Consider the following 57534-nt stretch of genomic DNA (forward strand, 5'->3'; position numbering starts at 1 on the left):
TTCCTCAGGGGTGATCTTCGGACCAATCTTGATGCCGATTGGGTTTTCGATCATCGCAGCGAAGTTCACGTGGAAATCGTCGATGCCGCGGGTGCGCTCGCCGATCCACAGCTGGTGCGCGGACAGGTCGTAGAGCTTCGTCTCGCCATTCTCGTCCTCGGCGAGGCGCAGCATGGCGCGCTCGTAATCCACCAGAAGAGCCTCGTGGGAGGCGTAGATATCGGAGGTGCGCAGGCTCTCGTCATTGACGCCGCAGGCATCCATGAACGCGAGCGAGCGAGAAATCTCGCGCGACAATGCCTCGTAGCGCGCGCCTGCAGGCGAATTGGCGACGAACTCGCGGTTCCACTCGTTCAGGTTGTGCAGATCCGCCGTGCCCGACTGGGTCAGCGCGCGAACCAGGTTCATTGCCGCGCCGGAGTTCGCGTACGCGCGCACCATACGTGCAGGATCGTGGCGACGAGATTCCTCGTTTGGATCAACGCCGTTGACAATGTCGCCACGGTAGTTGGGCAGGCCATTGGCATCCAGATCAGACGAGCGTGGCTTCGCGTATTGGCCAGCGATACGCGCGAGCTTGACCACGGGCATCGAGGCGCCGTAGGTCAAGACGACAGACATCTGCAGCAGTGTCTTGATGTTGGCACGGATATGTGGCTCTGTGTTCGACTCGAAGGTCTCTGCACAATCGCCGCCCTGAACCAGGAAGGCCTTGCCGTTGGCGACATCCGCTAATTGTGCCTTGAGCTTGTGAATCTCAGGGGCCACCACGACAGGTGGAACCGACTCAAGGATCTTGCGGACGTTATCGGCTTGCGCCTGATCCCAGCTGGGCTGCTGATGCGCCGGGCGGGAAATTACGTCTTGGAACTTCTCGTTGAGGTCACCCGGCAAAGGAGGCAGGTCCGGGAGCATCGTTTCAGGGATATCAATTGTCCAACTCACATACATAGTTGTAGCACGTCAACTGGAGAATCCCTAGAGGAGGGAAGAAAGTGCCCACATAGTGAGAAAGGTACTAGCGGTGTGCGCGCCCTCGGCCGTCGATAGGCATGACCTTCATACACGCCTTGAACTTTTCGAGGTTGTGGCGGGCATCAACCAAGGCATCATGGTTGCCGTCGGGCGACTCGGGCAGGCTCGGTCGGCCCGCGATTTCCCAGTATTGCTTCAGCTCGTGGGTAAAGCGGGGAAGATTCTTTGGCATCGCAGCCATATCTCCCCACAGTTGCGCGAAAACGACATGGTCGTAGGCTCCCACCCATGCCCACAGCTCGGGGCGTGCCACGCGCTTCGTGATGAATGCATGAACTTCGTCGCGAATCGTGTCTTTCGACTTCCACACAGAATCCTGCGGATTAGGCAACTTCGCCAAGACGTTTTCGCGCACCCACGCGTTGGCCTTGGTGGAATCAAATTCTGTGGACACGGCGTAGTACTCGCTGCCGTCTTCTCCCACGATACCGATGGAAACGAGGTCGATTGTCGTCCCATTCTCGATGAACTCGGTGTCGTAAAAATACCTCACGTGGCTGACACGCTCATTTCCATTGCTCTTGAATCTTGTCCACGATGTGGCTAGTCACCATCTGATTCTAATGGTGCGCCTAGCGGGACTGCGCTGAGTCCTGCTTCGTCGCCTTCTTCTTGCCCACTGGCACAAAAAGAACCAGGATCAACGCCAACATCAGGATCGGCGACAGTGTGGTCACGTGGAAACTAAGGCCCGCGATGACGAGATAGCCGATGATGATGGCCACTGAGAGCGCCAATCGGGTTGCTAGTACTTTGTCCATCTATTGGCTACTTTCTTTTGCTCACGCCACTTGTAGAAACCCCCGCTGCGCCGACCGAACGGATTGCCTCCGCGTCGTGGGCCTTGTCATCAACCTTGTCGGAGACCTTCTTAGAGACCTTCTTAGTAACGCCAAGCTCCGGCAGCATTGGTGGGTAGAGACTCCAGCGTACTCCGGGGATTTTACCCAGCAGCCACATCCCCACTGCACCAATGCAGGCCGCAAGAAGTGCCAGCGCAATCCAGAGGTACTTGGACATCCATGGGTTGGCCTCATCGATGCCAATCGGAAGGTCGTAGGCTTCTCGCGGCATGGAAATCAGCAGGGTCATCCCGATCGGGTGGCCGAGGTAGATCGGCAGGGTGTTCTGCCCCAGCTTCTGAAGCGGACGAGCGATAAAGCGCACGTGCGACAGGGCGACCGCCAGCATGACACCGCTGGGCAGCATCAGCGTGTACTGCGCCAGATTGATCAACAGCTGAACCTCGGCGAGGCTAAACGGCGCCAAGCGTGGCACGGGGATTTCCAGTGGCGCACCGGAAGCCACAAAATTGTTCCACGACACCATCAACGCCACAGCGGTCAGGAAAGTGCCCAGTGCGATCAGGATGTTCTTTGGCTTCCCCGCCTCGTCCGCGAACCGCATGATGTAGCGTCGCAGGTACGCACCAGCGATAAAGATCGGCAGGTACATGATCGCCTTTGCGACGATGGGCACCTCGTGATGCAGTGGGATCGCGGCGATGGGGCTGAGCGCCACCGCGACAGTTCCCCACCACGGCAGCTTCTTGGTTGCCCAGAGGGCGACGTTGAATAAAATCAGGGCGTAGAGGAACCACGCCATATTTCTGCCCGTGGCAATGAGAGTGAAGTATTCCTCCCCCGTCATCGGCCCGGCCATGCCCGCCATTTGGAGCATCTGATTATTCAGCGATACCTCGATAGGCACCCCGATCAGGTAGGGCACGAGGAAAAACCACAGGCGACGACGGAACAACTCGGTGAACGAGAAGTTAAAAACCTTTGCGGAGAACAAGCCACTGACAAGGAAGAATAGTGGCATCCGCAAGGGGTCGAGGAAGGTGTTCGCCTGAGAAAGCAGCGTGTCGCGCGCTCCAGGGATCAACAGTGAGACGTGAAGAACGACAACGCCAATGATGGACAGGCCTTTTGCAACATCAGGCCAAATCAGGCGTTGTGCTGCCATACTTTCATCCACCTCAGATCAAGATATTCACATAATTGCAAGCTAATGGCTTGCAAACGATGTCTATCTTACCTGTTCAGGGACTCGAACCCAAACACTTTGAGGGGAAAGTGTCTCACACAACTCTCAAGCTAGGCTTTAAGGTCCGGCTCGGTACCCGCCGGATAGCCCTTGCCTGCTTCCAACGACTTCTTCACGTCTGAGGCGTACGCATCCACATAGGGATAACCGGTCAGCTCCGAAAGGGCGTGCATGACATAGTCCGTGAATGGACGCATGACCTCACGAGAGTCCGGGTCGTAGCCATTTTCTTTCGCCCACTCCCGAGGATGGATGGGCTTTCCAATCCGGACTTCAACCTTGACTGGGCGAATCAGGGTGGTGCCAATCGGGTTGGCCTTGCCCGTGTTTAGCATGCCGACGGGCACAACTGGAACGTCGCTCGCCATGGCCACACGCGCCATGCCGGTACGTCCCTTGTAGATCCGCTCATCCGGGGCGCGGGTTCCTTCGGGATAGATGCCAAACAGGCCGCCATCCTCGAAGACCTTGGTGGCGGCTTCTGTCAGTGCGTCACCCGCGCTTTCCGACTGACGATAGATCGGGATCTGTCCCGCCGAGGAGAAGAACCACTTCTGGAAAAGACCCTTCAGGCCGGGCTTGGTGAAATATTCGCTCTTCGCCGGGAATACAATCTGGCGAGGGCACACGAGTGGGAACGCGAAAGAGTCATAGACCGACTGGTGGTTCGAGGCCATGATGGCCGGGCCTTCCATGGGAACATTCTCTCCGCCGACGTATTTAGGGCGGCTCCACACACGCGCAATTGGGCCGAGGAGGACGTACTTATACAGCCAGTACCACTTATTATGCATCTGTTTCTCCTTGGTCGTTCCGCTGGCGAGTACGCTGCCGTGTATCTTCTCGGGCTAGATCAGCGACACCAATCATACCCGCCTCGGGGCCCAGTTCCGCGCGAATCACCCGCGGAAGCGGTCGGTATCCAGCTCCGACAATATTCTTGCCCATGACCTCAGAGGCCTGGTTGAGATAGAGATCGGAGTCCGCGCTTAGGCCACCTCCGACGACGATCAGCTCGGGGTCCAAGATGTCCGAGACCATGGCAAGGCCCTGACCGAGCCAGGTCGCGAATTCTTCAATCGTCGCAACGCCCAGTGCATCCCCTGCGCGCGCCGCGTTCATTACGTCATTGCCCGAAGCACGCTTTCCGACGACCCGGCGGTACAACTTTGTGTTTTCGAAACCACCCCGGGTGGCGATCTCCATCGCCGTATCGACGAGTGCCGTGCCGGAAGCGTAGCGCTCTAGGCAGCCTCGCTTGCCGCACGAACACGCACGCCCACCAGGGACGACGGTGATGTGGCCGAACTCGGGTGCGGTACCAAAGGAGCCCCGGAAGATTTCGCCGTCGATCATGAGCGTCGCGCCGATACCGGTGCCGAGAGCAAAAAACACCCAGGTATCTACGTCCTTGGCCACGCCGTGGCGGAACTCTCCCCACGCTGCGGCATTGGCGTCGTGTTCTAGGCGGACCGGCAGTCCCGTCGCCTCCTCGAGGATCGCGCGTACTGGAGCGTCGTCGCGCCACGGCAGATGCGGTGCGAAACGCACGATCTCACAGTCGCGGTCCAAAAATCCCGCTACAGCAACGCCAACGGCAGAGATGTCAAAGGAGGAGCGCAATTCGTCGATAAGCGAAACGATGGTGCGCACCATCTCTTCCGAGGTCTCCGGGGTGCGGTCCGACGCTCGTGCCAGGATTTCTCCGCGGTCGTTGACAACGCCGGCGCGTGTGTTCGTGCCGCCGATATCGAAGCCGACGGTGAGCGCACCGCCTGAAGATGAGGGGGTAGACATAGCGATTAAGCCTATACGTCGCCGGGCTCGACCGCTTCCGCAGCCTCACCTTCTAACACCCGGTTGAGCTTTTTGCCCAGATGATCCCAGGTCCACTGCTCGCAGACGTGGCGTCGGCCGGCGGCACCCATCGCTTCGCGACGAGGGGCGTCTCCCAGAAGCCCCAGCAAAGCTTCTTCTAACTCGCGTTGGTTATTTCCGTCCACGACGATGCCGGTCTCCGGGGTGACAGTTTCTGGAGATCCACCGGAGTTGCCCGCAACGACGGGCACTCCGCAGGCCTGCGCCTCGAGGTAGACGATGCCGAGGCCTTCGACATCGAGGCCTCCTCCCCTCGTCCTCGACGGCATCGATGCGATATCGGCTGCAGCGACAAGGTCGCGCAGATCGTCCCGTGGTACAGCACCCGTGAAAGTGATGTTGTGGGGAAGCTCCTTGGCCAACGCTTTCAGTGTCGCGTCGTAATAGCCCTTGCCCACGATGACCAATTGGGCATCCGGGAAATTCTTGGTCACCGCTGTCATCGCGCGAATGAGTTGGTCTTGGCCCTTGCGCGGAACCAGCCGGGAGGCACACACGATCAACGGGCGTTCCCCGATCCCAAACCTTTCGCGAGTCTGCGCTCGCTGCTGTGCGGTGGCGGGACGGAAATACTCCGTATCAACGCCAGATGGCAGCCGGACGTAGTCCGGCTGTGTACCCACCGCGTTGCGGAACCGATTGAGCGTGTACTCCGAAATGTAGGTGACAACATCCGAAGAGCGCCCAATCAATGAGAGGACTTGTCTGGCCCCGGGGATCATCGACCACCCGACTTCGTGCCCATGGGTCGTGGAGACAACGCGTGTGGCCCCTGCTGCGCGTGCGGCGGAGCCCATCACGGCCAGCGGGGCGGCTGCTCCGAACCAGACTGTATCAATGCCGCGCTCGCGGATAATTTTCTGTATGGCCCGGGCCGTCGCGGGAGTGGGAAGCATGACCTTGCGGGGCCAGCGGATGACCTCGTAGGGGAAGTTCACATCGAACTGCTGCGCTTCCGCGGCATCTTGAGTGGAGGCAAAAATGATAATCCGCTCAGGTGCGACGGTGGAGACGAAGTCTCTAAGATACGACTGAATCCCGCCAACCGTGGGCGGGAAATCATTCGTAACGAGCAGCGTGGCCATTTAGTAGCGGGATGCGCCCTGAATCGGCATGGAGTCGTATGGAACGACCTGTACCGGGATACCGTAGTCGGATGCATGGACAACCTGTCCGTTGCCGATGTACATGCCCACGTGGGTGACACCTGGGTAGTAGCCGATGATGTCACCTGGCTGCAGATCGGAAGTCGACACCGACTGTCCGCCGGCCAGCTGGGCCTGGGAAGTACGAGGAATGGACTTGCCCTGCTGCTGGTACGCCCAGTACATCAGGCCCGAGCAGTCGAAAGCATCGGGACCAGCTGCGCCCCAACCATAAGGTGAGCCGAGCTTGGAAAGTGCCGCGGAGACTGCGGACGATGCCGCTGCCGAAGCACCTGCTGGCGCATCAGTGGAAGACCCAGGCATCTCGATCGCCGGGTTAGGAACCTCGATAGGGTTGTCCTTTTCCTCCCAGGCGCGACGCTGCTCTTCGCTCAGCGAATCGATGCGCTGCTCCATGTCGGTCACCTGAGATTCCAGGGAGCTCCGCTCCTGGTCCAGCTTGGTGTACTTAGCATCAAGCTGGTTGCGGTAGAACTCGGCCTCGACAACGGCGATATTGGCCGCGTTGGCACGATCCGCTGCCGTGAGAGTGGCGTCCTGCAGCTCGCCGAGTGTGCGCTCGGTGTTGCGGGAAATAGCGCCGAGGTACGCAGCGCGGTCAATGACGGTTTGAGGGTTACCCGACTCCATCGTGGTCACCAGAGAGTCATTTTGAACATTGCGGTACTTCGAGGCTGCGATGCCATCGACGTCACCCTGGAAGCCGGTTTGGCTCTTGTTGGCATCCTGGACAGCTGCATTCGCTGCGGCAGCCTCGGAGCCGAGGGCGTCGAGCTTGCCCTGTGCCTGCTCGATTTCAATTTCGAGCTGCTTGACTGCCTCGTTCTTGGCGCCGGCCTGCTGCGAGATCGCTTCCATCTCTTGAATCAGATCATCGACCTCATCCGCCTGGGCGGGAACGACGATGGTGCCTGCAACAACTGCCGTCGCGACAGAAGAAGCAACAAGAGCGTAACGACGACTGGTTGCGCGGTGCTTTCCCACGGGTAAATCTCCTCATATAACACGCCCCTTAGCCGAGGATTTCAGTGATCCTGCCAGGCCGAAGAGGCGAAAGTCATGCTTTGACGGTAGCAACTTTAGCTGCTGCCAAGTCGTATAACAAGCGTAACTAAACCGTTATCTAATGAATGTCTGGTGTTGTTAATCACAAATGCCCCGGGCGCTCAATGCGGAGGCCCAGGGCATAACGTGCGATGAAATTAGAAGCGCACGATGGAGTGGATTGGCATGTAATCGATTGGGCGCTCTGCAACTGGGGAGCCCGAGTTCAGTGCGTCGATCATGGTGCCGTTGCCAGCGTAGATACCAACGTGGGAAGCGCCACCGTAGTAAACGATGATGTCGCCTGGCTGGATCTGGCTGCGGGGAATGGTCTGACCCGCAGATGCCTGTGCCTGGGAGGTACGTGGGATGGACTTGCCAGCCTGTGCGTAAACCCAAGAGGTAAAGCCGGAGCAGTCGAAGGAGTTAGGGCCCGCTGCACCATAGACGTATGGGGAGCCAATCTTGGAACGTGCAATGTTCACGATCTGCTGACCGGAGGACTGCTGTGCCACAGGTGCAGGTGCTGGAACGGATGCGCGTGCCGCTGGAGCGGTTGCAGCTGCCTCGTAGGTAGCAGGTGCCACCTGCGCTTCAACACCGTTGAGCCACTCGGTGAATCCTGGCACAGCAGCTGCGCCTGGAATCTGGCGAACCTGGGAGATAGCAGCCTGGACGTTGCTGTTGTCAGACTGGCCAGCCAGGGAAGGGATCCACTGCTCGATGCCTGGGATGTTAGCGATGCCCGCAATGTTCTCGATGCCAGGAACTTCCGAGCTCAAGTTGGTGCCAGGTACGGTGACCTGAGCAGCGTTTGCTGCAGTTGGTACCAAGAGGGTGGTGCTCAGTGCGACTGCAGATACTGCAGCGATGTTGCGTGCGGTCTTCTTATTCAGGCGACGGTGCTGTCCCACGAATGTTCTCCATATCTTCCTATAGCGCCTACCGAGTTAGCTGACGGGCTAGGTTTCGGAAATAACCTTCGACTACTCCATGGCAACGGATATCGGATCCGGCCACCCTCGTAGCGTCTTCGCCCCAGATAAACTCTGTGGTTCCCCGGTCTCCCCGCTCACATTGACATTGGCCAAGCGAATCGGATGAGTTCGGCAATATATGTTCAGTTGGTTCCGTGCGTACCGTTTGGCCGCAAGGTCTCAATTAGGTTACGAAAGCGCAACAAGGTTTGTCCAACGACGCGGCCGTTATCATCCCGTTATTTATATGAAACCATTCCGAGTTCATTTGGGACGCAATTTGCACTACCCTGGCAAAACTCCGAACATTGCCACCAAAACATTCCGCTAACCAGCAGGTTCCCTAACACCATTTTGTGCACCTAAATACCAAAACCGGACCCAAATCTGGCCACATAACCGCCCTGGCGACATAGTGTGATCTTAATCACTTACGACAAAAAGTTGTCACATCTACATCATTCATCACAAGTCATCGCGAACCGCTCGCTCTCCGTGACTGGTTGATAGGTAGGCATGAACGCAAAAACGCGCCTCACACTAAGTGCGAGGCGCGTTTTGTGAGCGCTATTTCTAACAGATCTTAGTCACGGCCGGACTCGATGTCGCGACGACGGTTTTCCTCGTCGAGAGCTGCGAGTGCACGCATTTCTTCGTGATGGTTCTCACGCTTGATCTGTGCGCGACGAGAAGTGATCTCAGGATCATCTGCGGAGAAGATACCGGATCCCTCATTGTCTGCGTAGCCGAGCTGGTTCATCTGCTTAGGAACGCGGCCACCGGTGTACTCCAGTGGAATTGCATTGCCTTCAGCGTCTGTAGCCAATGGCTGGTGGATTTCAACGAATGCACCGTTTGGCAGCTTCTTGATCACGCCAGTCTCGATGCCGTGCTCCAAGACCTCGCGGTCAGAGCGCTGCAGACCAACACAGATGCGGTAAGTGATGAAGTATGCCAGCGGAGGCAGGATGATCAGACCGATACGACCCACCCAGGTCATTGCGTTCAGCGAAATCTGGAAGTGGTACGCGAACAGGTCGTTACCGCCAGAGAGCGTCAACAGCAGGAAGAAGACGATGCCCATGACACCGATACCGGTGCGGGTTGGAACGTCGCGAGGACGCTGCAACAGGTTGTGGTGAGCGTTGTCGCCCGTTGCCTTCTTCTCAATCCATGGGTAAGCGAAGAGCAGGATCACCATGACCATAGCCATGATCACGACCCAGAACGCACCAGGGATTGTGTAGTTACCCAGGTAGAGCTCCCACGCAGGCATGACACGAGCAGCACCATCTGTCCACAGCATGTAGATATCCGGCTGCGAACCGGCAGAAACTTGGGACGGGTTATACGGTCCGAGGTTCCAGATCGCGTTAATGGTGGTCAAACCAGCCATCGCGGCAAGGACACCGAAGACGAGCAAACCCATACCAATAGCCTTCGTAGCGAAGACCGGGAGAATACGGACACCGACAACGTTGTTCTCGGTACGACCCGGTCCAGGGAACTGGGTGTGCTTCTGGTACCAAACCAAGAGGACGTGAGCTGCGATCAGTGCCAGGAGCAGGCCTGGGAGAACCAGCACGTGGAGGATGTAGAAACGATCCAGCATCAGATCCGATGGGAAGTCGCCGCCGAAGATAGCCCAGTGAATCCAGGTACCGATGATTGGGATAGCCAGGATAATCGCGGACATAATGCGCAGGCCGACACCGGAGAGGAGGTCGTCTGGCAGGGAGTAGCCCATGAAGCCTTCGACCATGCCCAGAAGAACAAGGGTACAACCGATGATCCAGTTCGCTTCACGAGGGCGACGGAACGCACCGGTGAAGAAGATACGCATCATGTGCGCAACCATGGACATCATGAACATCAGTGCAGCCCAGTGGTGCATCTGACGGATAAACAGACCACCGCGAACATCGAAGGAAATATCCAACGCTGTAGCGTAGGCACGCGACATCTCAACACCGTTGAGTGGCAGGTAAGCACCGTCGTAGATGACCTTCGTGATCGAAGGGTCGAAGAACAGTGCCAGGTAGATGCCCGTCAACAGCAAGATGATGAAGCTGTACAGTGCAACCTCGCCGAGCATGAACGACCAGTGGGTTGGGAAAACCTTATTCAGCTGTGGGCGCAGAAAGCCTGCAATTGTGTAGCGCGAATCTACTGCATTCGCGGTTTTTCCGAGTTTTGTGCTCATTACGACTTACGCTCCCAGAATGCCGGGCCGAGAGGCTCAATGAAGTTGCCCCTGGCGATAAGGTATCCCTCTTCGTCGATCGTGATCGGCAGCTGTGGCAAAGCACGAGCTGCAGGACCGAAGACTGGCTTGCCGTGCTGCAACGCGTCGAACTGCGACTGGTGGCAAGGGCAAAGAATACGGTTGGTTTGTGCTTCGTACAGAGAGGTCGGGCAACCAATGTGCGTACAAATCTTGGAGTACGCGTAGTAGTCGCCATAGTGGAAGTCTTCCTGACCTTCGCGCTCGATGACCTTGGCAGCGTCGTCGCTACGCAGGCGGATCAACATAACGGAGTTACGAGGTCCGTGAATCGAGTGCATGTGGTTGGTGTACACATCGCGGGATGGATCGTAATCGTTGCCATCGTTGACATCTTCTTCAGCCAGTGGGTAGACGGTTTCCATACCTGCTGCCGCGATGTCCTCAGGACGAACGCGGACCAAGCGGGAAACACCCGTGGTGGTGAAGTGAGTGCCGGACTCACCAGTGTGCTCTTCAGCAATAGCACCGGTATCGCGAGCAAGGTACAGCTTCGTGCCTTGATCGAAGAGGTGCCAGCCGGAGGTCCACAGGGTGCCGTCACCGTTGTAGGTCATTTCGCCTTCGCGCCAAGGGTTCTTGATCATGCCACCCATTGGGGCAATGATGATCAAGCCCGCCAGCAGACCGGAGCCGCCAAGCAGGCCCTTGATCACTTTGCGACGACCCAGTGTGGAAGTATCCCACGCGTCATTCAGAAGAGCAGTGGTGGTACGACGGTCGACCTCGCTGGAAAGTCCATCGTGGCGGTTCTGTACGGCAACCTCTTCAGGAATGAAGCGCTTGACGTACTGAACAACAGCGATACCCAGCGAAATGATCGCGATACCGGAGGTCAGGCCGAGCAGTGGGGTGTATGCGGTGTACAGACCCAAACCCTCATCACCGTGGAAGCGAGGCTCCCAAGGCCAGAAGAGGTAGACAGCCAGGAATGCGATACCGAAGATAACCGACAGTGCCAGCCACACGGTGACGTTTGTCGCCGCGCGCTTTTCCTCAGGATCGTTCTCGATTGGGAAACGTTCCTTGCGGTACGCCATGGTGACGTCATCGAGCTCGAGACCTAGGGTCGCCAGCTCTGCATCGCTCATCTTGTCGAGCTCTGCGTCAGTGTAATTCTTCTTCACTTCATTGCTCATGAGCGCGATCCAATCCACATCGCGGCAGCACCAACGAGGGTAATGCCAATCATCCACATTGCGAGACCCTCAGAAACTGGGCCGAGACCACCAAGTGCGTAGCCGGATGGGCTTGCGGTTTCCTTGGTCGACTTAATGAAGGCAATGATGTCCTTCTTCTCATCAGCGGTGAGCTGACGATCGGAGAACTTCGGCATGTTCTGTGGACCGGTCAGCATCGCCTGGTAGATCTCCTGCTCGTTAGCAGGGTCCAGCGTTGGCGCGTACTTACCGGAGGACAGCGCGCCACCACGACCGGTGAAGTTGTGGCAGGATGCGCAGTTTGTACGGAACAGCTCGCCACCGCGAGCCACGTCCTCAGTTTGAATCTGGCCGTTGTAGTTCTTGCCACGAAGTTCGTCCATTGCAAGAGTTCCATCCTCGTTGTACACGAGCTCTGGGCCACCACCGTTGGCAGCAACGTATGCGGCCAGTGCGAGAGACTGTTGCTCGGTGTAACGAGGCTGCTTACGCTCAGCCTGTGCGTCGTTGGACATCATTGGCATACGACCAGAGTGAACCTGGAAGTACACGGCACCCTCACCGATACCGATGAGTGATGGGCCACGATCCTGGACACCCTGCAGGTTTGCACCGTGGCAAGTGATGCAGGCAACGTCGTACAGATCCTTACCTTCTTGAATCAGAGCCTGGTCGTCGCGCTGAGCGGTAGCGACCTGTGCGTCTGGGGTAAGGGCTGAAGCGATGATGCCAGCACCAGTAAGACCAACGGTCAAAGCGGCTGCGCCAGCGACGGTGCGCTTCACCTTGCGGTTGCGCACCTTCTTTTGGTTCTTATCCATCTTTTTCCCTTTAGTGACTATGTAAAAATTGAAAGTCGCCGTAAATGGCCACTACTGGATGAGGTAAAGCACGGTGAAAACGCCGATCCAAATAACATCGACAAAGTGCCAGTAGTAGGAAACCACCATCGCCGCAGTTGCCTGCGCCGGCGTGAACTTCGATTTAGACACACGCAACAAAATGATAATGAAGGCGATAATGCCCGCTGTCACGTGTGCCATGTGGAAGCCGGTAATGATGTAGAACACCGAACCGTAAACACTGCTTTGAATGGTTACTCCAGCGTGGATCATCTCGTAGTACTCGAAAGCAACCATGCCCAAGAACACAACACCGAGAAGGATCGTGATGGTAAACCACTTCCTCAGCCCGTATACGTCACCCCTTTCTGCTGCAAAGACGCCGAACTGCGAAGTGACGGAAGAGGAGACCAGGATGATCGTGATGATCAATCCATAAATCACGTTGAGATGGGAGGTTTGTTCCGCCCAGTCCCCTGTTGCCATACCGTTCGCACGCGATGTGAAGTACATCGCGAAAAGTCCGGCGAAGAACATCAACTCCTGCGACAGGAACAGGATGGTACCCACGCTGACCATATTTGGTCGGTTCAGCACGGGCACACGCTGTTGCTGCGCAGCCGTATTTTGGTTAGAAATTGCGCTCGTCACGTCTAACAGTATGGCTGGTAAAGACCTGAAAGTCACCTCGTTTACCCCCGCAAATTTTTGGAGCTTTATGTGAGTCAAGACGAGTACCTGCGCTTTTATAGCTCACAAAAGTGTCAATTAAATAAGTCTTAATTTCCGGGAACTTTTTTGTCTTATTTTCGACGTACGTTGTTGCTGGTCAATTGCACCAATCGAAATCCACTCCCCTACGCGGCAAGATTTTTGGCTAAAAGTGACCAACCGACCCCGGCCGCGACGCCTTAGTTTCGTTAAACCGTTGAGAGTGATGTCACAGTTCCCGAAAATCTGAAATCTCCTGGAACCATACTTTCGGTTGACCCCTCTCCCTTGGAACATCACGTCCTCCATGGAATTTTCTACCCCCGCCGACAATCAAATATCGTCGAATTCTTTTCCCATTTCCGCACGTACTCGCGTTTTCTGTGGTATTGGACCGTTCCCCAATCGCCATGGAAAAGCAAAAACGAGGGTGGAACTCTTGGATAAGAGTTCCACCCTCGGGTGTGTCTCAGGAGGCGTTCCCGCCGCAGGTTCTAGGACCCAAGCAGGTTAGTGCTTCTCGCGTGGAATGCCGTACTGCAGGTTGAGCATTGCAGTCGTCCAGATCAGCAGGACTGCGCCGAAGACGACCATCCATAGCTGCCAGAATGCGATGCCTGCGCCCAGAACGAAGATCGAAGCAGCCATGGCCAAAGGCCAGATGGAGTTTGGTGCGAAGAAGCCCAGGACGCCAGCGCCGTCTTCAACTTCAGCTTCTTCCCAGTCTTCTGGAACGACGTCCATGCGACGCTCAGTGAAGTGAAGGTATCCACCAACCATGAGGGCCATTACGGTAGCCAGGATGATGGCCACGCCACCAGCCCACTCAAAGCCGAACAGGTAAGCGTCATCGGAAATCCAGCTAGTGCCGAGTGCGTAGATGACAGCGACTACAGCCATGAAGGCTGCGAGGCCGTAAAACAGTTTTGATGTTGGTCCCATTTTATTACCTAACCCTTCCTATGCCGGCTCGTTGTTGTCAACGTAGTTACCGCCCTCGCGGGTACCGGTACGATCCGACACGAATGGGTGTGTCGAAGTTGCGAATGGTGCCTCACCGATCGACGCAAGAGCCTCAGAGTTCGCGGCTTCTGGGTTATCGATGCGGAACTGCATGTAATCAGCGAATGCTTCTTCAGAGACTGCACGAATCTCGAAGTTCATCATTGCGTGGTAGGTACCACACATTTCAGCACAGCGACCAACGAAAGCGCCTTCTTCTTCGATAGCTTCGATCTGGAAGGAACGCTCCTGCTGGTTCACCTCTGGGTGGGAGTAAACGTCACGCTTGAACAGGAACTCTGGAACCCAGAAGGAGTGAGAGACGTCGCCGGATGCCAGACGGAACTCGATTGGAGTATTCGTAGGCAGAACCAGGACTGGAACTTCCTCGGTGGAGCCGAGGGTCTCAATCTGGTTGAAGTTCAGGTACGACTGGTCACCCTTGGACTGGCCGTGAATTGGGTTCGCGTTCGGCAGATCTTCATCGTCGTAACGCGTTGCATCTGCAGCGGCCTGACGTTCAGCATCCGAACCTTCGTAATCCTGGCCGTTTGCAGTGAAGTCACCGCCGACGTTGGCGTAGCCGAACTTCCAGTTCCACTGGAAACCGGTGACATCGACAACGACCTCTGGGTTCTTGTCGTTTGCAATCACCTTCTGCTGCGTCTGGACGGTGAAGAAGAAGATCACCATCACGATAACGATTGGGGTAATCGTCAAAACCAGCTCAAGCGGAATGTTGTACTGCAGCTGCTTCGGGAATTCACCCTCGCCCAGGCGCTCCTTGCGCTTGCGGTTCCAGCGGAAAATGGCCACGAGGAAGATGCTCCACATGATGATGCCGATTGTCCAAGCTGCGAGCCAGATCCATACCCAGAAGTTGTACATGCCTTGGCCTTCTGGGGTGACCGGATCCGGCCAACCCATATCCAAAACGTTAGAGAGAGCTTCTGGAGGTGCCACTTCACAGCCCGCGAGAGCTAAGCCACCCAACGCAACGGCGCCTACAACGCCCAACTTTCGCGCGAAGCCACGATTGTTTCGCTTTTCCACGTGTGTCTACCTTCCTGTCCACACAACACGTCTCGAATCAGAATTCGAGCATTACTACCTTCTCAGGATAGTTCACTGAACTCTCAGACATGTTTCAGTTCGGCAGATCAATCGACTCCCCTACTTTCGGATGACCCACCCGATTGAGCTCCACCACAGGATAAGGGCACAACATCCGCAGGTCGCTACTACTCAATCCCAATATCCAGTAGCCCACGTCACATCTGACAGTAGGGTCATCAACCTTAAGTTGGCCCCCTTATGGGGACCGGCTAAAGGTGTACCAAACTCGGAGGTAACAAAACGGAATGTCCGGTTCGCCCGAACGCCCCGCGCGCCCCTAAAGTAGTGGCATTGAACCGCGTAAGATTTGTCTGAGATATCCGACCAAGATCCTCTCTCGAGATGGTCTTGCCGGTGGATCAAGAATTGTTTTACGCCTTATATATTAGGAGCGATATTCACACATGTGCGGCCTTGTAGGAATGCTGACCACAAACAGCAATGCGGAACACTTCGTGTCGGCCATCGAAGACGGACTTCCGTGCATGCGCCATCGCGGCCCAGACGCTGCCGGAACCTGGAACGACAACGATGTCGTATTTGGCTTCAATCGCCTCGCCATCATTGACCTCGAGCACTCCCACCAACCGTTGCGCTGGGGCCCAGAGGATCAACCTGACCGTTACGCCTTGATATTCAACGGCGAGATCTACAACTTCGTGGAGCTGCGCGCACAACTTCAGGCTGCGGGCTACGAATTCAAAACCTCGGGCGATTCCGAGACCATCGTTGTGGGCTATCACCACTGGGGCGAAGACGTCGTCGAACACCTTCGCGGCATGTTTGCTTTCGTCATCTGGGACACCCAGACCCGCACAATGTTTGCCGCTCGCGATCAGTTCGGCATCAAGCCTCTGTACTACGCCACTACCCCAGCCGGCACCGTCTTCGCTTCGGAGAAGAAGTCGATCCTGGAGATGGCAAAGCCTCTCGGTCTAGGCCTCGACCTTGATAGGCGCGCGATCGAGCACTACGTCGACCTGCAGTACGTGCCAGAGCCAGAGTCTCTGCATAAGGAAATCCGTCGCGTTGAGTCCGGCTGCACCGTGACTCTGACCCCGGGCGGCAACGTGGAGGCGAAGCGCTACTTCAAGCCTCAGTTTGAAACGAAGCCGGTACCGAAGGGCAGCGAACAGGACCTCTTCAACCGTATCGCCGGCGCACTCGAGGACTCTGTAGAAAAGCACATGCGCGCCGATGTGACCGTTGGCTCTTTCCTCTCCGGCGGCATCGACTCCACCGCGATTGCGACCCTGGCTAAGCGCCACAATCCCAACCTTCTGACCTTCACCACGGGCTTTGAGCGCGAGGGCTACTCCGAGGTCGATGTTGCAGCAGAATCCGCTGCCGCGATCGGTGTTGAGCACATCGTCAAGATCGTCTCCCCGGAAGAATACGCCGACGCGATTCCCAAGATCATGTGGTACCTGGATGACCCGGTCGCCGACCCATCACTGGTGCCGCTCTACTTCGTGGCCCAAGAAGCACGCAAGCACGTCAAGGTCGTTCTGTCCGGCGAGGGTGCCGACGAACTCTTCGGTGGCTACACCATATATAAGGAGCCACTTTCCCTCGCACCGTTTGAGAAGATGCCAGATCCTCTCCTCAAGGGCCTGCGCAAGCTTGGCCAGGTCCTGCCTGACGGCGTGAAGGGTAAGTCGCTGCTTGATCGCGGTACGCAGCCGATGGAGACGCGCTACTACGGCAATGCTCGTTCCTTTAACTGGGAACAGCTCCAGCGCGTTCTGCCTTGGGCGAAGCCAGAGTGGGATCACCGCGAGGTCACCGCACCGATCTACGAGGTATCCAAGGACATGGATCCCGTGGCGCGCATGCAGCACCTGGACCTGTTCACCTGGATGCGCGGTGACATCTTGGTCAAGGCCGACAAGATCAACATGGCCAACTCCCTCGAACTCCGCGTCCCTTTCCTAGACAAGGAGGTCTTCGAGATCGCGCAGACCATCCCGAAGGAACTCAAGATCGCCAACGGCACCACCAAGTACGCGCTGCGTAAAGCGATGGAGCAGATCGTGCCTGAACACGTCCTGCACCGCAAGAAGCTGGGCTTCCCGGTACCGATGCGTCACTGGCTCGCCGGCGACGAGCTCTACGGTTGGGCCCAGGACACCATTAACGAGTCCCAGACCGATGACATCTTCAACCGCCACGAGGTCCTAGAGATGCTGAAGGAACACCGTGATGGTGTCAGCGACCATTCCCGTCGTCTCTGGACGGTTCTGGCGTTCATGATTTGGCACGGTATCTTCGTCGAAAAGCGAATTGATCCACAGATCGAACAGCGCGACTACCCGGTCAAGCTTTAGCGGTATCGGCGAACGGCAGGACAACCCACGGCGAGGTGTCCTGCCGTTCGAAGTAGTTGAGGTAGAGCATGTTCATCCATGCCACATGCCCGCCCTCGGAATGCATGACTAAAGCGCAGTGATATGCCTCATTGAACCCGCGCCACGAGGTGTAGTGGTCCCGTGCGCGCTGACCGACCTGCGCCATCGGCGCGGCAAGCTCGTCGACATTCGCCCAGCCCAGCGAACCACCAATATAGGCAAGGCTAGCAATGCGCCGCAGCGTCCACGCTTCCAAAGAGGTAGGCAGTGGCGAAGGAAGCAGGACACCCGTCGGGTCGCAGTGCTTTCGCATGCTTGACGACGACAGCGCCTCCCCTAATTCTTCCGTGCCCGTATCTTGCCCGCTGAGCAAAAACTCGAAGGCACGGTTGTAATCCGCCTCGTCGTGAATATCCCACGCGTCACGGAGAAGACCTTTGAGCTGACGGCGTTGCTTGAGCCCGGTGATACCCGACAAAGACTCGGGAGCGTTGACCGTGCGCTTGAACCCCTGTGTAGCCTCCGGGAATCCCAGTGCGAAACCGAAGCCCGTCTTGTCATTGGGTTCCGCGCTATAGCGGAGAGTATCCGGCATGATCAAACGATAACTGCGGATCGAACCCACGTCGTAGTTCATGAATTCGTCGAAGGTGCGCAGGCCCCTTTCCCTGACAAATTCTGGGACTGGCTGCATTATTCCTCTTTCTCCACATTTTGATTGATACTCACAAATATAGCCCCAAAAACCATGCAGGTTTTTGGGGCTATAGCTTCAGTAGCTTCAACGAGGATTTAGTTGAAAGAATCTCCACAGGCGCAGGATCCGCCAGCGTTCGGGTTGTCAATGGTGAAACCCTGAGCTTCAATCGAATCAGCGAAGTCGATGGTGGCACCAGCGAGGTATGGAACACTCATCTTGTCTACGACCATGCGTACACCGCCGACGACATCAGCCTTGTCGCCGTCGAGCTCACGGTCATCGAAGTAAAGCTGGTAACGCAGACCTGCGCATCCGCCAGGCTGAACTGCGATGCGCAGGGACAAGTCGTCGCGACCTTCTTGGTCGAGCAGGCCCTTTGCCTTAGCTGCGGCCTCGTCGGTGAGAATGACACCAGTGGAGGAAGTTGGCGCGGTCATATTTTCTCCTTGAAACTTCTAGGGACCTTTTAGATATTTGCTTCATTCACCGGACAAACAACCGGGTTTGCTGTACACCCTACTCTTCAGAATCAGAAGTTGGTAGGGAGCAGAGCTACCCGCCGGCATTACTTCGTTTAACACCATTGATCCCACCCTTATTCCCGAAATCTTTTTGCACCTTGTAGCCTTAATAGGGTGAAACTCCCCTGGCAGAAATCTGATTCAAACGACACCGACGCAACCGATGCTCAGGCGCAAGAAGGCGCCGCTGGCTCTGCTGCGTCAGAGAACGCCGAAAAACCCCTCCCCAAGGGCTACACCCCTCCGAAGGGCAAGGAAACTCCGAAGCGCCGCGATCAAGAAATCGCCCGCGGCGTCGTGCGCGACCCTAATGCGATGACCACTGCTGAATCTGCTCAGCGTCATAAGGAACTGAAAAAGTCCATGACGAAGCAGGAGTGGAAAGAATATAAGCGCAAGAACCGCGAAGAAAACCGCGCGCGCAATAAAGAGGTCCAGGCACGCATGGATGCCGGCGACGAACGCTACCTCATGGACCGCGACCGTGGCCCGGAGCGCGCCTATGTCCGTAACTGGGTTGACTCCCGCAAGCACATGAACAACTGGGTCATGCCGGCCGCATTGATCCTGTTGGTTGTCATGTTGCTGGGCCAGTGGTTCCCAGCTCTGGCCAATATCTTGTCGCTGGTCGCCCTAGTCTTCATCTTCGTACTGATCGTCGAGGGTGTGGCCATTGGTCGCGGCGCGAACAAGGCGGCTCGCGAGAAGTTCCCTGACTCCAACGTCACCGGCTTTGGTCTGGGCATGTATGCCTATTCCCGTGCCTCCCAGCCACGCAAGTGGCGTACTCCGAAGCCTCAGGTAGAAATCGGAGCGGACGTCTAAGGGTTATGCTTGGTTCTGCTTCTTTAACCGTGCATCCTTTCGGAGTGTGATCTTTGGTGTTTCCCGCTGTTAATCCCCCAGACCAGGCAATTTACTCGCAAGTAGTTGCTTCCATCAACACAACTCCGCGGGGTCGCTCCTTTGGCCGTTTGACCGACGTGGGCGCGTGGGCTGCGTCCTGCCAGGGCACGCATGTCCCCCGCTCCTTTGAGCAGACCCGCACTCTTGTCATCGCTGGCGATCACGGCATCGCGCAGCGTGGTGTTTCCGCCCTTGATGCCGACGCATCCGTACAACAGGCATTGGAGATTCAGTCCGGTGGAGGCCCAGTGCACACGCTGGCGCGCACAACCGGTTCGTCTGTGCGCCTGATTGATGTCTCCCTCGACCATGAGGCCTGGGGCGACGAGCGCGTGTCGCGGTCTACAGGTGCTATCGATGTCGAGGATGCGATGACACCTGAGCAGTTCCAACGCGCACTCGAGATTGGCAAGCACCTCGCCGACCAGGAAATCGATGCGGGCACCGATCTGATCATTCCGGCGGATTTGGGTGTGGGAAACACCACCATTGCCGCTGCCGTTTTCGGCGCGCTGACTCGCACGGAACCAGTCGTCGCGGTGGGGCCAGGTTCCGGCATCGACGACGAAGGCTGGAAGCGCAAGGTTGCCGTCGTACGCGACGCGATGTTTCGGGTCCGCACACAGCGCGACGATGTCGAGGCCGTGCTGACCAAGATCTCCGCGCCATGTTTCGTCGTCCTTGTCGGTCTAATCGCGCAGTCCGCCGTGCGCCGCACGCCTTTGCTTATCGACGGAGCGTATGTCACCGTCGCCGCCTATGTGGCGGAGCGGCTCGCACCGGGAACAAAGGATTGGCTGCAGGCAGGTCAGCTCTCACCGGAGCCCTGCCACCTAGTCTGTCTCCAAGCCTTGGGCCTGACTCCCCTGATTGCTCTTGAGATGACCACCGGCCAGGGCGCGGGCTCGCTCGCAGCACTGCCACTGCTCAACGCTGGCGCCCAATTAGTCGGTGAGGAAATGGAAGCGCGGGAATCGTCGTAAAGCGAAAGCTCTTCTTAAAAAACGGGCAAAGAAAAACTCCGTGGTATGGGTGGCCACGGAGTTTTTTGTCTCTAGATTTTGTCTCTGAACGTGTCTCTTGGGTCGTGCGGGTTACGCCGAAACGAGGGTGTACACCCAACCGTGGGTGTCTTCAACGACGCCGCGCTGGATGCCGGTGAGGCGCTCGCGCAACTGCATGGTGACGGTACCTGGCTCGTTGTTGTTCACCAGGAACTCGCCGTGGTTGGAGAGAACGCGACCCACCGGGGTGATCACCGCTGCGGTGCCACAGGCCAAGGTCTCGGTCATCGCGCCCGAGCGGGCATCATCGGCCCACTCGAACTTGGAGATGCGACGCTCCACCGTCTCATAGCCCAAGTCGCGCGCAACCTGGAGCAGCGAGTCACGGGTCACGCCGGGCAGCAGGGAGCCGGAGAGCTCAGGGGTGACAACCTTGGCGTTCTCGCCCTCGCCATAGACGAACATGAGGTTCATGCCGCCCATTTCTTCGATGTAGGTGTGCTCGATACCGTCCAGCCACACGACCTGGTCGCAGCCCTTTTCCTCGGCCTGAGCCTGCGCGAGCAGCGACATGGCGTAGTTGCCGGCGAACTTGGCATCACCGGTGCCGCCTGGGGCTGCGCGGGTGTAATCCTCGGACAGCCACACGGACACCGGCTTCAGGCCGCCCTTGAAGTACGCGCCCGACGGGGACGCGATGACAGCGAAGCGGTAGGCGTTTGCTGGCGAGACTCCCAGAGAGACCTCGGTGGAGATCATGAAGGGGCGCAGGTAAAGCGCTGCTTCTCCGCCCGCGGCAGGAACCCAATCACGGTCAACGTCGACCAGCAGGCGCAGTGCCTCGATGAAGGTGTCCTCCGGCAGCGGTGGCATAGCCATGCGCTTAGCGGAGCGCTGCATGCGCTGCGCGTTTTGCTCCGGCCGGAACGTAGCAATCGAGCCGTCCGGCTGGCGGTAGGCCTTCAGACCTTCGAAGATGGCCTGGCCATAGTGAAACACCGTCGAGGCCGGGTCCATGGCGAATGCCTCGTAGGGGCGCAGGCGGGCATCGTGCCAGCCCTTCTCCTCGGTCCATTCGATGGTGATCATATGATCGGTGAATTTCTTACCGAAATGCGGATTTGCCAAGATGGCTTCTAAGTCCGCTCCTGTCGTGGGGTTTGTGGTCTTTTCGACCGTGAATTCAAGAGACGTCATGGGTACAAACATACTCGCGCCCATTTCTGGGAAGTAGATATGCTCGTGGGTAGTCAAAGAAAGGACAAGATTTTATGAGTTTCACATTGCCTGTCACCGGTCGCGTGCCCAACGTCGAGTTCGCCACCAAGGCTCCCAAGCACCCGGGTGCGGTGTTGGTCCCCGTCACCAAGGGTGACTCGCTGGAGGTGCCGGTCACCGCGTTGGTTCCGGAGGGTTTGCTGGCCTCACTCGAGGCCGTGGGTGCCACCGGTGCGGCCGACGAGGTCACACGCGTGCTTGTCGACGATCAACTGGTCATCTCCTTCGGTCTCGGCGACTCCGACGACATCGATGCCGAAACCGTCCGCCGTGCCGCCGGCACCGTGGCGCGTTCGCTGAAAAAAGTTGAGACCGCTGTAGTGAGCTCTGAGTTCGGCATCGGTCCTCTTGTTGAAGGTCTGCTGCTCGGTGGCTACGCATGGGATGGGTTCAAGTCCGCTTCGTCCGATTCTGATTCCGACGACACACCCCCAACGATTACCGTTGTGGGCGACAAGTCCGAGAAGGAAGAATTTGTCACGGCCACCGTCATTGCGGAATCGGTCAACCTGGCGCGCGACTTGGTAAACACCCCGTCGAACTATCTCTACCCCGAGGTCTACGCCGAGTTTGTGGCTGATACCGCCAAGTCCGTCGGTCTTAAGGTCGACGTGCTGGACGAAAAGGCGCTCGAAAAAGGTGGCTATGGTGGCCTGATCAACGTGGGCAAGGGTTCTTCGCGCCCACCGCGTTTGGTACGTCTGACCTGGGCTCCGCGTAAGGCGACGTCAGAGGTGGCCCTGGTGGGCAAGGGCATCACCTTCGATACCGGTGGTATTTCTTTGAAGCCGGGTTCGAAGATGGAAGACATGATCTCGGACATGGGCGGTTCGGCAGCCATGCTCGGAGCCACCATTGCGGCAGCTCGCCTAAAGCTACCGATCCACATTGATACCTGGCTGTCCATGGCCGAAAACATGCCTTCCGGTACTGCGCAGCGCCCCGGCGATGTGATCACACACTACGGTGGAAAGACTTCGGAGATCATCAACACGGATGCCGAGGGACGCTTGGTGCTAGCCGATGCCGTGGCACGCGCCTCCGAGGAAAAGCCCGATTACCTGATCGACGCTGCAACACTAACCGGTGCCCAAATGGTGGCACTTGGCGCACGCACCGCCGGTGTGATGGGCACCGAGGAGTTCCGCGACCAAGTCGCCGAGATTGGTCGCGACGCCGGCGAGCCAGCCTGGTCGATGCCTCTGCCAGAGGAAACCGCTGAGGATCTCAAGTCTCCCATCGCCGACGTGCGCAACAGCCACAACTCGCGCAACGGCGGCATGCTCGTTGCTGGACGCTATATCGAGGCGTTCGTGGGCGAAGACATTCAGTGGGCACACATCGACATCGCCGGTCCTGCTTTTAATACCAGCTCGGTGTTTGGTTACACGCCGAAGCGCGCAACCGGCTTTGGCGTGCGCACCGTCGTCGATGTTTTGCGTACACTTGCAGAGAAATAGTTAGACTTTTCTCTAACAATTACTGTCCGGCCCTAATCTAGCCTTAATTCAGGAGGTCCCCATGAGCGAGAACGACACCAATGCCACCGAACTTTCCACACGGATTATTTCGGAAACCACACTTGATGCCGTGATTTACGCCGATAAGACTGGCGTGATCCGCTTATGGAACGACGCAGCCACCACCCTCTTCGGCTATTCCCGGGAGGAGGCCTTGGGTAAGTCCCTGGACCTGATCATCCCCGAGAAGCACCGGGATGCCCACTGGACCGGGTGGGACCGTGTGATGGAAACCGGCGTGACCCGCTACGGGCAGGAACCTTTGTCCGCACCGGCGTTGAAGTCCACTGGAGAGAAGATTTCCTTGGAATTCTCCATCACCATGCTCAAGGATGCTGAAGGCAAGATCGAAGGCATCGCAGCCATCCTGCGTGACGTGACTAAGCGGTGGAACGCAGAGCGCGCTGTGCGCGACGAACTACGCCAGCTCAAAGAGTCTCAGGCCTAGCGCACCTTCCGCACGCCCGACCCGACACCCGGATGCCATAGTTGAGATTTTAGGCGTCCGGGTGTTCGCCTTTGTCGAACTTCGCGCGGCGTTCGCGTTGCTCGGCGCGCTTCCGCAGGATGCGCTCTTGCTCTATACGACGACGCATCCGCTCCGGATAGCCGGTCTCTTCCACGTCGTAGATGGGGATGTCGAGCAGCTTGGTCACCGCGCCGATCCCCTTCGGTCCGCCGATTCTGCGGCGGGTATGGTCGCCCTTTTCATCCACCAAGACAATGGACATCTCATTGACCAGCGTCTCGGGTTCGATGAACCCTTCCACGAAGGCGCGCCCTTGCAGCCACTGCTTTAGGTATGTGGCATCCTCAGGCCGGATCGTCTCCCCTGGGCCACGCGGTGGCTTGAGCGGGGACGACCGCTTTTTATTGCCGAATAGGTTGAACACTCCCCCATCATACGTCGGAACGGGGGTAGGAAAAGAATGCCCCAGTGTCTAGACCCTTAGACCCCAGAACACTTATAAAGCGGGTATCCTTGTGGGACAAATGCTTCCGTTTAACTAATTTCGAGGAGACTTTAAAACATGGCGCACTCTGTTGAGATGCCCGAGCTGGGCGAATCCGTCACCGAAGGCACGATTACCACGTGGCTCAAGCAGGTCGGAGATACCGTCGAGGTTGATGAACCATTGCTCGAGGTCTCCACTGACAAGGTCGACACCGAGATCCCATCGCCAGTAGCAGGCACCCTGGTAGAAATCTTGGCCGAAGAAGATGACACCGTCGAGGTCGGCGAAGTTATCGCACGCGTCGGCGACGCCAACGCAGCACCTGCACAGGCAGAGGCACCAGCTGAGCCTGCAGCACCTGCACAGGCAGAGGCACCAGCTGAGCCTGCAGCACCTGCACCAGCTGCTGCTTCCGGTTCCGCAACCGACGTAGAAATGCCAGAACTCGGCGAGTCCGTCACCGAGGGCACCATTACTACCTGGCTCAAGCAGGTCGGCGACACCGTTGAGGTCGACGAACCACTACTCGAGGTCTCCACCGACAAGGTCGACACCGAGATCCCATCGCCAGTAGCAGGCACCCTGGTAGAAATCCTTGCCCAGGAAGACGACACCGTCGAGGTCGGCGAAGTNATCGCACGCGTCGGCGACGCCAACGCAGCACCTGCACAGGCAGAGGCACCAGCTGAGCCTGCAGCACCTGCACCAGCTGCTGCTTCCGGTTCCGCAACCGACGTAGAAATGCCAGAACTCGGCGAGTCCGTCACCGAGGGCACCATTACTACCTGGCTCAAGCAGGTCGGCGACACCGTTGAGGTCGACGAACCACTACTCGAGGTCTCCACCGACAAGGTCGACACCGAGATCCCATCGCCAGTAGCAGGCACCCTGGTAGAAATCCTTGCCCAGGAAGACGACACCGTCGAGGTCGGCGAAGTCATCGCACGCGTCGGCGACGCCAACGCAGCACCAGCTGCAGCAGAGCCAGCACAGGCAGAGGCACCAAAGCAGGAAGCAGCACCTGCAGCACCGGCACAGCCAGCAGCACCTAAGGAAGAGCCAAAGCAGGAAGCTCCAAAGCCAGCTGCTCCAGCACAGCCAGCAGCAGCTGCACCGAAGGAAGCAACCACCTCCACCCAGGTCAACAACTCCGGCAACGTGCCTTACGTGACCCCACTGGTACGCAAGCTCGCCGAGAAGCACGGTGTGGACCTGAACTCGGTCGAGGGCACCGGCGTCGGTGGCCGCATCCGCAAGCAGGACGTTCTGGCAGCAGCTCAGGGCGAAGCTCCTGCAGCAGCAGCACCTGCCGCAGCAGCGGCACCGAAAGGCGAGCGCGCGAACTGGTCCACCAAGTCAGTTGACCCAGAGAAGGCCTCCCTGATCGGCACTACCCAGAAGGTCAACCGCATCCGCGAGATCACCGCTTCCAAGATGGTCGAGTCCCTGCAGACCACTGCACAGCTCACCCACGTGCAAGAAGTCGATGTCACCCGCGTTGCTGATCTGCGTAAGCGCGTGAAGCCGGCATTCGTCGAAAAGCACGGCGTGAACATCACGTACCTAGCCTTCTTCATCAAGGCTGCTGCTGAGGCTCTGGTCTCGCACCCGAACGTGAACGCTTCCTACAACGCTGAGGCGAAGGAAATCACCTACCACCCAGACGTGAACATCGGCGTGGCAGTGGATACCCCACAGGGTCTGCTGGTTCCAGTGATCAAGAAGGCACAGGACCTGAGCCTGGCTGGTATCGCAAAGGCCATCGTCGAGCTGGCTGAGCGTGCACGCAACAAGAAGCTGCGCCCAGACGATCTGGCTGGTGCTACCTTCACCGTGACCAACATTGGTTCCGAGGGTGCACTGCTGGATACTCCAGTGCTGACTCCTCCACAGGCTGGCATCTTGGGCACCGCTGCGATTGAGAAGCGCCCAGTGATCATCACCGAGGATGGCGTGGACTCCATCGCGATCCGCCAGATGTGCTACCTGCCATTCACCTACGACCACCAACTGGTCGACGGCGCAGATGCAGGTCGCTTCGTCACCACCATCAAGGACCGCATCGAGGCCGGTGACTTCGAGTCTGATCTCGAGCTCTAATCCGACATAAAAACCGGATAAGTTAGAACAAAACCGCCATGTCCCACCCCTGGGACATGGCGGTTTTGTAATTCCCTCCCACCGGTTGGCCCAAACAGAATATGATCTGGGACATAACTAATTTCTCCCCTATATAAGGAGCATCAGTATGGCATTGCCACCGTTGGCAGAATCAGCGGCCTTCATTCACCGTCATGTAGGGCCAGATGCCCTCGAACGGGAAGGAATGCTTGAGAGCGTTGGTTATGAATCGCTGGATGCCCTCGTCGACGCTGCTCTTCCACCGAGCGTGAAGGCTGAGGTTGCCCCACAACTTCCACCCGCACTCACCGAGAATGAGGCTCAGAACCGCCTACGCGAGCTCGCCGGCAAGAACAAGGTCCTCAAGGCATTTTATGGCCAGGGTTACTCCTCTACTCTCACGCCACCGGTGATCCGCCGCGGTGTCATCGAGGACGCCGGCTGGTACACCGCGTACACCCCGTATCAGCCTGAGATTTCCCAGGGCCGCCTCGAGGCACTGTTGAATTTCCAGACCATGGTCCAAGAGCTGACCGGTCTGCCGATTTCGAATGCATCGCTTCTCGACGAAGCCTCTGCCGTCGCCGAGGCAGTCGGGTTGATGAGCCGTGCTGTGAAGAAGGGCCGCCGCGTCGTTCTTGATCAGCGCCTGCACCCACAAGTAATTGCCGTTGCTTCCGAGCGTGCCCGCGCCATCGATCTGGAAGTGGAGGTCACCGCCCTTGATTCTGCCCTGGTCGGCGAGGATTTGGTCGGTGTGGTTATTGCCTACCCAGGCACCGAGGGCGATATTGGCGATCCGAAACCGATCATCGACGCGGTCCATGAGCGTGGTGGCTTAGCGTCGCTGACCGCTGATCCACTGGCTCTGATGCTGCTGGAGAGCCCCGGTGCCATGGGCGCTGACATCGTGGTGGGTTCGACCCAGCGCTTCGGTGTGCCGCTGTTTTACGGTGGCCCACACGCCGCGTACATGGCGGTCAGCGACAAGCTGAAGCGCCAGATGCCCGGTCGCCTTGTCGGTGTTTCCAAGGATGCCGAGGAGACCCCGGCCTACCGCCTAGCGCTGCAAACCCGCGAGCAGCACATCCGCCGCGAGCGCGCGACCAGTAATATTTGTACGGCTCAGGCGCTTTTGGCCGTCACTGCGTCCTTCTACGCCGTCTACCATGGCCCCTCCGGTTTGAAGGCCATCGCGGAGCAGGTGCATTCCTGGGCTGAGCGCTTCGCGTCGTCGATAAGCGATGCGGGCTTGACCGTCAAGCACGCGGACTTCTTCGACACCGTGACCGTCGAGGTGCCGGGCAAGGCGCAAGGCATCGTGGATACGCTGGCCGAGACCGGCTACCTGGTGCGCGCCATCGACGCGGACACCGTGGCCGTGAGCTTCGGCGAGGACACCTCGATGGATGATCTCGGTGCACTGCTCGGCGGTTTTGGCATTCTGAAGATTTCCGACGAGGGCGCCTTCCCGCTGCCGGAGGCGCTGCTGCGCGCGGAGACCCCGCTGCAGCACGATGTGTTTAACAAGTACCACTCCGAGACTCAGATCATGCGCTACATCCGCCTGCTGGGTGATAAGGATCTGGCTCTTGATCGCACGATGATCCCGCTGGGTTCGTGCACCATGAAGCTCAACCCGACCGCTGGCCTCGAGGCGATTACCTGGCCTGGGTTTGCCAACGTGCACCCATACACCCCGGATGCCTACACCGAGGGCTGGCGCGAGCTGATCGGCGAGCTGGAGACCTGGCTGGCGGAGCTGACCGGCTACGCCAAGGTGTCGGTGCAGCCTAACGCTGGTTCCCAGGGTGAGCTGGCTGGTCTTCTGGCTATCCGCCGCTACCACGTGGCCAATGGCGACAATGACCGCGATATCTGCCTGATCCCGGCCTCTGCACACGGCACCAACGCCGCGTCCGCGACTCTTGCGAACCTTCGTGTCGTGGTGGTCAAGACCGCTGAGAACGGCGCGATCGACTTGGCTGATCTGGATGCGAAGCTGGAAGAGCACGGCCCACACGTCGCTGGCATTATGATCACCTACCCGTCGACTCACGGCGTATTTGACCCTGAGGTCCGCGACGTGACCGACAAGGTCCACGCGGTCGGCGGTCAGGTCTACATCGACGGCGCGAATATGAACGCGCTGACTGGTATTGCCCGCCCGGGTGATTTCGGCGGCGATGTCTCGCACCTGAATCTGCACAAGACCTTTACCATCCCGCACGGCGGCGGTGGCCCAGGTGTTGGCCCGATCGGCGTGGCCGAGCACCTCGTGCCATTCCTGCCGACCGATCCGAATGGGGTCGATCCGATCGCTCCTGCCGAGGTGGGCACGGGTGTGCCGAACAACGGCTCGAAGTATGGCTCCGCCGGTGTGCTGCCCATCTCCTGGGCCTACATTGCGATGACCGGTTACGAGGGCCTGGCCCACGCGACGGCGCACGCTATTCTGGGCGCGAACTACATTGCCCGCGAGCTCGGCGATGACTTCCCTATTCTCTACACCGGCAACGAGGGCCTGGTTGGGCACGAGTGCATCTTGGATCTGCGCGAGCTGACCGATCGCTCTGGCGTAACGGCCACGGACGTGTGTAAGCGCCTCGTGGACTTCGGCTTCCACGCCCCGACCCTGGCGTTCCCTGTGGCTGGCACGCTGATGGTCGAACCCACCGAATCGGAGGACAAGGAAGAGGTGGATCGCTTCATCACCGCGATGCGCACCATCCGCGCGGAGATCCAGGAGATCATCGACGGCGAGGTTGCCTACGAGGACTCGGTGATGGCGCACGCACCATTTACCGCACTGTCGGTCAGCCGCGACGAGTGGGAGTACTCGTTCGGACGCGAAAAGGCCGCCTACCCCGTGCCTGAGCTGCGCCGCTACAAGTACTTCCCGCCAGTACGGCGTATCGACGAGGCCTACGGCGACCGTAACCTCGTCTGCTCCTGCCCACCACCTGAAGCTTTCGATATTTCCGAATAAGAATAAGGAGACCCTGAACCCATGGCTCAATCCCCACTCCACGCGGCCCACGAGAAATTGGGCGCTTCGTTCACTGACTTCGGTGGCTGGGACATGCCCCTGAAGTATGGCAACGAGCTCGACGAGCACCGCGCCGTGCGCTCCACCGCCGGCCTGTTCGATCTCTCGCATATGGGCGAGATCTCGGTGACTGGCCCGGATGCGGGTGCGTTTTTGGACTACGCGCTCATTTCCACTTTGTCCACCCTGAAAGTGGGTAAGGCAAAGTACTCGATGATCGTCAACGAAGACGGCGGAATTCTCGACGACCTGATTTCCTACAGGCTCGCCGAGGAGGACTACCTCGTTGTGCCGAATGCCTCCAATACGGATACTGTCTGGCAGGCCTTCCAGGAGCGCCTCGGCGATTTCGAGGTCGCGCTGAGCAACCAGTCCCTAGAGACTGCGCTCATTGCAGTGCAAGGCCCGGATTCCGTAGCTATCCTTCAGCCGCTGCTGGACCAGGATCCCGACCAGCTCTCCTACTACTCCGCCGCTCCTATGAGCTTGCAGGGCACGGACGTGCTGGTAGCCCGCACCGGCTACACCGGTGAGGACGGCTTTGAGCTGTATGTGCCGAACGAGGATGCCCAAGTTATCTGGGACTACCTAGTCGATAAGGCTGCACCGGCTGGTCTCGCGGCGCGTGATTCCCTGCGCCTGGAGGCATCGATGCCGCTGTACGGACACGAGCTGTCCACAGAGGTCACCCCTGTCGAGGCGGGGATGACGCGGGCGTTTGCGAAGAAGGAGATGGACTTCGTCGGCAAGCAAGCGATCGCCGACCGTGCCCCTGAAACCGTCATCGCTGGCCTGACCTCCGATCAGCGTCGCGCAGCGCGCGAGGGCGCCGAGGTTTATCGTGGTGATCACAAGATTGGTGTGGTCACCTCGGGCCAGCCTTCGCCGACCTTGGGCTACCCGGTGGCGCTGGCGCACCTCGACCCTGAATGCGCGGACATCGGAACGGATGTTGAGATTGACATCCGTGGCCGTCGTTATCCGTTTACTATCAGTAACACACCGTTTTACACGCGAAAGGAAGCTTAGAACATGTCTTTGCCGAACGATTTCTCCTACTCCGAAGACCACGAGTGGATCAACTCCACCCCAGAGGCTGCTGCGGGCACCACCGTGCGCGTGGGCATCACCTCCGTGGCTACCGAGCGCCTCGGCGAGGTCGTCTTCGCCGAGCTTCCTGAGGTCGGCGACACCGTTACCCACGGCGAGACCTGTGGCGAGGTGGAGTCCACCAAGAGTGTCTCTGACCTCTACGCTCCTGTCACCGGCACCGTTACGGCCGTCAACGAGGCAGTAGACGCAGACTACTCGCTGATCAACTCGGATCCCTTTGGCGCGGGTTGGCTCTTCGAGGTTGAGGTTGAAGAAGTTGGACCTTTGATGAACGCCGAGGAGTACGCAAAAGCTAACGGTGTGGACTAGAGTCACGGGGTATGACTGCACCCCGTGATCCGTTCTTTCCTGCAGACAAATCTATCCGAGCCTCGGCTGAGCCACTTGAAGTGCGCCAGCTGGGGCTTGTTGATTATCAAGAGGCGTGGGACCTCCAGGCCGACCTAGCTGCCAAACGCGCCACGGGCGAGGTGAGCGATACGATCCTCGTGGTCGAGCACCCCAACGTCTACACGGCGGGCAAGCGCACTCAGCCCGAAGATCGGCCGACAAATGGCCTGCCCGTGATCGACGTGGACCGCGGTGGTCGCATCACCTGGCACGGGTTGGGCCAACTGGTGGTCTACCCCATTTTGAAGTTAGCCGAGCCCGTTGACGTGGTGGACTACGTACGCCGCATCGAGGAAGCTCTGATCCACGCAGTGCGCCAGTCTGGCGTGATCGCTGCCGGTCGCATCGACGGGCGCAGCGGCGTGTGGGTTCCCGATACGGCACCGGCGCTCGATCCAGCCGCCCCGAAGCGCGACCGCAAGATCGCCGCAATCGGCATCCGGATTACCCGCGGAGTGACCATGCACGGCATGGCCCTGAACTGCAATAACACCCTGGATTACTACGAGCACATCATCGCGTGCGGGATCGATGACGCCGACAACTCCTCCATCAGCTTGGAGCTGGGGCGCGACGTGACCACCGACGATATGGCCGGTCCCCTGCTCCAAGCGTTGGATGACACTCTTTCGGGGCGGATGACGGTAGCAGATCATTCGTTCAAGTCAGCCCCGGACCCGTCAAAGGGCCTGCGCAAAAAGCACTAATACTCCCATAGGTTTATGGGTACTCGACACATCTCGAAACGAAAGATAACCTAAGTAACTGTGACTATTGCACCTGAAGGACGCCGCCTACTCCGCATCGAAAAGCGCAACATGGAGACTCCTATTGAGTCCAAACCGCGCTGGATCCGAAACTCCGTTAAGACCGGTCCGCATTACGAGGACATGAAGAAGAAGGTGAAGGGCGCTGACCTGCACACCGTGTGTCAGGAGGCAGGATGTCCGAACATTCATGAATGTTGGGAGTCCCGCGAGGCTACCTTCCTTATCGGCGGCAACAACTGCTCCCGCCGCTGCGACTTCTGCATGATTAACTCTGCGAAGCCGGATCCCCTCGACCGCGAAGAGCCACAGCGCGTCGCTGAGTCCATCCAGGAAATGAACCTGAACTACGCCACCATTACCGGCGTGACCCGCGATGATCTCGACGACGAGGGTGCCTGGCTCTACGCCGAGGTCGTACGTAAGATCCACGAGCTGAACCCAAACACTGGTGTGGAGAACCTCACCCCTGACTTCTCCGGCAAGCCTGATCTGCTGCAGGAAGTCTTCGAGGCCCGCCCCGAGGTCTTCGCCCACAACCTGGAGACCGTGCCAAGCATCTTCCGTCGCATCCGCCCGGCTTTCCGCTACGATCGCTCCCTCGACGTGATCAACCAGGCCCACGAGTTCGGCCTGATTACCAAGTCCAACCTGATCTTGGGCATGGGCGAGACCCGCGAGGAAGTTCTGACCACCCTGCAGGACATGGTTGATGCCGGCACCGACATCATCACCATTACTCAGTACCTGCGCCCGGGCCCTGGCTACCACCCAATCGAGCGTTGGGTGAAGCCTGAGGAGTTCATCGAGTACCGCGACGCTGCCTACGACATGGGCTTCGGCGCCGTTATGTCCGGCCCGCTGGTCCGTTCTTCCTACCGCGCCGGCAAGCTTTACGTCGAGGCGATGGAAAAGCGCGGCTTCGAACTGCCTGAGAACCTCAAGCACCTGAAGCAGACCTCCCAGGGCGCCACCGACCAGGAGGCCTCGACCCTGCTGGAGAAGTACGGCGAGTCCACGGACCACCCTGTCGCTTCTCATTAGTTGTTCCTTACTTAAATGAACTTAACGACGATTACCTGCCGCGCAGGTAGTCGTCGTTAAGTGTTGGTGCAGTTAAACAAATTGGGGGCAACCCGCTAAAGTAGAGGCCATGGCTGAATCCAAACGTGACAAGGCTGCCAACAAGGCGGCGAAGAAGGAAGAGCGCGCCGCAAAGCGCTCAAAGCGCAAGCAAACGCGGTCGCAAATGTGGCAGGCATTCCAGATGCAGCGCAAGCGCGACAAGAAGCTGATCCCCTACATGGTGCTTGCCGTGGTGGGTGTGGCTGTTGCCTTCTTCCTGCTTGGCCTGATCTGGGGCGGCGAATGGTACATGCTGTTCCTGGGCATCCTGGTGGGTGCTGTTCTTGCGTTGTGGATTTTCACCCGTCGTCTGGAGAACTCCATGTACGACCAGGTCGGCGACACCCCGGGTGCCGCCGGGTGGACGCTGGAGAACATGAAGAACTCCGTGGGTATCGCCTGGGTCACCAAGACTGGTATTGCCGCGAACACCCACATGGATACGATTCACCGCGTCGTAGGTAACCCCGGTGTGATCCTGGTCGGCGAGGGCAACCAGAAGCGCCTGAAGCCCATGATGTCCAAGGAGCACAAGCGCGTTGATCGCCTGCTCGCTGGCGTGCCCATCTACGAGGTCTACGTCGGCTCCGACGAGGAAGCCGGGCAGGTGCCACTGAAGAAGTTGCAGCGCCACATGCTGAAGTTCCCACGCAACTACAAGAAGAACGAGGTCTACTCGGTCTCTGCGAAGGTTGACGCGATGGACGCTGTCCACGGTGGCAACATGGCAGGTATGCCGAAGGGCCCGATGCCACAGCAGGCGCAGAACATGGCAGGTATGAACCGCCGCATGCGCCGCATGCAGGAGCGTCGCGGAGGCAAGTAGTACTGCCTCTGGCTCAGCCTGGATTAGTTTGGCTCAGCACCCCCGTACCGGATCGTTTCGGTGCGGGGTGTTTTGCTGTGCTGGGCCCGTGTGGTCGAAAATGCTGGCGGCCCATTATCGACCACGTGGAAATCCACGACGTTTGCATTATGCATTTCCCCAGGTCACATGTTGTCGAGGCAACGAAAAATCCCGCATGGTCGATAATGGTTTTCGACCACACGGGAATATCAGCCAGTCTCTCCTACGCCATGATGACCGTGGTGCCGGTAGCGCGATCGTGCATGCCACGTCCATCGGAATCTACGAGTGCCGCCGGGAGCACAAAGGCCGTCAAAATAGTGCGCACCGCTGCACGCCACAGGCCGACGCGAGCACCGTCGACATCGATGCGCGCGACACCCATACCCAGCAGGGCCATCCCCGGAGTGCGGGCAAAGAGCCAACCGCCCACAATGCCGATGACGATCCAGACTAAGAGCTGCACCGTTGCTTGCCCGCCGAGGGCATCAGTGAACATAATGATGAAGGAGGCAATGATCATGGCAATTACCCAGTCAATGAGCACTGCCCCGGCGCGTCGAGCAACAGAGGCTTGAGCACCGGATCCCTTCTCGGGGAGACCGATTCTCTCACCCGGCCACTTACCTTCCCCGATCTCGTCGTTTTCACCGGGGATCTGCGGTCCGTCGAGCCAGCTGCGCTTTCTTTCTGCCATACGCACTAGCCTAGCCGGGGTTATTGTGGGGGTAAAAACGTGAGATATGACGCGTTGTTTTGATAGGGCGATAGATATTAAAGTATCATCGTTTCACGTACACATTAGTCAAGCGAGGAGACGTCACAGTGGCCTTCGAAAATGTTCAGGACATAATCAAATACATCAAGGACGAGGAAATTGAATTCCTCGATGTCCGTTTCACTGATGTCCCCGGTATTGAGCAGCACTTCTCCATGCCAGCTAGCGAATTCGACGAGGATGCCGCTGAGGAAGGCTTGGCATTCGACGGCTCTTCCGTGCGTGGTTTCACCACCATCGACGAGTCCGACATGATGCTCCTGCCTGACCCAAGCACCGCCCGGATCGATCCGTTCCGTTCCACGAAGACGCTGAACATGAAGTTCTTCGTCAACGATCCTTTCACGCGTGAGCCTTTCTCCCGCGACCCTCGCAACGTCGCAGCGAAGGCCGAGGAGTACCTGCAGTCCACCGGCATCGCGGATTCCGCTTCCATGGGCGCCGAGGCCGAGTTCTACATCTTCGACAAGGTGAAGTACTTCGCTGACACCAACAAGGCGTACTACGAGCTTGATTCCGATGAGGGTTGGTGGAACCGCGGCAACGACACCCAGCTCGACGGCACCCCAAACCTGGGCAACCAGACTCGCGTCAAGGGCGGCTACTTCCCTGTTCCTCCTTATGACAAGACCATGGAGCTTCGCGACGCAATGGCGAAGAACCTGCGCGACGCTGGCTTCCACCTGGAGCGCTTCCACCACGAGGTGGGCACCGGCGGCCAGAACGAGATCAACTACCGCTTCAACTCGCTCTTGGCAGCGGCGGATGATCTGCAGTCGTTCAAGTACATCATCAAGAACACCGCTGCACAGCACGGCAAGGTAGCAACCTTCATGCCGAAGCCACTTGCAGGCGACAACGGCTCGGGCATGCACGTCCACCAGTCTCTGTGGAAGGACGGTGAGCCACTGTTCTACGACGAGTCCGGCTATGGCGGCCTGTCTGACATTGCTCGCTATTACATCGGCGGCATCCTGCACCACGCTGGCGCTGTGCTCGCGTTCACCAACCCCACCCTGAACTCCTACCACCGTCTGGTGAAGGGCTTCGAGGCTCCGATCAACCTGGTGTACTCGCAGCGTAACCGCTCGGCTGCCGTGCGTATCCCAATTACCGGCTCCAACCCGAAGGCAAAGCGCATTGAGTTCCGTGCGCCGGACCCATCAGGCAACCCATACCTGGGCTTCTCTGCAATGCTCATGGCTGGCCTGGACGGTATCAAGAACCGCATCGAGCCACACGCTCCAGTGGACAAGGACCTCTACGAGCTGCCTCCTGAGGAAGCTAAGTCCATCCCGCAGGCACCAACCTCCCTCGAGGCTTCGCTGGCTGCTCTCGAGGCAGACCACGAGTTCCTCACCGAAGGCGACGTGTTCACCGAGGACCTGATCGAGACTTACATCAACCTCAAGTACGAAAACGAGATCCAGCCTTCTCGCGTACGCCCAACTCCTCACGAGTTCGAGCTGTACTTCGACGTCTAAATAGCGCCAGAAGCCAAAAGTAAACCCCGAAGAGAATTCTTCGGGGTTTACTTATCCCCGCACCGCGTTGATATCCACCGCAAAGCCCGCAACCTGGGCGTTCGAACCGAACTGCCACATCACAGGACTTTGCCCACCGACCCGGCGCGACCACACGCCAGCCGAATCGCCGCGATAGATTTCTGCAGGCGTGCCCGGGATATCCAGGCCATAGTTAGCCAGCCACAGCGAGCCGAATTCACGCGAGTCTGGGTTGCCCATGCGCCAGCGCCAATACCGGGCATACGTGTACACACCTGACACCGGCACCCCGCGCGATCGGTACTCCGACACAGCAGCGCGGACATCAGCAACAGACAAACCCGCCGGGGTCTCGCAATCGATCCAGATCGGCACCACATTAGCGCCCATCACGGAGACGGAAGCCGACACCTGTTCAGCAACCGTGGTGCCCTCCGAAGGGCTGCGCAGATAGTGATAGGCCGCGACGTCGAGACCTGCGGAGAGGGCGTCGTCGATATGCGAGCGATACGTGCGATCCCTGTACGTGCCGTCGGTGGTGCGCACCACCGCGAACCGGATGCCCTCGGCGGCCGCGCGCACGAGCGACATGCCGTCCTGGTGCTCGCTGACATCAACGCCGAAGCTTATTACATGTCCCATACCGCGAAGCAGACGGCACAGGCCGAATCACCGACGGCCACGGTGGCCGATTCGTGGACCTCGCGTGGCGAGGGATGATCCGGCAGATCGGCCAGGTATTCCTTGTGCGCGGCCAGCGAGGCGATGCCCTTGTCAAAGGCCTCTCCCTCAACATTGACATAATGCGTCGGCTCCGCGGCACCGCCAACGAGGAACTTCGTGGCCTTATGCGGCTCGCCGAGTTCCGGGAAGAGCCAGCGGTTGTCGGCGTCGCGGATGGCGTCGCCCGTGGCCTCGCCGGTGATGCGGTGATCGATGTGGTTGATGCCCCACGGTGCCTGCCACGCGAAATTGGAGGTTACTACCCAGTCCGGCTTCCGCTCGCGGATCACACCAGCAATCGCGCGGCGCACGGCAACACCCGGTTCCATCTGTCCGTCCGGGAAATCAAGAATTGTCAGAGACGAAACCCCGACGATGTCGCAGGCGGCCTGCTGCTCCGCCGCGCGAAGTGGAGCCACAACCTCGGGAGGCCGCTTCATTCCGGCCTCACCGGCGGTCATGAGCAGGTAATCCACCTGGATGCCTTGTGCGGTCCACGCGGCAACGGCGGCAGAAATGCCATATTCCAGGTCGTCGGGGTGGGCAACGACGCACAGGATGCGCTCGACGCCAGTAGTGTCTAATTTCTCAGCCATGGCCCCACAATAGCCAGAAAATAATTAATTCCGCTTGGTAAAGCCCAGCCGCGGGGTGAACTGCTGCGGGTGCTTGCGCTGAGCTGCAGCATCGGCGATGATCAGGCGCCACTTCGGGTCTTTAACCGGCATGTGCGCGATGGAATACCAGCCCACCTCGACGTTTTCCTCGTCGCCGACTACGGGATCGAGCGTAGGATCGTCGGCCTCGAGGCGCACGGCGATGGACATGTAGCTGGCATGGTCGCCGTTGACATGGACGACGGGACCGACGGTGCCCACCCCCAGGAGTGCGGCAGGGGTGACATGGAGTCCGGTTTCTTCCAGAACTTCACGACGAGCCGCGTCGTGCGCCTCCACGCCCGGGTCACAAATGCCGGTCACTGGAGTCCATGCCCCGTTGTCGGCGCGCTTGACTAACAACACCTCGGGCACGGCCCACGGCGAATCGTCCGTGGAGTCGCGGAGCACAACGGCAGACACTGCCGGGATCCACATGGGGTCGTGGCCAATCTTTTTTCGCGTTTCGACGATGAACTCTGGGGTAGCCATGATCCACACTCTAGCGCGCCTCCTCCGCTACCCTGTGGGATACCTCCCGAAAGCATCAACGAGACGATTGACAAGAAGGAATACGAGCATGTCCCACACTCCCCGCCAGAACCCCTTTGGCGAATACAAGCCAGGCGAGGAACCTTCATCGCAAGAGAGCTCGTCTCAGGGCAGTTCTGTAGGTGTGGTGTTTGTTGCTATCGCGGTGATCGTGATCGCGGTTGTCGTCGCGGGTCTTGCTGTGTGGTTTTTCCAGGACCGTGGTTCAGGAACATCGGCAGATCCGACGCGCCCCACAAACCCAGTCCCCACCCCAACTACAACCACGAGCACAACCACGAGTGCTCGATCCACCTCGAATCTCACCGGCGATGCCCGCCCCGATGATTCCACGGGCACACCGGTTGATTCCTTCATCATGTACATCGAATTGCCCCCTGCGATGGCCGAGGCGTTGGATCCGGAGTATTTCGCCGATGCAACGCTGACGAAGTTCACCTCGTCTTACTTCGAGGGCAAAGAATATGCCGTGGACGCGGTGATGACACCTACCTCGCTCGACGATCCTGAGGGGTTGGTTAACACGGTCAACGCGATGACTACGCAGTGGTGTTTCAACGGTTTCGACGCCGCTGGCATGCAAGCCCGGGACACGAGGATCACCATAAAATCTGCCTGCGAGGAGGAAGCGAACACCGCAGAATTTGCCTCCGTGATTGAAGCTTTGCAGGACTTCGCTCCGCATGAAATCCGCCAGTCAACCGACCCTGCAGGCGGCTACGACGCTTACTTCTTTGATGCCACCGAGTCCGACCTCGCCGATCTGCGCGCAGTCCCAGGAGTAGACATCCGGGCGTACGTCGCTCAGGGCAACTCCGAGATCGTGGAATATGCGGTGACCCCGGATGGCCTTGAGCGGACTGCCGATAACCTAGGATAAGAAAGCGTGACGAGCACTTCTTCCAACAGCCGCTTCAAGGTTCCCGCACCTGTGTACTATCTCGGTGTCGCGGTGTTGCTCATCGCCGCGATTACTGCGATCGTGCTGCTGGCACGCCACGAGGCCGACGCCTATAACCGCCCCGGCGTCACCTACGGGAAAGAACCCCCAGCTCCAGACTTCAACGGCGACCCGGCTCCGGCCCAAGCCCAGGTCCAACCCTGGCTGATTGATGGCGCAGTGGTTACCGATACCCACTCCGGCCTCGAGCTCACGGGCACACTCACCCCGGATGCCGAGCTCAACCCGAACACCGCAACGTCGCATATTAATGCGCTGCTCGCCGATCATTGCCTGAACACGGTGTCGTTGCAGACGCAGGACAACATGCAGTTCGACCTGTTCGGATTCTGCCACTCCAGTATGGATCCGGCGGCAATGAGCGCACTGTATAGTGCAGCGCTTAACGACGACGCCGACGCCGTCACCGTGCTGGACTTCCCGGGAGAAGCACGCCAGACTCGCGCCGAGTTCGTGTGGTTTACCGACTCGACAGCCGAGCAAAAGGCCATCGTGGATTCCTGGGATTCACTCTCCCAGACGCTGCCGAAGCTCCGGCTCATCACACTGACGGCATACGGACCGGACGGGGCGCAGACGCGCGATTTGTGGTCCCGCGTCTAACTTTTCAGTTACCAGCCCTGTTCGTTCCAGGCGACATCGGGAACGACTTGATCAATTACTTCAAGAGCCTGGGCCGTGGTGGAAAAGGACATCAGCATGTTCTGTCCTGCATCGGTGGAGCAATCCTCCACTGCGGTGCCCGCCTCGGTGCCTGAGACAACACCGATGATGGCAGAGCGCCCATTGACCTCGTTGAACACGGGTCCGCCCGAGTCTCCTTTGGCTGCGCACACCTGGGCAATATCGCCGTGCGTGCGTACTTCATCGCCGGAATCCGCCATCACCACTTGCGTCCGATTCGACTGGGTGAATGCTCCACACGTATACCCCGTCGTTCCACCGGTTTTGCACACTTCGGCGGCGGGATCGCTATTGAGAATCAGGCCGGTCTCGATGGGCTGGCCCACGACTTCCATCTCGCGGTTCGGATCGGTGATCTCGATGATTCCGATGTCTGTGCCCATCTCGTTGCCCGCGGCGAGCTCGGTGTACATGCCCGAATAGATGTAGTGGCCCGCCTCGCTGGCGTAGTCCCAGGCGTACATCGCGTTGGTGGGCCACACGAGGTCGCCCTCTTTGCCGCAGTGACCGGCGGTGACTGCATACGAGCGACCGTCTTCACCGGTAAAGCTAAATGCCACGGTGCACGACTGGGCGCTAAACATTTCCCCGGGCTGCGGGTAATGATCCGTGGACTGAATCAGAGTGCCCGGCGCCCACGGCGCTGACACTGGAGTGAGCACGCTGGCGGCATTCGTGTGCAGATCAGTCTGCGAGCCCGGTTCGGGCGGAGCTGCGGCCCCCACATTGGACTCGGGGTTGCTGTTTGCTTGAGCGCCCAGTTCCCCTCCGTATTCGGAAAACCCCAACCAAGCCACGGCAGCGACGGCGAAACTGACCACGACGATCAGGGCCGACCACGTGGCCAGCCCACTATCGTTGCTATCCGAATCAGACGACGGTGTCACGCTCACTGCTGCTCCGCGTCGTCTTCGTGGCTTTCGTTTTCGTCCGCTGCTGCCTCAGCCTCTGCATCAGCCTGGGCCTTTAAATCCCGAATGAACTTCTCCGGGTCAAAGGAGGTGTGATACTCAGGGCCGGCAAATTGCTCTTGTGCCATGCGCTCTCCTTAAATCTTGCCTATTTCACATCTACCGCTGCGATGGAATCGGCGATGAACTGCTTCACCTGCTCGGCATCGTTGGGCAGATCGGTCACGAATCGCTCCGCGTCCATGATCCCGGCGAAGCGTTCCGGTGTGGCGGGTGCTTCCCCGGTTGCTTCGACAATAGTATCCGAGAATTTTACGGGCAGCGCTGTCTCAAGCACTACAATGTCGGTTTCCACAGAGTCCTGCCAGTCGCGAGCCACCTTCACACCGTCGGCGGTGTGCGGGTCGATCATGACATCGAAGTTGTTCTTCGTCTCGCGAATAGTGACCAGACGATCGGCGTGCGTGGACTTGCCGGACAGGAAGCCGTAGGTGTCGCGGACCTTCGCACGGTAGTCCTCTCCTTCCAGGGAGAACCCGCCCTGCTTCACGTCCACACCGAAGTACTGCGCGGTGCGCTCAGCATCGCGGTCGAGTACGTCGAAGATGAAGCGCTCGAAGTTCGACGCCTTCGAAATGTCCATGCTTGGCGACGAGGTCGCCACCGTTTCCGCTGCCGAACGAGGGATGTACTTGCCGTTGGTGAAGAAGTCATTGAGCACGTCGTTCTCGTTGGTAGCCACGATCAGGCGATCGATTGGCAGGCCCATCTGGCGTGCGACGTGGCCGGCGCAGATGTCGCCGAAGTTGCCAGTGGGCACGGAGAAGGACAGCTTTTCGCTGTTGTTCTCGGTGACCCGCAGGTACGTGGAGACGTAGTACACGGTCTGGGCCAACAGGCGTGCCCAGTTGATCGAGTTCACGGCACCGATGCGGTATTGCTTCTTGAACTCGGCGTCGGCGTTGACTTCCTTGACCACGTCCTGGCAGTCGTCGAAGACGCCGTCGAGGGCAATGTTGAAGATGTTCGGATCATCGAGGCCGAACATCTGTGCCTGCTGGAATGGGGTCATGCGCCCGGCTGGGGTGAGCATGAACACGCGGATGCCCTTGCGTCCACGCATGGCGTACTCGGCAGACGAGCCGGTGTCACCGGAGGTGGCGCCAAGGATGTTGATGGTCTCGTCGCGGCGCGCGAGTTCGTACTCGAAGAGCTCGCCAAGCAGCTGCATCGCCATGTCTTTAAACGCCGCGGTCGGTCCGTCGGAGAGGTGAGCGATGAGCAGGTGCTCGTCGATACGCGTCACCGGCACGATGTCTTCGGTTTCGAAGACTGGGGTGCGGTAGGCGCGCGCGGTGATCGCTTCGATGTCGGCGGCCGGGATGTCGTCGATATAGAGCTTGAGAATTTCGGCGGCGAGCGCCGCGTAGCCCTTCTCCGCAAGCAGCGTGCGCCACTGTGTGAGCGTTTCCCCGCTGATCTGCGGGTACTCAACTGGCATGTACAAACCGCCGTCGGGCGCCAAGCCGGACAGCAGGATGTCGGTGAACTTGTACGTCGTGCGGGAGGCATCGCGAGTTGAAATGTAATCCACCACCTACACATTACTGATTCCGCTCGACAATGAGGCATTAAGGCACGGGTGCGCCTCTCCCCCATACAACTTCTGTCTAATTTGGAGGGAGAGAGTAGAGTGACCAGCCATGGCCACACCCGATCCCCGTGAAGTTGTTACGACGAAAGCCCTGACTGTTTGGACAGCTGCCTGCATTGTCTACATTGTGGCCATTCTTGGGCGCACATCTTTCGGTGTGGCCAGTGTGGATGCGATTGATCGCTTCCAGGTCGACGCGTCGCGGATCGCCGTGTTCACTTCGGTGCAGGTGGGTGTCTATGCCCTTTCACAGATCCCGATGGGCCTGCTCATTGACCGCTTCGGTCCGCGCCGCATGTTGGTCGCCGGTGCGCTGATCATGGCGATCGGGCAGATCATGCTTGGTTTCACCACGAATTATTGGGTTGCCATTGCTGCCCGAGTTCTCATCGGTATGGGCGATGCAACCGCCTTCCTGTCGGTGATGCGCATCCTGCCGTACTGGTTCCCACTAAAGAAAACACCGGTGTTCACGCAGCTCACGGCTTCTTTTGGGCAGATCGGCCAGTTCCTGTCCGCCGTGCCGTTCTTGTGGTTGCTCAATACCAGCGGCTGGACCGTTGCCTTTGTCACCCTCGGTGCGATTGGCATCTTGGTCTCGCTGGCGGCGTTTGTGGCGGTGGCGGACGCACCGGAGGATTCCACACCAGTTAAGGCCGAAGAAAAGGCACGCTCCGGGGAAGGACGAGTGTCGTTGGGGCAGGCACTGAAGACAGTGCTGACATCGGCAATCTGTTGGCAAGCCTTCTTCATTCACGGTGTGTCCATGCTCTACGTCAACGTCTTCGCGCTTTTGTGGGGCATGCCACTGATGACACTCGGCATGGGTATCCCCGAGACAACCGCCGGTTTAGTGCTGCTGGCGAATACCATTGCTGCTGTCATCGCGGGCCCCATCATGGGCATTATCTCTGCCCGCGCTGGTAACAAACGCACCAACGTCGTGTTCATCGCAACGCTCATCAACACCGCATCCTGGGTGGTGTTCTTCCTCTCCCCTGATGCACGCGGACTGATTGCGATTGTCGTATTGAACATCATCATGGCGTTTGCAACACCAGCGGCAAACTTTGGCTTCGACCAGATCCGCGAGAAGCTGCCAAACGGCGTTGTGGCCACCGGTACCGGCTTCGGCAACATGGGTGGCTTCCTCGCCGCCATGATCGCAGCCCAGCTCGTGGGCTTTTTGCTGGACTTCTCGTCTAATGGTCAGTCCTACGAGTGGACTGATTTCCGCTTCGCGTGGCTCGCCGTGTTCGCCGTGTGGTTCGTCTACATGATCGGACTGATCACCACGTTCGTGACCATTAAGCGCAAAGCTGCACAGGAGAAGGCAAAGAAAATTGTCATCGTCGACGAGGCTGAACCTCAGCCTCACGACGATGACAAGTAGCGCGGAGTAGTTGCTTACTGATTAGAACGTGGCGGTTCTTGGCGGCCGGTCAAAATATCGATCACGCTGCGGATCGCAGCATCGCCAATGTTCGGTTGCGGAGTGGTCCGGTTGTTGGATTGATCACTGCCTAAGACCGTGACTCCAGGGGTGGTCACGGAGATGGAGAGCTCAGAGCCTTCCAGGGTCAGGGGTGCGCGCTTATCAATGCCTGCTACCTCGGCTGCTTTGACCAAAGCCACGAGGTCGGAGAAGGTTGCGTCGTCGAGGTTGATTGTCATGTTCAGTGCCATGCCCCCATGCTACGACCGCGGTGGGCAGTCGTGCATCGGGGCAAACCCTGAAAACAAACCCTGAAAAACCAGCACAGAACTTATTCGTCGTATTCGTGGCTGGGCTCTTCACCCCAGAACACTTCTTCCACCACGCGGTGGCTACGCCGGGTCACGCGCAGGTAATCCTCGAGGAACTCCTGGTTATTGTGCGGATCGTAGCCCGCGGCACCGGCGACCTGCGCCAGTTGTGGCCCGGGGCTAGGCAGCTGGTCGCTGCGCTTGCCGCGCACAAGCACAAGCGCGTTGCGCGCATTCGTGGCCATCAACCAGGCCTCTTCCAAAATGGTGACTTGCTCCGCGCGGATAATGGCGGACGCCTCGTCGGTTTTTAAGAAGTCGAGCACCTCGAGCGTCGAAGTGTTGTGCAACTGCGGATACTCATGAGCGTGCATCATCGTGATCAGCTGGATCGTCCACTCAATATCTGAGAGTGCACCGCGGCCCAGCTTGGTATGAGTATTCTTATCCGCGCCGCGCGGCAGGCGCTCGTTGTCCACGCGCGCCTTGATCCGACGGACTTCGCGAAGATCCGCATCACTCGCCCCGTTTTCTGGGTAGCGAAATTTATCAATGGTGTGTAAAAATTTCAGGCCCACATCCGGGTCGCCCGCAACATGCGAGGCACGCTGGAGTGCTTGTTTCTCCCAGACCTCTCCCCACTCGGAGTAGTAGCGCTCATAGGAGGCGATGGTCCGGGCGACAGCACCCGAGCGCCCCTCCGGACGCAATCCCAAATCGACCTCAATCGGCGGATCGCCAGAGGGCTTCGCTAAGCGACGACGCATCTGATCAATCATCTTCGTCGCCCAGGTCAGAGCCTCATGCTCGTCAACCCCTTCGACGGGTTCGGCCACAATCATCACGTCGGCATCGGAACCGTAGCCGAGTTCTTGACCACCCAGCCTGCCCATCCCGATCACCGAAATGCGAGCCAAAGGCTCGTCGCGATCCTCGCGTGCGGCAAGGTCGGCGCGAACTTCGGCGAGCAGCGCCGCCTGAAGCACCGCCTCCCACACCCAGGTCAGCTCCATACAGACCTGGCGCACGTCCATAAATCCCAACAGGTCCGCCGAGGCGATGCGCGCGAGTTCGCTGCGACGCAGGGCGCGGGCCACGCTGACGGCCTTGTCCGGATCTTTATGGCGTTTCGACGAGGCGATCAACGCCTTGTACACCTGATCCGGGGCGGCATCGAGCAACTTGGGTTTTTGCGCGCCATCGCCGAGCAGTTTGACTACATCGGGGGCCTTAATAATCAGGTCCGCGGTGTACGGGGAGGTACCCAAAATGTGCATGAGCCGCTGGCCGACCACGCCTTCGTCGCGAAGCATGCGCAGGAACCACGTGCGATCGAAAGCCGCATCGGACAGCTTGCGGTAATTGAGCAGGCCGGCGTCGGGATCGGCTGTCTCCGAGAGCCATTCCATGAGTGTGGGCAGCAGGATCGCCTGCAGCTTGGCCTTGCGCGAAGAGCCCTTCGCCAACGCGGTGAGGTGCTCGAAGGCGCGCTCGGGGTGCTTGTAACCCAGCGCAGAGAGCTGCAGTTTCGCGGCCTCCGGTGTGAGATTGACCTCGCCGTCGGTAAACGTAACCACGGAATTGAGCAGCGGGCGGTAAAACAGCTTCGCGTGCAAATTCGACACCACGTGGCGCACTCCGCGCAGCTCGCTTTGGAGCTTTTCCACCGCGGATTTTTCCATCGAGGAGGTCAGCCCGATCGTCGAGGCCAACCATTTCAGGTTCTGGGTATCGTCCGCCGCGGGCAGCGTGTGGGTACGCTTGAAACGGTGCAGCTGCAGGCGGTGCTCGAGCAGGCGCAGGAACTCGTAGGTGTTGATCAGGTTCGCAGCGTCTTCTCGTCCGACATAGCCGCCGAGGCTCAGCGCCCGCAGCGCCCTGACGGTGTTCAACACACGCAGCGATGTATCCACGCGACCGTGCACCAATTGGAGGAGCTGCACGGCAAATTCGACATCACGCAGGCCGCCGTTGCCCAGCTTGAGCTCGCGGTCGCGCATATCCTGCGGCACCGTTTCTAGTACTCGGCGGCGCATGGCCTGAATGTCGTCGACGAAGCTTTCGCGCTGGCTAGCTTCCCAGACCATCGGGTCGATGCGTTCTTTATATTCGCGTGCCAAAGGCAGGTGCCCGGTCATGGGGCGGGATTTCAGAAGGGCCTGAAATTCCCAGGTTTCGGCCCAGCGCTTGTAATAGGTTTCGTGCGAATCGACGGTGCGCACGAGCGCGCCGGACTTGCCCTCGGGGCGCAGGTTCGCATCCACTTCGAAGAAACACGCCGATCCGATGCGGTTGAAGTCGCTGGCAAGACGTGTCGCCTTCGAGGTGGCGGGCTCGGCAATGAAGATGACATCCACATCCGAGATGTAATTGAGTTCCTGGGCCGCGCATTTGCCCATCGCCATGACGGCCAGCTGGGTATCCATTTCCTCGTCGCCGTAGACCTGGCGCACCGCAACCGAAAGCGCGGCGGTCAGCGCCGCGTCGGCGCAGTCGGTGAGAAGACCCGTGACCTTAGTAAATTCCAGTTTTGGTTCGTCTGCCCCGAAGCCCTTGCGCGCGGCGAAGGTCCCGGCCAGGTCAGCTGCGGCGATGCGCATCATCAGGGTGCGGTAGGCCCCGCGCAGCGCCACCTTGGCGTCCTTGCCCTCAATCCCGGCGCGGTACGTGCCCGCCCGATCGAGCTCGGGTGTGCCCACGCACCACGGCTCCGGCACGGCGCTTACCGACGAGAGCATGGCCTGGTAAATCTCTGCCGTACTCAGTCCAGGTTTCTCAAATTCGCGCCATAATTCTGGGTGGGCAACCAGGTGATCTCCCAGTGCTGTCGAGCCACCAAGCAACGCGAAGAAGCGCGTGCGCAGCGTCGAGTTCTCCTGCAGTTCCGCGCGCAGTTCGCTATATCCGGCTCCCGAGCCCTCAACACTGTCCAGATTCATCTTCAGACGCCTGGCCGCATTCAGCGCCAAGTCCGGATCACCCGAACCCGCCAGAGTGTAGAGCAGCTCTTCGGTATCGAAGCCGAGCTCGACAATATCTGTGGAGGCATGTTCGCTTCTCAGGCCCAGGCTGGCCGCCGAAGGCAGTGTCGCGCGCGTCATGGTAGCTCCTTAACAATCAAGCTAAAAGTCAAGATTTCGATCAATCTCCCACGGGGTGATTTGCTCGGTGTAGTCGTGCCATTCGTTCCACTTCGAGCGCAGGAAGAATTCGAAGACCTGCTCGCCTAGCACCTCGGCCATGAATTCGGACTTCTCCATCAGGCGCAGCGCCTCGTCGAGCGAGGTCGGCAGGTCGCGGTACCCGAGTGCGCGGCGCTCGCGGCGAGTCAGCGCGAACACATCGTCTTCGGCTGGCTCCCCCAGCACGTATTCCTCGCGAATACCACGCAGGCCAGCGGCAAGCACGACGGCGAATCCGAGATAGGGATTGACGGCCGAGTCGAGGGAGCGGACCTCAATTCGTCGTGAAGCTTCCTTGTTCAGGCGGTACGTGGGCACGCGCACGAGCGCCGAGCGATTCGAAATTCCCCAGGTCACCGCCGTCGGTGCCTCGGCGCCGAACTGGAGGCGTTTGTAGGAATTGACCCACTGGTTTGTCACCGCGGAGATCTCCGGGGCATGCTCCAAGATGCCGGCGATGAACTGCTTGCCGGTTGTCGACAGCGCGATCTCGTTGTCTGGGTCGTGGAAGGCGTTGGTGTCGCCCTCGAAGAGCGAGAAGTGCGTGTGCATCGCCGAACCCGCATGCTCCTTAAACGGCTTCGGCATAAACGTGGCCTGGACGCCGTTGGAGGCGGCGACGTTTTTGATCAGGTAGCGAAAGGTCATCACGTTGTCGGCCATGGAGAGCACGTCGGAGTAGCGCAGGTCGATCTCTTGCTGCCCCGGGGAGGCCTCGTGGTGGGAGAATTCGGTGGCGATGCCCATAAATTCCAGGGCGAGCATCGCCTCACGACGAAAAGTCGGCGCGGAATTAAAGGTCGCCTGATCAAAGTAGGCACCGTTATCGGTGGGCGAATGATGCTGGTCACGCTCGAGGACGTAGAACTCGATCTCGGGAGCGGCCATACACGTAAACCCCTCGTCGCCCGCTTTGGTGACCTGGCGGCGCAGCACGTCGCGCGGGTCGGCGTAGGCAGGACTACCGTCAGGGGTGGTGATGTCGCAGAACATGCGCGCTGTTTGCAGGTTCGGGTCGTCGCTATCAAAGGGCAGGATCCGGAACGTCGACGGGTCGGGCAGCAACAAGGTGTCGGACTCGGAGATCCGCGAGAAGCCCTCAATGGAGGAACCATCGAACCCGGCGCCCTCTTCAAAGGCCCCTTCGAGCTCGGAGGGGCTCATCATGATCGACTTCAATGCACCGGAAATATCCGTGAACCATAACCGAATGAACCGGATGCCACGTTCTTCAACGGAGCTGAGCACAAATTCTTGTTGGCTGTTCATACTCTAAACTGTAGCGGGAATGCAGCAGTAGAATTAAGAAAATCAGACCCGCGTGGCCAAACGCCCGCTCACTTGTCCGATCTTTAGTGCCAGGAGGCCAAGACGTGTCCACCCCGAGCTTTCTCGAAGTAGAAGCGAAGTTTTCTGTCGACGAAACGACTCCCACCCCAGATCTCACCGCATTGAAAGCCGTGGACCATATTGCCTCGACCACTGAGCATCATCTCTCGGCGATTTACTATGACACCCGCGATCTGCGCCTGACCCGCGCGAAGGTGACCCTGCGTCGTCGCACCGGCGGCAAGGATGATGGCTGGCACTTGAAGCTCCCCGCCACCCAGGGCCGCCTCGAGCTCTCCGCGGAGTTGACTGACCCTGCAACCATCCCCGACGAGCTGCTCTCGCAGATCCGGGCGATTGTGCGCGAGCAGCCCCTTGAGCCCATCGCGCAGGTAGATAACCACCGCACCGAATCGGCGCTTGCCAGCGCTAGCGAGTACGGCGAGGAAAAGGTTGTGGCCGAGTTCTGCGACGACCGCGTTACCGCTTGGTCGTTGCTTCCCGGCGGCGAGCGCACCTCCTGGCGCGAATGGGAAGTTGAGCTTGCCGGGGATCTGGCTGGTACCGATGACGGTTCCGAGCTGATCCGCCAGGCCACCACTTATCTCATTGCTCATGGTGCGCGCGTGTCGTCGTCGCCAAGCAAGCTCGTCTCGGCGCTGGGCCACACGCAGGACGAGGCACCGCTGCCACCGCATCTGGCCGGCGAGACCCTGGACTTCGATCATCCGGCGCACGCCGTCGTTGAGGCGCTGAAGGGCAACCGTGACTCGCTGATTAGCTGGGATCCGAAGGTCCGCCGCGACGAGTGGGATTCCGTGCACCAGATGCGCGTAGCCACCCGCGAACTGCGCAGCCACCTGGAAACCTTCGAGGGCATCTTGGTCTCGGATAATCTCGCGCGGATTTCCACTGAGCTTAAGGAACTCGCCAGCATCTTAGGCACAGCGCGCGACGCAGAGGTTGTCGAAGAGCGCTTCCAGGACCTGCTGGAATCGGATGTCACGGGTCTTGTCGACGAGACTGCGGCCTCCCATATCCGCGGCGATATGCGCGCCGAATACGAGGCCGCACACGCGAAGATCGTCGAGGCGCTGAACTCGAAGCGCTACCTTGAACTACTCAACGATATCGACGAGCTCATCGCGCATCCTCCTGTGGAGACGCAGCAGGACGCGGAGCAGGCAGAGGCTGCGACCCCGCCGGCGGATGTGCTCTACGACCACCTGGCCGAGGCCTACAAGAAGCTGATGAAGCGTCACCAGCGCGTGGTGGATTTCTACAACGATCCGGAGCTTTCCCTGCACGAGCGCGAGGATTATGTCCACGACATGCGCAAGACCGCGAAGAAACTGCGCTACGCCGCCGAGGCGGTCGGTGAGGCATCGAAGCTGAAGACCACGAAGCTGGCTCGCTCCTGCAAGAAGCTGCAGTCGCTGCTGGGCGATTTCCAGGATGCTGTCACCGCACGCGAGCGCCTGCATGATTTCTCCGAAGCAGCTCGCGAGCGCGGCGAGGACACCTTCGCCTACGGCATGTTGTACCAGGTAGAAATGGATAACGCCGCCGCATCCCTCAAGGGATACGACGACGTGGTTTCGGATATTAAGTTCGGTTTTGCCAAGCTGAAGAAGAAGCGCCGCTAGCTACTTCTCGTCTTTTTCCCAGGAGGCCGGCTCACCCCAGTTGTCATCGGCTTCCTCAGCTCGGTCTGCTGCCGCATTGCGCTTGTTCGCAATGGACAGGGCTTCGGCGGCTTCCTCGGCGGTGTCGTAGGGGCCCATCCGGTCGTCCCAGCCTGCATGTTTGCCCTGGCTTACTTCACCGCTGGAAGGGCTGTAGTAGAACTTGTCATCGGACACAGTCTTGTTCCTCCTTGTTCAATTAGGTGCAGGCCATCCTACTCCCATCGTTGGTAGTCTTGTTATATCCTCAAGAGTTTTGAAGTCGAAAGGTTGGTCAATCTCAATGCCATTGTGGACCACTCCAGATACCCCACCAGCCGATCGAGTCCGCGAGTCCCACGAGCGCATCACTGGTTCGAGCCCAGTGCACATCGCAGACGCACCAGCCACCTGGGTACTGATCGGGGAAAATGTTGACTACTACGGTGGTGTCACCATTGTTGGTTTAACCCAGCTGCGCGCCGCGGTGGCGTTTTCTTCGCGTGACGACGATAGCGTGCACGTCACCTTCCGCACCGCCGAAGTCGACGAAGCAGGCGGCCAACATGTCCGCGAGGTCGTCGGCGAGGCCTCCCTGGCCTCTATCAACGATGCCGCGCCTGGCTTAGGCACGCGCTATGCGGGTATTGTGCACAACCTGATCTCACGGCAGATGCTCTCGCGGGAGACCACCGGGATGGACATCACGGTGGAATCTGACATTCCTATCGGTTCCGGTATGGGTGCCATGTACGCCGCCGATGTGGCCCTTGCCCTGGCGCTGCTGGCTGATCATGAAGATATTAATGAAGCACCGCTGCGCACGCGCATCGCTGAGTTGTGTTCCCAGGCCGTAGATACCTATTCCACGATGCCCGTGCTGCGCGCCCGCCACACCGCTGCCCTGCGCGGCGTTGGTGAGACCGTGTCCGTGGTGGACTACGCCGATGGGTCGGTCACCCAGGCGCCGCACCCGCTGCGCTCGGGGGTGGACATCTTCTCGGTGGCTAAGGATCTCGGCGAGCCAGATGCCTCGCAGGCCGAGTTGATCGCACGGCGTCGCAAGTTTATCGACGCGGCGACGCACAACTTCGGCACCGAGTCGCTGCGTTCAATCCCGGATGCCCCGGCGCGCGTGGTGGAGTGGTTGCAGGCTATCCACCAGGTCCGCGGCACCGACGGCACACCCACCGAGGAGCAGGCGCACGATTGGATGCTGTTTAGCGAAAATGAAACGCTGCGCGCCCTGGCTGTGGCGAAGGCGTTGCGCTCGCGTCGCCAGAACGATCTCTTTCACCTGTTGAACACCCCGCACGATACGCACGGGCTGGACACCCCGAATGAGCTGGTGAAACTGCTCAACCTGCGCGGTGCGCGTGCGGCGCGACCAGCTGCGGCTGGCATGAGCCAGGCAGTGGTCGCCTTCGTGCCTGTGCCGCACACGCAGAATTTCGTCGCCGATCTTGTCGACGACGGCTTTTACGTTTTACCTGTGCTCCAGGGCGAGGTCGCCCGCGTGGTGAGCTAGTCTGCGGGCCACGCGAAGGCGACTTCGCGGGTCTGCACGTCTGCGCGCACAAGCGAGAAGTTGGTTTCAATCCCTTCTTCCGGAGTACCCAGGGATTGCCCCAGCACAGGCGGCTCGATGATGAAGATGCGCGACTGAGCGGACTCCGGATTCGTCTGCAGCACCACACCGTCAAAGTTTTGCCCCAACCACGGCGCGAGCACTGTGGCCTCCGTGAGATTGAGGCATGCCCGATCCACCGAATTCGCCAGTGGAGAGGTCCGCCCCATGGATTTCACCACGGCAGGCGCGCCCTCTGTTACCCAGCTGGGCACTTCGTAGCCACCGGAAATAGCGAGGCACACCTCGGTGGCATAGCGGTCGATCAGGCGGCGCAGCGGTGCCGTGACGTGTGAGTAATACCCGCCGATGCCGGCGTGGACCTCAGGATCCTTTTCAGGAAGCGCAACATAGCCCGCACCGCGCAGGAGCTTTTGGGCTTCTCGTTGTACTGCCATGCCACGCGGGGTGTCTGGATTGACCACCGAAAGGAATTCGCCGATGGGCATGTCCGCATCAAACGCGAAGCCTAGAGCATGGACCTCGTCGCGGAAGACCTTTTCGGATTCCTCGGTGGCGGGCCGCAGGGTGCGCAAGAAACCAGTGTCTGCCGATTCCATCATCTGACCGGCCGCCATGCCGGTGAGCAGGGAGATCTCCGAGTTGTAATCCATGATCGGGTGGCGCGGTTCGATCTGTAGCTCGTAGCGGCCGTCCTCGAGTTCTTCCACGCGCACCGACGGCAGGCGCAGGTTGATCGCGTGCCGGCGCAGCGAAGATTCCTGGCGTAGCTTCCCCACCGCGGGCAAGTGCTCGATAGACGGGTGCATGCGCCCGGCGTCCAGGTCGGCCTGCACACCGTCGTAATCCAGCCTGGCTACCGAGTGCACCAATGCGCGCTCGAGGTGGACGTTGTCGACCTCGCCGGCCTCATCCAAGTCGAAGGTCCACAACACCGCCGGGCGATCCACGTCAGGCAGCAGCGAGGCGGAGCCTTCCGAGAGTTCCTCGGGGTGCAGGCGTGCAGGCTCATCGGGCAGGTAGATGGTTTGCCCGCGGACCAGGGACTCGTCGCTAAGCGCGGAACCTGGCTCAATGAAGGCCGCAACGTCCGCGATGGCGTAGTACACCCGGTAACCGCTGTCTTTTTGCTCGATGCAGACCGCTTGGTCGAGGTCGCGCGATCCCACCGGGTCGATGGTGACCAGCGGAATCTCACGCGCGTCACGACGCTGACCTGCGAACTTGTCCGTTGCGGCGGCCGCCTCCGCGTGGAGCTCGGGCGTAAAGGCGGTGGGGATCTCGAATTCCGCGGCGATCGGCCGGAAATTTAAGGGTGCGGCATAAAGTTTCATAACTGCCAAGTATGGCAAAAAATTGGCGAATGAGCTGACCTGTAAGCCGGATTCTGTACTACGAGGCGGACCTCGCAGCGGCAAACATCCATCTGGACTACCCATTGCTGGGTGCCTCAAGCAGCTACCTTCGGACTAGACGAGCAGCCATAGCGTCCGAACCACCGCGCAGTGTGCGCGGTGTAATGCCTTGCTCCCGGTGGGGTTTACCTGGCCACACGTGTCATCACGCGTGCCGGTGCGCTCTTACCGCACCCTTTCACCCTTACCTGGTTTCCCAGGCGGTCTACTTTCTGTTGCACTTTCCCGCAGGTCGCCCCGGGTTGCCGTTAGCAACCACCGTGCTCTATGGAGTCCGGACTTTCCTCGACACCTGCTGTCCACGTTCCGTGGGGTTCAGGAGCCGCGATTGCCCGGCCAGCTCATTCGCGAGTTCCTATTCTACGTCTCTGACGCTGCGATTCACTAATTCCTTGCCGATTTCGTGCTACTTGATCTGCGTCAAGGAACGGTGTGGGTCCGCGCCATAGAGTGAAACATGTAAGGAATTAAGGAAAGGAAAGAAACAATGCCAGAGACACTGAAAAAGACCACACTTCGTTCCGACGAGTTCACTTGCCCCTCGTGTGTGACGAAGATTGAAACCAAGCTCAATGGCCTCGAGGGCGTCGAGGACGCCGAGGTGAAGTTCTCCTCGGGCCGCATCCTGGTCGAGCACGACCCACAGCAGGTCAGCGTGCGCAACCTCGTCGACGCGATCGCCGAGGTGGGTTACAAGGCAAAGCCCTCGAATATCTAATGAGAGCACTTAGTTAGAACATCAGGTGCGCCGTGTCGTTGACGCGGCGCACTACTGCCGATTCGGGGTAAAACTCCACCACGGAGATCGACGCCAGATCCAAAAACAGGTGCGTGTAGGTATCCGCACCGGAGTTCAGCCCCTGGCGCACAAACGACTTCACCGGCGTGACATGCGAAACCACCACGACGGTCTTGCCCGCGTACCGCGTCTGCAGTTGCTTGCGTACCTCGACGATGCGTTTGTCCATGTCTTCGACGGACTCGCCGCCCGGCGGAGCCACGCTATACGACGAATACCAGGCCTGGAACTGTTCCGGATCTACCTTCACGGCCTCGTCGCGAGTCTTGCCCTCAAAGTCACCGAAGTCCATTTCGCGCAGGCCCTCGACGGTTTCCACCTTGACACCTGAGACCGCAGAGACTGCCGCGGCTGTTTCCAGCGCGCGGGTGCGCGGGGACGAGACAATCACATCGATAGATTCCGTCTGCGCGATCCACTTTGCGGCTCGCTTCGCCTGGTCCTGGCCCACCTCGGTGAGTACCGGGTCAGACGAACCCGAGTAGCAGTGCTTCGCCGAGTGCTCGGTCTGTCCGTGGCGCAGGAGCACGAACCGGGTGGGAGCTTCGTCGATGCCGTACCAATGCGCATGACTGGCCACCTCGTGGTTTGGGGCCTCTGACTGCTCCGGCTCAGCTGCTGGCTCCGGCTCAGCTGGCGTTTCGCCACCGACAACACCCGGCGCGGCGCCCTGTGCTGCGGCATCCATGGCCACGTTTGATAGTTCGTCGGCCTTCTTATTCTTGTTGCGCGGCACCCAGGTGTAGTCCACCGTGTCGAACCCGGCAGCAATCTTTTTGGCTTCCAGCGCGAGCTTTTGCATGTCCGGGTGCTTGATCTTCCAGCGCCCGCTCATCTGCTCGACGACAAGCTTGGAGTCCATGTAGATGTCTACCTCAGTAGCACCCAGATCGCGCGCGGCCTCGAGCCCGCGCAGCAGACCCGTGTACTCGGCCACGTTGTTCGTTGCCTTTTGGCCCACGACGTAGGCAATTTCGCGCAGGGTGTTGCCTGCTTCGTCGTAGACGACGGTGCCCGACCCGGCGACACCGGGGTTTCCGCGCGAGCCGCCGTCTGCGTAAATGGTGACTTTCATCGAACCAACAACACTCCACAGTTGGGACACGTAGGAAGCTCGTCTTCCGGCGTGTTCGCCACTTCGTCGCGCTCGGCGCCGGTCAGCTGAATGAAGCAGCTATTGCAGGTGCGTCCTTGGGTGAATGCGGCTGCCCCCTGGTCGTCGTAGGCTTCGACAGCGTCGGCGGGAAGCTGTGCGCGCAACTGTGCCGGATCCTGCTCTTCTACCTCGGGAACTGCCTCGACGTCGCGCTTGGCCACCTCGATCTTGCGGTCGAGCTCATCCAGGCGCGCGCCGTGCACATCGCGGTTGTTGCGCAAAGCAGCGATCTCGTTGTGTGCTTCCTTCAACTCAGAAAGCAGGTCAGCGATGCGCGACTTCGCGGCGTAGCGGTCATGCTCCAAGTCTTTGCGACGCTGCGGATCAGTCTCCGCGCCGAGCTGGCGCTTGTCGTCGAGCTCGCGCTTCTTTAACTTGCGCTCATCTTCCTGGATGCGCAGGATTTCCAGCTCCATATCGTCGACAGCCAGCTGTGCGGAGCCAGCCGCATCGCTCATGCGTGCACGCTCTTTGATCAGCTTGTTCAGCTCTTCCTGCTCTGGGCTGATCTGGGTTGGCTGGCCGGCACGACGCTCAGCGTCCGCCAGCTGCAGCAGGATCGGCTGTAAATCTTTTGCGAGTTTCATCCTTTAAGTCTCTTTCTAGTTTTCCGGATGTGCTGACACAGTCCACGGGTCGGTGCGAATCGAAATAATTTCCGTTGTCACCCCTAGAGGTGCCACGATACCCGCTGCCTGGGTAGTCCACGGAAATTCACTAGCCCAGTGTGCGGTATCGATCACGGCTGGCCCGCCCGCACGCAGGTGTTCGTCGACCGGGTGGTGGCGGAGATCACTGGTGACATATACATCGACCCCCAGCCGGGACACGTCGGCCAGGAAGCTATCTCCCGACCCGGAGCTGACGGCAACCTTCTGCACCAGCTGGTCTGGGTCGCCGGCGGCGCGCACACCCCACGCGGTCTCGGGCAGCGCGTTGGCCACCTGCTGAGTGAAGTCGCGCAGCGTCATCGGCTCGGGCAACTCGCCCACTCGGCCCAATCCGGTGGCGGTGGCGAGATCCACGTCCTCTTCCATGGACACGATGTCGAAGGCGGGTTCCTCGTAGGGGTGGGTGCGACGCAATTCGTCGATAAGCGATCTGCGCAACCTGGCATCCGCGACGAATTCCACCCGCGTCTCTGGCGCCGAGAAGTGCTGACCCACCTCCCCGTCGGTGGGATCGGCGCCCTCGAGCGGGGTGAACCCGCCCTGGCCGGCGATCTCGAAGGCGCACTCGGAGTAATTACCAATCTTGCCCGCGCCCGCGGAAAAGAGCGCGTCCATGACGGTACGCACCGAGGCCTGCGGGATGTGCACGCCCCATTTGTCGCGCGCACGGGGATCGACGACTTTGATGGGACGGCCCGGGGTAATGCCCACGAGCTCCGCCAACTTATCGGACACACCAGGACGTGCCGAGTCCGCGTTGGTGTGCGCGGAAAAGAGCGCGCAGCCGCCCTTTAATAAGGTGTGAATCACTTTGCCCTTCGGCGTATTCGCGGCCACCGTGTCCACCCCACGCAGAAGCAGCGGGTGATGCACAACCAATAGCTCGGCGCCCAGCTCCACCGCGCGCTCGGCCACAGCGAGGGTGCAGTCCAGCGCGAAGGCCACGCGCGTGACCTCATCGTCCGGGTCGCCGCAGACGAGGCCGACAGAGTCCCAGCTCTCCGCCAATTCGGGCGGGTAGGCAGTATTGAGTTCCTTGATTACGTCGCCGACAGTAGTCATGCGCCCCATCTTAGATCACTCCCCCGACATCGTTTTATGGGATGCTGTGCAGGTGACTACATTGCTTTTGGACGTCGATGGAACCCTGATTGATTCCATGCCGGGAATTCGCGCCGGTTTGCTCCACGCTCTCGATTCCGTGGATTGGCAGCACCCCGACGAGAAGTTCCTGCGGCGCATCGCGGGGCCTCCCATGGAGGAAACGCTGCGTGGCCTGGGCCTGCCCGAGGAGCTCGTGCGCAAGGCCTTTCGGACTTATATGGACTACACGCGCGACGGAGGCTGGGCCAACGCGACGGCCTTCCCCCACATGCTCGACCTGGTATCCACCTGGGACAGGGAAGATTTCCGGCTGATCACGGCGACCTCGAAGGGTGAGGGTTTCGCCCGCGCAATCTTAGAGCGCGAGGGTTTCTTGGACCATTTCGAGTTTCTCGGTGCCGCCGAGGAGGACGGCGCGCGCCGCACCAAGCAGGCCGTGATCCAGTATGTCTTCGACAACGTCAACCTCGAGGGCGAGGAGATCTTGATGGTCGGCGATCGCCACCACGACATCGAGGGTGCCGCCCATTTTGGTGTGGACACCGCA

General features: G+C 59.3%; 54 protein-coding genes, 1 other RNA gene and 1 riboswitch (2 of these 56 running past the window's edge). Of the genes, 20 read left to right on the forward strand and 35 right to left on the reverse strand.

The window, feature by feature from the left end:
- The 15 genes from A37O_RS0108575 to ctaC all read right to left on the reverse strand — a co-directional run.
- Positions 1-945 carry the 5' portion of a class II 3-deoxy-7-phosphoheptulonate synthase gene (locus tag A37O_RS0108575; protein ID WP_026196262.1) on the reverse strand. 444 nt of this gene lie to the left of the window's left edge, so only the first 945 of its 1389 coding nucleotides appear in the window; its start codon is at positions 943-945; its stop codon lies off the left edge, out of view.
- Positions 946-1018: 73 nt separating this feature from the next.
- Positions 1019-1528: a polyadenylate-specific 3'-exoribonuclease AS gene (locus tag A37O_RS0108580; protein ID WP_018297098.1), complete on the reverse strand. Its 510-nt coding sequence runs from the start codon at positions 1526-1528 to the stop codon at positions 1019-1021.
- Positions 1529-1607: 79 nt separating this feature from the next.
- Entirely contained in the window at positions 1608-1796 is a 189-nt protein-coding gene (locus A37O_RS0108585; RefSeq protein ID WP_018297099.1) for a hypothetical protein, read from the reverse strand.
- A 7-nt stretch (positions 1797-1803) separates the two neighbouring features.
- Positions 1804-3003, reverse strand: a complete 1200-nt coding sequence (locus A37O_RS0108590) for an acyltransferase family protein (protein WP_018297100.1) — start codon at positions 3001-3003, stop codon at positions 1804-1806.
- Positions 3004-3134: 131 nt separating this feature from the next.
- Positions 3135-3878 (reverse strand): lysophospholipid acyltransferase family protein, encoded by a 744-nt coding sequence (locus tag A37O_RS0108595; protein ID WP_018297101.1) that lies wholly within the window; start codon positions 3876-3878, stop codon positions 3135-3137.
- On the reverse strand, positions 3871-4881 hold the full coding sequence (locus A37O_RS0108600; protein WP_018297102.1) for an ROK family protein: 1011 nt from the start codon (positions 4879-4881) through the stop codon (positions 3871-3873). The genes A37O_RS0108595 and A37O_RS0108600 overlap by 8 nt, the downstream gene beginning before the upstream one ends.
- 11 nt (positions 4882-4892) lie before the next feature.
- Positions 4893-6047 (reverse strand): glycosyltransferase family 4 protein, encoded by a 1155-nt coding sequence (locus A37O_RS16500; RefSeq protein WP_018297103.1) that lies wholly within the window; start codon positions 6045-6047, stop codon positions 4893-4895.
- Complete coding sequence (locus A37O_RS16505) at positions 6048-7112, reverse strand: C40 family peptidase (RefSeq protein ID WP_018297104.1); 1065 nt, start codon at positions 7110-7112, stop codon at positions 6048-6050.
- A gap of 218 nt (positions 7113-7330) precedes the next feature.
- Positions 7331-8086, reverse strand: a complete 756-nt coding sequence (locus tag A37O_RS0108615; protein WP_018297105.1) for a C40 family peptidase — start codon at positions 8084-8086, stop codon at positions 7331-7333.
- Positions 8087-8096: 10 nt separating this feature from the next.
- Positions 8097-8294: riboswitch (cyclic di-AMP (ydaO/yuaA leader) on the reverse strand.
- 438 nt (positions 8295-8732) lie between these two features.
- Positions 8733-10352, reverse strand: a complete 1620-nt coding sequence (qcrB, locus tag A37O_RS0108620; protein WP_018297106.1) for a cytochrome bc1 complex cytochrome b subunit — start codon at positions 10350-10352, stop codon at positions 8733-8735.
- Positions 10352-11572: a cytochrome bc1 complex Rieske iron-sulfur subunit gene (qcrA, locus tag A37O_RS0108625; RefSeq protein WP_018297107.1), complete on the reverse strand. Its 1221-nt coding sequence runs from the start codon at positions 11570-11572 to the stop codon at positions 10352-10354. The genes qcrB and qcrA overlap by 1 nt, the downstream gene beginning before the upstream one ends.
- Positions 11569-12414: a cytochrome bc1 complex diheme cytochrome c subunit gene (gene qcrC / locus A37O_RS0108630; protein ID WP_018297108.1), complete on the reverse strand. Its 846-nt coding sequence runs from the start codon at positions 12412-12414 to the stop codon at positions 11569-11571. The genes qcrA and qcrC overlap by 4 nt, the downstream gene beginning before the upstream one ends.
- Positions 12415-12465: 51 nt before the next feature.
- A complete protein-coding gene (gene ctaE / locus A37O_RS0108635) occupies positions 12466-13086 on the reverse strand; it encodes an aa3-type cytochrome oxidase subunit III (RefSeq protein ID WP_018297109.1) in 621 nt (206 codons plus the stop codon).
- Positions 13087-13656: 570 nt separating this feature from the next.
- Positions 13657-14088: an aa3-type cytochrome oxidase subunit IV gene (ctaF, locus tag A37O_RS0108640; protein ID WP_018297110.1), complete on the reverse strand. Its 432-nt coding sequence runs from the start codon at positions 14086-14088 to the stop codon at positions 13657-13659.
- 18 nt (positions 14089-14106) lie between these two features.
- Entirely contained in the window at positions 14107-15201 is a 1095-nt protein-coding gene (gene ctaC, locus A37O_RS0108645) for an aa3-type cytochrome oxidase subunit II (RefSeq protein WP_018297111.1), read from the reverse strand.
- 467 nt (positions 15202-15668) lie between these two features.
- Here ctaC and asnB point away from each other — a divergent pair, with 467 nt between their 5' ends.
- On the forward strand, positions 15669-17591 hold the full coding sequence (asnB, locus tag A37O_RS0108650; RefSeq protein WP_026196264.1) for an asparagine synthase (glutamine-hydrolyzing): 1923 nt from the start codon (positions 15669-15671) through the stop codon (positions 17589-17591).
- Here asnB and A37O_RS0108655 read toward each other — a convergent pair.
- Both A37O_RS0108655 and A37O_RS0108660 read right to left on the reverse strand, forming a co-directional pair.
- On the reverse strand, positions 17581-18306 hold the full coding sequence (locus tag A37O_RS0108655; RefSeq protein ID WP_018297113.1) for a DUF1266 domain-containing protein: 726 nt from the start codon (positions 18304-18306) through the stop codon (positions 17581-17583). The genes asnB and A37O_RS0108655 overlap by 11 nt on opposite strands.
- 98 nt (positions 18307-18404) lie before the next feature.
- Positions 18405-18749 carry a HesB/IscA family protein gene (locus A37O_RS0108660; protein ID WP_018297114.1) on the reverse strand — a complete coding sequence of 115 codons (345 nt, stop codon included), beginning with the start codon at positions 18747-18749 and terminating at the stop codon, positions 18405-18407.
- Positions 18750-18947: 198 nt separating this feature from the next.
- On the opposite strand from A37O_RS0108660, the gene A37O_RS0108665 reads away from it, so the two are divergent.
- Entirely contained in the window at positions 18948-19658 is a 711-nt protein-coding gene (locus tag A37O_RS0108665; RefSeq protein ID WP_018297115.1) for a DUF3043 domain-containing protein, read from the forward strand.
- Between the two features lie 56 nt (positions 19659-19714).
- Complete coding sequence (locus A37O_RS0108670; RefSeq protein WP_018297116.1) at positions 19715-20722, forward strand: nicotinate-nucleotide--dimethylbenzimidazole phosphoribosyltransferase; 1008 nt, start codon at positions 19715-19717, stop codon at positions 20720-20722.
- Positions 20723-20833: 111 nt separating this feature from the next.
- Here the strand turns inward: A37O_RS0108670 and A37O_RS0108675 are convergent, their stop codons facing one another.
- Positions 20834-21940 carry a branched-chain amino acid aminotransferase gene (locus tag A37O_RS0108675; protein ID WP_026196265.1) on the reverse strand — a complete coding sequence of 369 codons (1107 nt, stop codon included), beginning with the start codon at positions 21938-21940 and terminating at the stop codon, positions 20834-20836.
- A 74-nt stretch (positions 21941-22014) separates the two neighbouring features.
- On the opposite strand from A37O_RS0108675, the gene A37O_RS0108680 reads away from it, so the two are divergent.
- Positions 22015-23481 carry a leucyl aminopeptidase gene (locus tag A37O_RS0108680; RefSeq protein ID WP_018297118.1) on the forward strand — a complete coding sequence of 489 codons (1467 nt, stop codon included), beginning with the start codon at positions 22015-22017 and terminating at the stop codon, positions 23479-23481.
- Positions 23482-23542: 61 nt separating this feature from the next.
- The gene (locus tag A37O_RS0108685; protein WP_018297119.1) at positions 23543-23989 is read left to right on the forward strand and encodes a PAS domain-containing protein; all 447 of its coding nucleotides are present in this window, start codon (positions 23543-23545) and stop codon (positions 23987-23989) included.
- A 49-nt stretch (positions 23990-24038) separates the two neighbouring features.
- Here the strand turns inward: A37O_RS0108685 and A37O_RS0108690 are convergent, their stop codons facing one another.
- Positions 24039-24434, reverse strand: a complete 396-nt coding sequence (locus tag A37O_RS0108690; protein WP_018297120.1) for a hypothetical protein — start codon at positions 24432-24434, stop codon at positions 24039-24041.
- Between the two features lie 138 nt (positions 24435-24572).
- Here A37O_RS0108690 and sucB point away from each other — a divergent pair, with 138 nt between their 5' ends.
- From sucB to A37O_RS0108730, 7 genes are all read left to right on the forward strand, one after another.
- Entirely contained in the window at positions 24573-26597 is a 2025-nt protein-coding gene (gene sucB, locus A37O_RS0108695) for a 2-oxoglutarate dehydrogenase, E2 component, dihydrolipoamide succinyltransferase (RefSeq protein ID WP_018297121.1), read from the forward strand.
- Between the two features lie 148 nt (positions 26598-26745).
- Positions 26746-29607, forward strand: a complete 2862-nt coding sequence (gene gcvP / locus A37O_RS0108705; protein WP_018297123.1) for an aminomethyl-transferring glycine dehydrogenase — start codon at positions 26746-26748, stop codon at positions 29605-29607.
- Positions 29608-29628: 21 nt separating this feature from the next.
- Complete coding sequence (gene gcvT / locus A37O_RS0108710) at positions 29629-30696, forward strand: glycine cleavage system aminomethyltransferase GcvT (protein ID WP_018297124.1); 1068 nt, start codon at positions 29629-29631, stop codon at positions 30694-30696.
- A gap of 3 nt (positions 30697-30699) precedes the next feature.
- Positions 30700-31089, forward strand: a complete 390-nt coding sequence (gcvH, locus tag A37O_RS0108715) for a glycine cleavage system protein GcvH (protein ID WP_018297125.1) — start codon at positions 30700-30702, stop codon at positions 31087-31089.
- Between the two features lie 11 nt (positions 31090-31100).
- Positions 31101-31877 carry a lipoyl(octanoyl) transferase LipB gene (gene lipB / locus A37O_RS0108720; RefSeq protein WP_018297126.1) on the forward strand — a complete coding sequence of 259 codons (777 nt, stop codon included), beginning with the start codon at positions 31101-31103 and terminating at the stop codon, positions 31875-31877.
- A 60-nt stretch (positions 31878-31937) separates the two neighbouring features.
- Positions 31938-32981: a lipoyl synthase gene (gene lipA / locus A37O_RS0108725; RefSeq protein ID WP_018297127.1), complete on the forward strand. Its 1044-nt coding sequence runs from the start codon at positions 31938-31940 to the stop codon at positions 32979-32981.
- Between the two features lie 109 nt (positions 32982-33090).
- The gene (locus A37O_RS0108730) at positions 33091-33888 is read left to right on the forward strand and encodes a DUF4191 domain-containing protein (RefSeq protein WP_018297128.1); all 798 of its coding nucleotides are present in this window, start codon (positions 33091-33093) and stop codon (positions 33886-33888) included.
- Between the two features lie 244 nt (positions 33889-34132).
- Here the strand turns inward: A37O_RS0108730 and A37O_RS0108735 are convergent, their stop codons facing one another.
- The gene (locus A37O_RS0108735) at positions 34133-34606 is read right to left on the reverse strand and encodes an RDD family protein (protein WP_018297129.1); all 474 of its coding nucleotides are present in this window, start codon (positions 34604-34606) and stop codon (positions 34133-34135) included.
- Positions 34607-34734: 128 nt separating this feature from the next.
- Between A37O_RS0108735 and glnA the strand changes: the two genes are divergently transcribed.
- Positions 34735-36171, forward strand: a complete 1437-nt coding sequence (gene glnA / locus A37O_RS0108740; protein ID WP_018297130.1) for a type I glutamate--ammonia ligase — start codon at positions 34735-34737, stop codon at positions 36169-36171.
- A gap of 51 nt (positions 36172-36222) precedes the next feature.
- Here glnA and A37O_RS0108745 read toward each other — a convergent pair whose 3' ends face one another.
- The 3 genes from A37O_RS0108745 to A37O_RS0108755 are packed head-to-tail and all read right to left on the reverse strand — an operon-like array spanning position 36223 to position 38063.
- On the reverse strand, positions 36223-36834 hold the full coding sequence (locus tag A37O_RS0108745; protein ID WP_083912623.1) for a glycoside hydrolase family 25 protein: 612 nt from the start codon (positions 36832-36834) through the stop codon (positions 36223-36225).
- Positions 36822-37511, reverse strand: coding sequence for a PIG-L deacetylase family protein (locus A37O_RS0108750; RefSeq protein ID WP_018297132.1), 690 nt, complete (start codon positions 37509-37511; stop codon positions 36822-36824). Before A37O_RS0108750 ends, A37O_RS0108745 begins: the two co-directional genes overlap by 13 nt.
- 24 nt (positions 37512-37535) lie before the next feature.
- On the reverse strand, positions 37536-38063 hold the full coding sequence (locus A37O_RS0108755; RefSeq protein ID WP_026196267.1) for an NUDIX hydrolase: 528 nt from the start codon (positions 38061-38063) through the stop codon (positions 37536-37538).
- Positions 38064-38151: 88 nt separating this feature from the next.
- Here A37O_RS0108755 and A37O_RS0108760 point away from each other — a divergent pair, with 88 nt between their 5' ends.
- Both A37O_RS0108760 and A37O_RS0108765 read left to right on the forward strand, forming a co-directional pair.
- Positions 38152-39003 carry a hypothetical protein gene (locus A37O_RS0108760; protein WP_018297134.1) on the forward strand — a complete coding sequence of 284 codons (852 nt, stop codon included), beginning with the start codon at positions 38152-38154 and terminating at the stop codon, positions 39001-39003.
- A gap of 6 nt (positions 39004-39009) precedes the next feature.
- Positions 39010-39687: a hypothetical protein gene (locus A37O_RS0108765; protein ID WP_018297135.1), complete on the forward strand. Its 678-nt coding sequence runs from the start codon at positions 39010-39012 to the stop codon at positions 39685-39687.
- A gap of 8 nt (positions 39688-39695) precedes the next feature.
- On the opposite strand, the gene A37O_RS0108770 is transcribed toward A37O_RS0108765, so the two are convergent.
- From A37O_RS0108770 to thrC, 3 genes are read right to left on the reverse strand one after another with little or no spacing between them, the layout of a single operon-like run.
- Positions 39696-40661, reverse strand: a complete 966-nt coding sequence (locus tag A37O_RS0108770; RefSeq protein ID WP_018297136.1) for a trypsin-like serine protease — start codon at positions 40659-40661, stop codon at positions 39696-39698.
- Positions 40658-40807 carry a hypothetical protein gene (locus A37O_RS16665; RefSeq protein WP_018297137.1) on the reverse strand — a complete coding sequence of 50 codons (150 nt, stop codon included), beginning with the start codon at positions 40805-40807 and terminating at the stop codon, positions 40658-40660. Before A37O_RS16665 ends, A37O_RS0108770 begins: the two co-directional genes overlap by 4 nt.
- A 20-nt stretch (positions 40808-40827) precedes the next feature.
- The gene (gene thrC / locus A37O_RS0108780) at positions 40828-42273 is read right to left on the reverse strand and encodes a threonine synthase (RefSeq protein ID WP_018297138.1); all 1446 of its coding nucleotides are present in this window, start codon (positions 42271-42273) and stop codon (positions 40828-40830) included.
- A 109-nt stretch (positions 42274-42382) separates the two neighbouring features.
- Between thrC and A37O_RS0108785 the strand changes: the two genes are divergently transcribed.
- On the forward strand, positions 42383-43726 hold the full coding sequence (locus A37O_RS0108785; protein ID WP_018297139.1) for an MFS transporter: 1344 nt from the start codon (positions 42383-42385) through the stop codon (positions 43724-43726).
- A gap of 14 nt (positions 43727-43740) precedes the next feature.
- On the opposite strand, the gene A37O_RS0108790 is transcribed toward A37O_RS0108785, so the two are convergent.
- The 3 genes from A37O_RS0108790 to A37O_RS0108800 all read right to left on the reverse strand — a co-directional run bounded on the left by A37O_RS0108790 (position 43741) and on the right by A37O_RS0108800 (position 48530).
- Positions 43741-44019, reverse strand: a complete 279-nt coding sequence (locus A37O_RS0108790) for a hypothetical protein (protein ID WP_018297140.1) — start codon at positions 44017-44019, stop codon at positions 43741-43743.
- A gap of 80 nt (positions 44020-44099) precedes the next feature.
- The gene (locus tag A37O_RS0108795) at positions 44100-47180 is read right to left on the reverse strand and encodes a bifunctional [glutamine synthetase] adenylyltransferase/[glutamine synthetase]-adenylyl-L-tyrosine phosphorylase (protein WP_018297141.1); all 3081 of its coding nucleotides are present in this window, start codon (positions 47178-47180) and stop codon (positions 44100-44102) included.
- A 21-nt stretch (positions 47181-47201) separates the two neighbouring features.
- Positions 47202-48530: a glutamine synthetase family protein gene (locus tag A37O_RS0108800; RefSeq protein WP_018297142.1), complete on the reverse strand. Its 1329-nt coding sequence runs from the start codon at positions 48528-48530 to the stop codon at positions 47202-47204.
- 104 nt (positions 48531-48634) lie between these two features.
- On the opposite strand from A37O_RS0108800, the gene A37O_RS0108805 reads away from it, so the two are divergent.
- A complete protein-coding gene (locus A37O_RS0108805; protein ID WP_018297143.1) occupies positions 48635-50236 on the forward strand; it encodes a CYTH and CHAD domain-containing protein in 1602 nt (533 codons plus the stop codon).
- Here the strand turns inward: A37O_RS0108805 and A37O_RS0108810 are convergent, their stop codons facing one another.
- On the reverse strand, positions 50237-50452 hold the full coding sequence (locus A37O_RS0108810; protein WP_018297144.1) for a hypothetical protein: 216 nt from the start codon (positions 50450-50452) through the stop codon (positions 50237-50239). It lies immediately after the preceding gene.
- Between the two features lie 106 nt (positions 50453-50558).
- On the opposite strand from A37O_RS0108810, the gene A37O_RS0108815 reads away from it, so the two are divergent.
- On the forward strand, positions 50559-51782 hold the full coding sequence (locus A37O_RS0108815; RefSeq protein WP_018297145.1) for a galactokinase family protein: 1224 nt from the start codon (positions 50559-50561) through the stop codon (positions 51780-51782).
- Here the strand turns inward: A37O_RS0108815 and A37O_RS0108820 are convergent.
- Positions 51779-53176, reverse strand: coding sequence for an RNB domain-containing ribonuclease (locus A37O_RS0108820; RefSeq protein ID WP_018297146.1), 1398 nt, complete (start codon positions 53174-53176; stop codon positions 51779-51781). The genes A37O_RS0108815 and A37O_RS0108820 overlap by 4 nt on opposite strands.
- Positions 53177-53202: 26 nt before the next feature.
- An RNA gene (gene rnpB / locus A37O_RS15895) (RNase P RNA component class A) lies at positions 53203-53601 on the reverse strand.
- Between the two features lie 143 nt (positions 53602-53744).
- Between rnpB and A37O_RS0108825 the strand changes: the two genes are divergently transcribed.
- Positions 53745-53975, forward strand: a complete 231-nt coding sequence (locus A37O_RS0108825) for a heavy-metal-associated domain-containing protein (protein WP_018297147.1) — start codon at positions 53745-53747, stop codon at positions 53973-53975.
- A 13-nt stretch (positions 53976-53988) separates the two neighbouring features.
- Here the strand turns inward: A37O_RS0108825 and A37O_RS0108830 are convergent, their stop codons facing one another.
- From A37O_RS0108830 to A37O_RS0108840, 3 genes are read right to left on the reverse strand one after another with little or no spacing between them, the layout of a single operon-like run.
- On the reverse strand, positions 53989-55131 hold the full coding sequence (locus A37O_RS0108830) for a bifunctional RNase H/acid phosphatase (protein WP_018297148.1): 1143 nt from the start codon (positions 55129-55131) through the stop codon (positions 53989-53991).
- Positions 55128-55799 carry a zinc ribbon domain-containing protein gene (locus tag A37O_RS0108835; RefSeq protein WP_018297149.1) on the reverse strand — a complete coding sequence of 224 codons (672 nt, stop codon included), beginning with the start codon at positions 55797-55799 and terminating at the stop codon, positions 55128-55130. The genes A37O_RS0108830 and A37O_RS0108835 overlap by 4 nt, the downstream gene beginning before the upstream one ends.
- Before the next feature lie 15 nt (positions 55800-55814).
- A complete protein-coding gene (locus A37O_RS0108840; RefSeq protein ID WP_018297150.1) occupies positions 55815-56945 on the reverse strand; it encodes a Nif3-like dinuclear metal center hexameric protein in 1131 nt (376 codons plus the stop codon).
- On the opposite strand from A37O_RS0108840, the gene A37O_RS0108845 reads away from it, so the two are divergent.
- Positions 56944-57534 carry the 5' portion of an HAD-IA family hydrolase gene (locus A37O_RS0108845; protein WP_018297151.1) on the forward strand. It continues 111 nt past the right edge of the window, so the window shows 591 of its 702 coding nt (coding positions 1-591); the start codon lies at positions 56944-56946; the stop codon falls past the right edge of the window. The genes A37O_RS0108840 and A37O_RS0108845 overlap by 2 nt on opposite strands.

Source organism: Corynebacterium lubricantis DSM 45231 (genome assembly GCF_000379425.1).
GTDB classification, from domain to species: domain Bacteria; phylum Actinomycetota; class Actinomycetes; order Mycobacteriales; family Mycobacteriaceae; genus Corynebacterium; species Corynebacterium lubricantis.

Bases quoted from the DNA above. Each gene is read 5' to 3' on its own strand.
- A37O_RS0108585 (WP_018297099.1), bottom strand. From the start codon at position 1,796: ATGGACAAAGTACTAGCAACCCGATTGGCGCTCTCAGTGGCCATCATC.
- A37O_RS0108590 (WP_018297100.1), bottom strand. From the start codon at position 3,003: ATGGCAGCACAACGCCTGATTTGGCCTGATGTTGCAAAAGGCCTGTCC.
- A37O_RS0108595 (WP_018297101.1), bottom strand. From the start codon at position 3,878: ATGCATAATAAGTGGTACTGGCTGTATAAGTACGTCCTCCTCGGCCCA.
- A37O_RS0108600 (WP_018297102.1), bottom strand. From the start codon at position 4,881: ATGTCTACCCCCTCATCTTCAGGCGGTGCGCTCACCGTCGGCTTCGAT.
- A37O_RS16500 (WP_018297103.1), bottom strand. From the start codon at position 6,047: ATGGCCACGCTGCTCGTTACGAATGATTTCCCGCCCACGGTTGGCGGG.
- qcrB (WP_018297106.1), bottom strand. From the start codon at position 10,352: ATGAGCACAAAACTCGGAAAAACCGCGAATGCAGTAGATTCGCGCTAC.
- qcrA (WP_018297107.1), bottom strand. From the start codon at position 11,572: ATGAGCAATGAAGTGAAGAAGAATTACACTGACGCAGAGCTCGACAAG.
- qcrC (WP_018297108.1), bottom strand. From the start codon at position 12,414: ATGGATAAGAACCAAAAGAAGGTGCGCAACCGCAAGGTGAAGCGCACC.
- ctaF (WP_018297110.1), bottom strand. From the start codon at position 14,088: ATGGGACCAACATCAAAACTGTTTTACGGCCTCGCAGCCTTCATGGCT.
- asnB (WP_026196264.1), top strand. From the start codon at position 15,669: ATGTGCGGCCTTGTAGGAATGCTGACCACAAACAGCAATGCGGAACAC.
- A37O_RS0108655 (WP_018297113.1), bottom strand. From the start codon at position 18,306: ATGCAGCCAGTCCCAGAATTTGTCAGGGAAAGGGGCCTGCGCACCTTC.
- A37O_RS0108660 (WP_018297114.1), bottom strand. From the start codon at position 18,749: ATGACCGCGCCAACTTCCTCCACTGGTGTCATTCTCACCGACGAGGCC.
- A37O_RS0108675 (WP_026196265.1), bottom strand. From the start codon at position 21,940: ATGACGTCTCTTGAATTCACGGTCGAAAAGACCACAAACCCCACGACA.
- A37O_RS0108680 (WP_018297118.1), top strand. From the start codon at position 22,015: ATGAGTTTCACATTGCCTGTCACCGGTCGCGTGCCCAACGTCGAGTTC.
- A37O_RS0108685 (WP_018297119.1), top strand. From the start codon at position 23,543: ATGAGCGAGAACGACACCAATGCCACCGAACTTTCCACACGGATTATT.
- gcvP (WP_018297123.1), top strand. From the start codon at position 26,746: ATGGCATTGCCACCGTTGGCAGAATCAGCGGCCTTCATTCACCGTCAT.
- gcvT (WP_018297124.1), top strand. From the start codon at position 29,629: ATGGCTCAATCCCCACTCCACGCGGCCCACGAGAAATTGGGCGCTTCG.
- gcvH (WP_018297125.1), top strand. From the start codon at position 30,700: ATGTCTTTGCCGAACGATTTCTCCTACTCCGAAGACCACGAGTGGATC.
- lipB (WP_018297126.1), top strand. From the start codon at position 31,101: ATGACTGCACCCCGTGATCCGTTCTTTCCTGCAGACAAATCTATCCGA.
- A37O_RS0108730 (WP_018297128.1), top strand. From the start codon at position 33,091: ATGGCTGAATCCAAACGTGACAAGGCTGCCAACAAGGCGGCGAAGAAG.
- A37O_RS0108735 (WP_018297129.1), bottom strand. From the start codon at position 34,606: ATGGCAGAAAGAAAGCGCAGCTGGCTCGACGGACCGCAGATCCCCGGT.
- A37O_RS0108745 (WP_083912623.1), bottom strand. From the start codon at position 36,834: ATGGGACATGTAATAAGCTTCGGCGTTGATGTCAGCGAGCACCAGGAC.
- A37O_RS0108750 (WP_018297132.1), bottom strand. From the start codon at position 37,511: ATGGCTGAGAAATTAGACACTACTGGCGTCGAGCGCATCCTGTGCGTC.
- A37O_RS0108755 (WP_026196267.1), bottom strand. From the start codon at position 38,063: ATGGCTACCCCAGAGTTCATCGTCGAAACGCGAAAAAAGATTGGCCAC.
- A37O_RS0108760 (WP_018297134.1), top strand. From the start codon at position 38,152: ATGTCCCACACTCCCCGCCAGAACCCCTTTGGCGAATACAAGCCAGGC.
- A37O_RS16665 (WP_018297137.1), bottom strand. From the start codon at position 40,807: ATGGCACAAGAGCAATTTGCCGGCCCTGAGTATCACACCTCCTTTGAC.
- A37O_RS0108785 (WP_018297139.1), top strand. From the start codon at position 42,383: ATGGCCACACCCGATCCCCGTGAAGTTGTTACGACGAAAGCCCTGACT.
- A37O_RS0108790 (WP_018297140.1), bottom strand. From the start codon at position 44,019: ATGGCACTGAACATGACAATCAACCTCGACGACGCAACCTTCTCCGAC.
- A37O_RS0108795 (WP_018297141.1), bottom strand. From the start codon at position 47,180: ATGACGCGCGCGACACTGCCTTCGGCGGCCAGCCTGGGCCTGAGAAGC.
- A37O_RS0108800 (WP_018297142.1), bottom strand. From the start codon at position 48,530: ATGAACAGCCAACAAGAATTTGTGCTCAGCTCCGTTGAAGAACGTGGC.
- A37O_RS0108815 (WP_018297145.1), top strand. From the start codon at position 50,559: ATGCCATTGTGGACCACTCCAGATACCCCACCAGCCGATCGAGTCCGC.
- A37O_RS0108820 (WP_018297146.1), bottom strand. From the start codon at position 53,176: ATGAAACTTTATGCCGCACCCTTAAATTTCCGGCCGATCGCCGCGGAA.
- A37O_RS0108825 (WP_018297147.1), top strand. From the start codon at position 53,745: ATGCCAGAGACACTGAAAAAGACCACACTTCGTTCCGACGAGTTCACT.
- A37O_RS0108830 (WP_018297148.1), bottom strand. From the start codon at position 55,131: ATGAAAGTCACCATTTACGCAGACGGCGGCTCGCGCGGAAACCCCGGT.
- A37O_RS0108835 (WP_018297149.1), bottom strand. From the start codon at position 55,799: ATGAAACTCGCAAAAGATTTACAGCCGATCCTGCTGCAGCTGGCGGAC.
- A37O_RS0108840 (WP_018297150.1), bottom strand. From the start codon at position 56,945: ATGACTACTGTCGGCGACGTAATCAAGGAACTCAATACTGCCTACCCG.